A 56,354-nucleotide genomic window follows, 5' to 3' on the forward strand; every position below is an offset into this window, starting at 1 on the left:
GGACTTTTATGGGCAGCCCGACCCCTACCTAACTTCTTTGCTTTCGCTGAATTTGAGGTGGGGGTCTTACTGCCCATTAAAGTGGGATAAAGTGCTTTTTTATTATGTTTGAAAATTGAAAATATGTAATGTTCATTTGTCAATAGCAGCATGACAACAAACAATTTTAATGTTGCTTATTACTTTGAAACTTTCTCAACAATTCGACAAGATACTACAAAAAAACCACCTATTCTCTTTTTTTCACTATAAGTACAATGAAACAGTAAGATTGCTTCATGTAGAAATTTATATATGGTGGTGGAGAGAATGAAACGAAAGATGGTAGGGAAATGGTTTAGTTTTTTAAGTGCTCTTATTATTTTATTAGGAATTGCAATGCCGCAAGTGAAGGCAGAAGTAATGAACAGAGAAACATATAAAATGGATTGGAGTTATAGTAAGTCGAAACAGCGTGAAATAAAGACAGAAATAATTAAAACGGCTTCGGGTAGTATTGCGTATTGTTTAACGCCTGATTTGCGTTCTCCAAATGGAGATGATTTGCCTGAGATGGGGAAATCATCTGATGCCGTATATCGTGTTTTATTAAACGGGTATCCTCAAAAAAGCCCATCTGAATTAGGGGTAGTGACAGTAGAAGAGGCGCATTATGCTACACAATTAGCGGTATGGATTGCAGCAAATGAATTAACGGAAGAAGATTTAGTTGCAAAAAATGAACGAGTACATAATCTTATGAAGCGTTTAGTAGAGGTTTCAAAAAAAGAAACTGGATCACAAGATATATTTTTTAAAGTTAATCCTGTAGATCCACAAACTGCTACACAAAAAGGGAATTATTTAGAAACAGGATTTTATGCAGTGCAAACAAATGCGATTTCTGGCTCTTATACAATTCTTCCTGAAAATGCTCCTAAAGGGCTTCGAATTGTAAATGAAAAGGGAGAAGAAAAAAGTACATTATCAATTAACGAAAAATTTAAAATATTAATCCCGAAAGATACGAGTAGTGGTAATTTTAAAATGAAAGTGAAGTCTACTTTAACAAATTTACAAGCAATAGCTTTTAAAGGATCAGAAAAAGTTCAAAATACAACGGTATTGTTACAAAGAAATAGTGAGAAAATCAGTACAGATTTAGTTGTAAATTGGGAATCAGTAGGCTCTTTAAAGATTATGAAATTAGGAGAAAAAAAGGAATTATTAAAAGGGGCTGTGTTTGAAGTTTCTAATGAAAACTTTAAACAAAGTGTTACGACTAATGATAAGGGAATTGCGGAGTTAGGCAATCTTCCAATCGGTATATATAGCGTCAAAGAAATTCAAGCGCCAGCTGGATATGTGTTAGACGGAAGTGTTAAAAAAATTGAAGTGAAAACTGGTGAAACTGCTGTATTAGAGTTGAAAAATGAAAATGTAAAAGGTGAATTAGAAATAACGAAAGTAGATATAGCGGATGGGAATACAAAATTGCCAAATGCAGAGTTTACAATTTACAACGAACAAGGAAAAGAAGTAGTAAAAGGGAAAACGGATGAAAAAGGTATAGCGAAATTTAAACTACCATACGGAAAGTACACGTATAAAGAAACCATAGCGCCAAATGGATATGTAATAAATGAAGAAACATTCACATTTGAAATAAAAGAGAATGGAGAAATTATTAAACATATCGTTCAAGATAAGAAAGTAGAAGGTGAATTAGAAATAACGAAAGTAGATGTAGCGGATGGAAATACGAAACTGCCGAACGCAGAATTTACAATCTACAATGAACAAGGAAAAGAAGTAGTAAAAGGAAAAACGGATGAAAAAGGTATAGCGAAATTTAAACTACCATACGGAAAGTACACGTATAAAGAAACAATAGCACCGAATGGATATGTAATAAATGAAGAGACGTTCGCCTTTGAAATAAAAGAGGATGGAGAAATTATTAAACATATCGTTCAAGATAAGAAAATAGAAGGTGAATTAGAAATAACGAAAGTAGACGTAGCCGATGGGAATACAAAATTACCAAATGCAGAGTTTACAATCTACAACGAGCAAGGAAAAGAAGTAGTAAAAGGGAAAACGGATGAAAAAGGTATAGCGAAATTCAAATTACCATACGGAAAGTACACGTATAAAGAAACAATAGCACCGAATGGATATGTAATAAATGAAGAGACATTCGCCTTTGAAATAAAAGAGAATGGAGAAATTATTAAACATATTGTGAAAAATAAGAAAGAAGAAAAGGCATCGCTTCCTTCTAAGCCAAATAAGCCAATGCAGAATGGAGAAGTGAAACCTTCCGCTGATGTGAAGCAGGTGCAACAACCTAGTACTCATAATGAAGTGCGTTTACCAGCTACAGGAAGCGTCGGCAATGAATTTACAACTTTATTCGTTTTAGGAATTGGTTTTATTATTGCTGGTGCTTATGTGTTAAGGTTGAAAAATAGAAAAGAAATGTAGAAAAAAACGCCTTGTAATAGAGGCGTTTTTTAGTATCTCAACTTCATCAACAAACTTTTAATTTCCTCATCTTCCATAAAGAGATCATGGTGTTTCTGGGTAATTTTCGCAAGTGCAACGTCATGATAGAAAAATTCTGTAAAGAACTTTACGAAAGGTTGTGACATTGTTTTCATTGCTTGCCATGACTCTTGCTCTACACCAGCAAATAAAATTTCGCGGTCGTCAACGATGAGTAGTAAATAGCGCTCTAATGCGTTAGGTTCTTCAGCTGGAATTAGAAAATGCATGTTTTCTAAATTCGTTTCTACTTCTCCAACTATAAGAGACTCAATTTGGACGCCTTGTTTTGCCTTTTCTTCTAATAAAGGAAGGTATTCAGAAAGAGTATCATTCCAAGCTGAAATAAGAATGGACTTTTTTGCACCTTCGATGAGTTCTTTACTTTGAACGCGAATAGAAGATTGCATTTTTAAGCTCCATACACGGTCATCTGTAAATGATTTTTGCGATATAGTTGTCTCTAATTCTTTAATATTTGATTGAAATTCTGTCGTTAATTTCTCAATTGCTAGCTTGAGTGGTAATGCTGTATACAGCTTTTTCTTTTCTGAAACAGAATCCATTACCATCCCTTTATCGATCAGTCGTGCTAGCACTTCATATATTTTTGCTTTTGGAACACCAGAATGCTTCACGATTGTTGTAGCATCTAATGGCTCGTTGCTTGATACGACAACTTCGTAAGCTTGGCTTTCATATTGTGAGAAACCGAATTTTTGTAACATAGTTACCTCCGAACGAATGAGATTATATTTTAAGGATAATGAACTATTTGTTTTTGCACAAGTGGTAGTAGGTTTTCTATTCAGATTGAGGTGAGAATTAGTTTCAATTTTTTAATTTTATCTATTATACTTAATATAATGATTAATAAGATTTAAATTCAATGCGAAGGGGATGCTTTGGGGAAGATGTTAAGAAGTTTACGTTTAAAAATTGCGGTAGTATTTTCGGTACTTATTTCTATGATGTTCGTAATATTGGGTACAGCTATGTATGAATTACAGAAAGAGAAGGAAGTGCGCTCCTTAGATCAGTATTCTCAAAATACGATGGATCTTGTGACAGAGCAACTTACGACATTTGTTCAAAGAACGGATGAAGACATGGGGTATTATGCGAACAGTGAGATGATTCGTAATATGCTTCAAGACGGAGTTACTCCGGAAGAGGAAGCATTTTTGACGAAAGAGTTTTCGGAGTACAAAAAGAATCATCCGGGCATTTTAGACTTATATATTGGTACGAAAGATAAAAAAACATTAAGTGCCAATCTTGCTGAAGGTGGAAAAGTACCAGAGGGATATGACCCAACGACAAGACCATGGTATAAAGACTCAGAAGCTGATGTGAAGAAAGTTCACTGGGGACAACCTATGTATGAAATTGCAACAGGTAAGTTAAGCGTGGGAGTTTCTAAAGCAATTACAGCTCAAGATGGATCTGTATTAGGTGTTGTGGCGATGGATGTATCGCTCGGAACAATTCAGAAATTACTTCATAATATTCAGTACAATAACGGCGGAGAAATGTTTATTATAAATGATAAAAATATGGCTCTTGTTTACCCAGAGAAAGTAGGTAAAGATGTTTCAAAAGAGGCACTTGTGAAGAGTTTAAATAAAGATGTAACAAAGTATGCTGTCACTACATTAAAAGGTGAAGATGTAGTTGTATATAGTCAGTCATTTGATTTGATGAAATGGAAGATAGGAATTTTTTATCCGAAAGAAACAATTGATGGGTTATTGCATAGTACGAGAAATACAGTCATTATAATGGCATGTATTAGCTTATTAGTTGGAATTGCAGCTTCATACTTGTTCTCAAGAAGATTAGCAAGACCGCTGCAACTATTAACGAATCACGTTCAAAAAGTAGCAGAAGGTGATTTAACGTTGCAAATGAAAGTGACAAGTAAGGATGAAGTTGGAGAACTGACGAACCATTTTAATCATATGGTTGAGCAAATGAATGAAATGGTAAGCAAAATTAAAAATAGTGTATCAACAGTGCAACAATCAACGAATAATCTACATTATTTAACGAATGAAACTGTAGCAGCTAGTAGAGAAGTGTCAGGTGCAATGGATGATGTGAGCGGAGGAGCGTCCACTCTTGCTAATAGTGTCGATGAAGTTTCAGAGCAACTCGAGAATATGGCACAGTCAGTGGAACAAATGAATAACTCTGTTGGGGAAATAAAAGATGTGGCTGGCAAAGCTGAAGAGGCATCTAAGCAAGGATTAAATACGATGCGCAATTTAGTTCGTACGAGAAGCCAATCCTCTTCAATTGTTGTTCATACAGAGGAAGCATCCGGAAAGTTAGAGCAAAGGGTTGGATCGATTCAAAATGTTGTAGAGCTTATAAAAGGTATTTCGGATCAAACGAATTTACTTGCTTTAAATGCTTCAATCGAGGCAGCACGTGCGGGTGAACAAGGCAAAGGCTTCGCTGTTGTTGCGGAAGAAGTTAGGAAATTAGCGGAACAATCAAAGGATGCAACAGTAGAAATTGCGACGATGATCGGTGATGTACAAGTAGAGGTAAGAAGAGTAGTAGAAGTTGTAAGCAAATTGAAAGACATTGCGGATATACAAAATAAAGTTACGACAGAGGCAGAAGCGGAATTCCGCACAATTATGTCAGTTGTAAATACGATTAGTACGTCAGTGGAACAAATTGTAGAAGAGGTATATAATATCGGTCACGAGCAAGGAGAAATTACAGCGGTCATGCATACAATTGCTGGTACGAGTCAAGAAAGCGCAGCTGTTTCGGAAGAAGTAAATGCTGCAACTGAATCACAAGTGAATCATCTAGAAAAGGTAGCTCATACGATGGAAAGTTTGACCGAGCATATGAGAGACTTAGAAAGATTAGTTGAGCAGTTTAAAATAGAGGAATAACAAATTAGTAAAATGATGAGTATTTCGGTAAAATAGACAATGGATATATAAGAAGCAATTATAGGAGGAAGACTACTATGGCAATTGTTGACGTATCGATTATTCCAGTAGGAACAGGTAATCCAAGTGTGAGTGAATATGTAGCAGAAGTACAAAAGGTGCTAGAGAAAAATGCAGATCGCGTGAAGTATCAATTAACACCAATGAATACAATTATTGAAGGAGATCTTCCTGTCATTCTAGAAGTAATTCAACAAATGCATGAAGTTCCATATGCGAAAGGTGCGCAGCGCGTTGCGACAACAATTCGTATTGATGATCGTCGCGATAAAGTAAGCACAATGGAGAAGAAATTAAACTCTGTTCGATCAAAATTATAAAGAAAAGCAGCGATCTTCGCTGCTTTTTTCATATAGGAGGTAGATAAGATGAGTGAAAAGTTTAACGAACAATTTGACGGGTTGTTAGAGAAATACACGGAACTATTACTTGGAGAGAGCAATGAAGAGAGAAAAGAACAGGTGCAGAAGTGGGCACTGTATTCTTACATAGCCAAGACGATGCCGGCTTTAGTGAAGCATTGGAATGAAACATATCCTGATGCGAAAGAAGAGATGGTACAGTTAATTACAGATATTAAAAGGCTGAATGAAGAGAAGAGAAATGAGCAATAAAAAAACTTGAGGCAAATATAATCTCAAGTTTTCTGTATTAATATCCTTGTATAATTTACATGGAATATAAAGGGTTTTATAGGCATGTCGAATATTTTCGACATGCCTATTTTGTGCCTAGTAAACTCCATTTTTCTAAATGTCGAAAAATATTTCAGGCATATTTATAAGCGAGAATATAGGGTTTTAAATGTTTTTATAGTATTTTATAAATTATCTAAATAATTATTTGTATCCAATAATTTTAAACAATGATATAATTTTGAAGAGGGGTAAAAAACAGATAAATTAAGTCATAGGGGTGAATTACATGGAACAATTAATGCGAAATTCGTTTCTTTTCTTATCTAAAAATAAAGCGCTAACAAAACTGGCTAAAAAGTACGGTTTACGCTTTGGTGCAGGTCGCTTTGTCGCAGGGGAGACAATTGAATTAGCGACAGCAGCTATTAAACAATTGAACAAGCAAGGACTTTGTGTAACGATCGATTATTTAGGAGAATTCGTTGATAATGAAGCGGAAGCAAATGAAATGGCTAACCAATCGATTGAAGCGATCCGTGCTATTGGAAGAGAAGGTCTTGATTCGCAACTTTCTTTAAAAATGACTTCTATGGGATTAGATATCTCTGATGAAATCGTAATGAACAATATGCGCCGTATTTTGGAAGCTGCAAAAGAAAATGGTGTGTTCGTTACCATTGATATGGAAGACTATACACGCTGCGGAAAGACAATTGATATCTTTAAACAGTTAAAATCTGAGTACGATAATATTGGTACAGTTATTCAAGCCTACCTATATCGTACAGAAAAAGATATGGAAGAATTAAATGCTTATAGTCCTAATTTACGTCTTGTAAAAGGAGCTTATAAAGAACCTGAAGAGGTAGCGTTCCCGGATAAGAAAGATGTAGATGATAACTATAAAAAAATTATTAAAATGCACTTATTAAATGGAAATTATACTGCAATTGCTTCACATGACGAAGCGATTATTGAATATACGAAAAAACTTGCCGAAGAACACAACATTCCAAGAGACCAATTTGAATTCCAAATGTTATATGGTATTCGTAATGAGCGTCAACTTGAGCTAGTAAAAGAAGGGTACAAAATGCGTGTTTACGTACCTTATGGAAACGACTGGTATGGCTACTTCATGCGTCGTCTAGCAGAGCGTCCAGCAAACGTTGCGTTCGTATTAAAAGGTATGGTTAAAAAATAACCAAGGAGAAAATACTCCTTGGTTATTTTAATTGCTGAAATGCGTAATGTGCCATTTTCTTTGTATCAGGATACAGTTGCTTGCGAGTAGAAGATAATACAACATTAATGACGCGTTTACCATCTTTCTCATCTACTGTTACGACCGTATATTTGCCGAGTGCCGATAGACCGCTTTTACTTCCAATTGCATATGGATCGTCATATAGTTCTTCTCGTCCATAGTTTGCGATGTTTGGAGAGCGTTCTGAAGTATGTAGAGTTGTACGTGTTGAATTCATATATTCTAAAACAACTGGGTACTTTAATGCTTCTTTCGTAATCATAGCAATGTCATATGGTGATACTTTATTTCCGAGTGCATCAGCACCACTTGCGTTTTTGAAAGTCGCATGCTTTGTACCAAGTTCCTTCGCTCTAGCATTCATCATTTTTACAAATTCATTTTTTGATCCTGCAATATGTTCTGCGATGGATTCAGCTATTGGATCTGCACTAATGATAAGCATCAGTTTTAATGCCTCATCACGCTTTAACTTTTCTCCAGCACGAAGTTTAATTTTTTTACTTTGACTTTCTGTTTTAATTGCGTTCTCTGTAACTGTAATTTCTTCGTCTTCTTTTACATTCTCTAGTAAAAGAAGGGTTGTCATCATTTTGGCTATACTAGCCGGATAAGAGCGTTCGTCTTCTCGTTTTCCATACAAAATTTCACCTGTGTCTGCATCGATTGTAACGGCGTATTGTCCAGTGATACTAGGTTGATCGGATCTTACAGCTTGCTGTCTTTGTGCGTAAGAGAAGAAAATCATCCCTGTAAATAGTGTGGCAATCATTACAATCATAACTATTGTTCGTTTCATCATCGTTCCCTCTTTTGTTTTCCATATGTACAAATAAATTGGGCAGAAAAAGCAGCCATTACCCATTATGCCACGTTCTCTGCCCAAAAATATAGCGTTATTTTTCGCCCATATTATGCTTCTTATATTGCTGGTTATTACCTTGACGGCCCTTTTCCACACCGTGATTATGCGGACCTGCATTTCCAGTTACGCTTGCTGCACTAATTCCAGCCTTTGAAGGGTTCTTCTTAAGTTTTGCCATATATATTCCTCCAGTTTCGTCAGATTATAAAAAGGGAAAGTGTATTTTAGTGAAGAAAATACATATATAGCATGGGCAAATAAAAGAAAAATATTTATTTCAGAAAATTTTATCAATAAATATATTGCGAAAATTTAAACAGTATCATATATTTATTAGTAGAGGCTCACTCATTGATTGCGACTTATGTCGAAAAATTGAATGAGCATTCATTCAAGAATAGGGGGAGAAATGGATGTTCCAAATTAAAAAGGCTGCTGTTCTAGGTTCAGGCGTAATGGGTTCAGGGATTGCGGCACACTTAGCTAATATTGGTATTCCGACATTATTGCTTGATATTGTACCACCTGCGCTTACGAAAGAAGAAGAAGCGAAGGGACTTACATTAGAACATAAAAGTGTGAGAAATCGTTTTAGTAATACGGCACTGCAAAAACTATTAAAGCAAAAACCAGCTCCTCTGACAGTGAAAGGAAATCTAGCACTGATTGAAGCAGGTAACTTAGAAGATGATCTTGAGCGTCTAGCTGATGTAGATTGGATTATTGAAGTAGTAGTTGAAAACTTAGATATTAAAAAGAAACTATTTGAAAAAGTAGATGCTGTTCGTAAACCGGGTTCTATTGTAAGCTCCAATACGTCAGGCATTTCAGTTGAAAAAATGGCAGAAGGTCGTTCAGACGACTTCCAGAAACACTTCTTAGGCACACACTTTTTTAACCCACCACGATATTTAAAACTTCTAGAGGTAATACCGACGAAAGAAACTGATCCACAAGTATTAAGCTTCATGAAATTATTTGGCGAAGACGTTCTTGGAAAAGGCGTTGTTATCGCAAAAGACACACCAAACTTTATTGGAAACCGCATCGGTACGTATGGTTTACTTGTAACTCTTCAAGAGATGGTAAAACGCGGCTATAGCATTGGGGAAGTTGATTCTGTAACAGGCCCGCTTATTGGTCGTCCGAAGAGCGCAACGTTCCGTACATTAGATGTTGTTGGTTTAGATACATTCGTACACGTTGCAAATAACGTATATGAAAACGTACAAGAAGAAGAGCGCGATGTATTTAAAGTACCAGCTTTCATGCATGACATGCTTGATAAAAAATGGCTTGGAAGCAAAACTGGTCAAGGATTCTTCTTAAAACAAGGAAAAGAAATTTTAGAATTAAATCCAGAAACGATGGAGTATGAAGCTCGCAAAAAATTAAAAGCTGCATCTATCGAGTTAAGTAAACAAGAAAAAGGTTTATCGAATAAATTGAAAGCGCTTGTATATGCGAAAGACCGCGCAGGAGAGTTGTTATGGAACATCATTACACCGACTCTTCTATACTCTGCAAAACTTCATAAAGAAATTGCTGACGATATCGTTGCAATTGACCAAGCGATGAAGTGGGGCTTCGGCTGGGAGCAAGGACCGTTTGAAGTTTGGGATGCAATCGGCGTTGAAAAGTCCGTTCAAAAGATGGAAGAAAACGGCGTAGTTGTTCCTACTTGGGTGAAAGACATGTTAGAGAAAGGTTTCACTACTTTCTACAAACATGATAACGGAGATAGCTACTATTACGATAATGGCGAATATAAGCTAATTGAGCGTAATAAAAAGGCAATTTCTCTTAAACAATTAAAAGCGAAAAATGGCGTATTAAAGAAAAATAGCGGAGCGAGCTTAATCGATTTAGGTGACGGTATTCTTTGCTTAGAATTCCATTCGAAGAGCAATGCGATCGGTATGGATATTACGCAAATGATTAACTACGCTGTTGATGAAGTAGAAAAGAATTACAAAGGTCTTGTTATCGGTAACCAATCGAAGAACTTCTGCGTTGGTGCGAACCTAGCAATGATCTTAATGGAAGCACAAGATGACAACTACTTTGAAATTGAGTTAGTTGTGAAAAACTTCCAAGATGCAATGACGAAAATTAAATACTCTTCTAAGCCAGTTGTAGCAGCACCATATGGTATGACGCTTGGTGGAGGTACAGAAGTTTGCTTACCAGCAGCTAGCATTCAAGCTTCTAGTGAAACGTATATGGGCTTAGTAGAAGTTGGTGTTGGCTTAATCCCTGGCGGAGGCGGTAATAAAGAGCTATATATTAAACACTTAAATAAAATGGCAAACGGCGTAGAGTTTGATCTGCAAAAAGTTGCAAATAAAGTGTTCGAAACAGTCGCAATGGCGAAAGTTTCAACTTCAGGACAAGAAGCATTTTCTCATAACTTCTTAGGTGATAAAGACGGTATTAGTGTGAATGGTGATCACTTACTATACGATGCAAAACAGAAAGCACTTGCTTTATATGAAGCAGGTTATAAAGCACCGATTCGTAAAAAGATACCGGTTGTTGGTGAAACAGGATATGCAACTCTTGCACTTGGTGCAGAAGCAATGCATTTATCTGGTTATATTTCAGAGTACGATCTTCACATTGCGAAGAAACTTGCATATGTCATCGCGGGCGGAAAAGTGCCGTATGGAACAGAAGTTGATGAGCAGTATTTATTAGATGTAGAACGTGAAGCATTTATTAGCTTAGTAAGTGAGATGAAATCACAAGCAAGAATGCAGCACATGCTTGTAAAAGGAAAGCCATTACGTAACTAATAACGAGGGGAGATATCGTTCATGAGAGAAGCTGTCATTGTTGCGGGAGCAAGAACACCAATTGGAAAAGCAAAGAGGGGTTCATTAAAAACAGTTCGTCCTGACGATTTAGGGGCGTTAGTAGTAAAAGAAACATTAAAGCGTGCGAATTATGAAGGACCAATCGATGATTTAATTTTCGGTTGTGCGATGCCAGAAGCAGAGCAAGGTTTAAATATGGCTCGTAATATCGGCGGATTAGCAGGACTTTCTTACGATGTTCCAGCTATTACAATTAACCGTTACTGTTCTTCAGGTTTACAAAGTATCGCTTACGGAGCAGAGCGCATTATGCTTGGTCACTCGGAAGCGGTATTATCAGGCGGAGCGGAATCAATGAGTTTAGTTCCAATGATGGGACACGTTGTTCGTCCGAATAGTCGCCTTGTAGAAGCAGCTCCAGAATATTATATGGGTATGGGACATACAGCAGAGCAAGTTGCTGTGAAATATGGAATTTCTCGTGAAGAGCAAGATGCATTTGCAGTAAGAAGTCATCAACGCGCTGCGAAAGCATTAGCTGCAGGTAACTTCGCTGATGAAACAGTATCTGTAGATGTAACGTTACGTACTGTTGGAGCAAACAACAAATTACAAGAAGAAACAATCACTTTCGCACAAGACGAAGGTGTAAGAGCAGAAACGACATTAGACATTTTAGGTAAATTACGTCCAGCATTTAACGTTCGCGGTTCTGTAACAGCTGGTAACTCTTCACAAATGAGTGATGGTGCAGCATCTGTACTATTGATGGATCGTGAAAAAGCAGTAAGCGATGGTATGAAGCCACTTGCGAAATTCCGTTCATTTGCAGTAGCGGGTGTACCACCAGAAGTAATGGGAATTGGCCCAATCGCTGCCATTCCGAAAGCGTTAAAACTAGCTGGTTTAGAACTATCTGATATCGGCCTATTCGAACTAAATGAAGCATTCGCTTCACAATCAATCCAAGTTATTCGTGAACTTGGTTTAGATGAAGAAAAAGTAAACGTAAACGGCGGTGCAATCGCACTTGGACATCCACTTGGCTGTACAGGAGCAAAACTAACACTATCTCTTATTCACGAAATGAAACGTCGCAACGAACAATTCGGTATCGTAACAATGTGTATCGGCGGCGGAATGGGAGCAGCAGGAGTGTTTGAATTACTATAAAAAAGTAGAAGCGGCTCGCTCAGAAAGAGACGTCACCAATGCAAAGAATGGAAGCAACAAAGGTTTATAAAAACAAAAGGGAGAGCCAGCTTCTTTCAAAATGAGAGAAGCGGCTTATGAAAATATGAAGGAGGAAATTTTCATGGAAAAAACAGTAGGAAGTGCGGTTAAAGGCGGTAGCTTTTTAGTAGATGAGATTACGATTGATCAAGTGTTTACGCCAGAAGATTTTTCGTCTGAGCATAAAATGATTGCAAAAACGACAGAGGACTTTATCGTAAATGAAGTTCTACCAGAGCTTGAATATTTAGAGCAACATGAGTTTGATCGCTCTGTTCGTCTTTTAAAAGAAGCTGGGGAACTTGGTTTATTAGGCGCTGACGTACCAGAAGAGTACGGTGGAATTGGTCTTGATAAAGTAAGCTCAGCGTTAATCGCAGAGAAATTCTCTCGCGCTGGTGGTTTTGCAATTACTCACGGTGCTCACGTAGGTATCGGATCTTTACCAATCGTATTATTCGGTAACGAAGAGCAAAAGAAAAAGTATTTACCATTACTTGCAACTGGTGAGAAATTAGCTGCATACGCATTAACAGAGCCAGGTTCAGGATCTGACGCATTAGGTGCAAAAACAACTGCACGTTTAAATGCAGAAGGTACACATTACGTATTAAACGGTGAAAAACAATGGATTACAAACTCTGCATTTGCTGACGTGTTTATCGTATACGCAAAAATTGATGGAGAGCACTTCTCAGCGTTTATCGTAGAGAAAGAATATGCTGGCGTATCTACAAGCCCAGAAGAAAAGAAAATGGGTATTAAATGTTCTTCAACTCGTACGTTAATTTTAGAAGATGCATTAGTACCGAAAGAGAACTTACTTGGTGAAGTTGGTAAAGGTCATATTATCGCATTCAACATTTTAAATATCGGTCGTTATAAATTAGGTGTTGGTACAGTTGGATCTGCGAAACGTGCAGTAGAAATTTCAGCACAATATGCAAACCAACGTCAACAGTTCAAACAACCAATCGCTCGCTTCCCATTAATTCAAGAGAAACTTGCGAATATGGCAGCGAAAACATATGCAGCTGAAAGCTCTGTATATCGTACAGTAGGTTTATTCGAAAGCCGCATGAGCACATTATCTGAAGAAGAAGTGAAGGACGGTAAAGCAGTAGCAGCTTCTATCGCTGAATATGCAATCGAGTGCTCTTTAAATAAAGTTTTCGGTTCTGAAGTACTAGACTATACAGTAGATGAAGGTGTTCAAATTCACGGTGGTTACGGATTTATGGCAGAGTACGAGATTGAAAGAATGTACCGCGATTCTCGTATTAACCGTATTTTCGAAGGAACGAACGAAATTAACCGCCTAATCGTACCAGGTACGTTCTTACGTAAAGCGATGAAAGGTGAATTACCACTTCTTCAAAAAGCACAGAAATTACAAGAAGAGTTAATGATGATGATGCCAGAAGAAGTGGGCGATGAGCCATTAGCACTTCAAAAATATTTAGTAAGTAACGCGAAGAAAATTGGCTTAATGGTAGCTGGATTAGCTGCTCAAAAATACGGTAAGACATTAGATAAAGAGCAAGAAATTCTTGTAAATATCGCTGACATCGTAAGCAACCTATACGCAATGGAGTCAGCTGTTCTTCGTACAGAAAAAGCAATTAAAGCAACTGGTCTTGAAAAGAATAAACAAAAAGTGTTATACACTGAAGTATTTTGCCAAGAAGCATTCAACGAAATCGAAGCAGATGCGAAAGAAACACTTATCGCAGTTGAAAACGGCGACATGCTACGCATGATGTTATCATCATTACGTAAATTAACTCGCCACACACCACTTAACGTAATTCCGAAGAAACGTGAAATCGCTGCGAAAATTTTAGAAGATGAGCGTTACACAGTTTAATATCTTTAAAGAACAGTAGTCGTTTATACGACTACTGTTCTTTTTTTTTGAAAAAAAGAAATTTTTAGTGACATAAAACTAATGCCATTAGTATAATAAAACTAATAGTATTAGTTTTCGTGAAAAGGGAGATGGGAATATGAGAATGATACATGAAAAAACGGTATATCAATTGTCATTTTTGCCAAGAGTGTTTCCAGTGAATTGTTACTTCGTGGAGGAAGAAGATGGTTTAACTTTAATTGATGCGGCTTTGCCATATAGCGCAAAAGGTATTTTACAGACTGCTGAGAAAATAGGGAAACCAATTACGAATATTGTATTAACACATGCGCATGATGATCACATCGGTGCACTAGACGCATTAAAAGAAGTACTTCCTAATGTTCCAGTCTATATTTCTAAAAGGGACGCAAAGCTGTTAGAAGGAGATGCGACGTTACAAAAGGATGAACCGAATATACCGATAAAAGGCGGTGTGCCTAAAAAAGTAAAAACGGTACCTGATGTTTTATTAGAAGATGGCGACCAAGTTGGATCGCTTCTTGCGATTATGACACCGGGACATACGCCAGGCTCCATGTCGTTTCTTGATGTACGAAATAAAGCTCTTATTGTCGGGGATGCATTCCAAACAAGAGGAGGTATGGCTGTTTCAGGACAAATGAAATTTTGGTTTCCGTTTCCGGCGATGGCAACGTGGAGCAAAGACATATCATTACAAAGTGCAGAGAAGTTAAGAGAATATGAGCCTTCCTTGCTTGCGGCAGGACATGGAAAAATGATAAACGATCCAGGCGCTATCATAGAGCTTGCTATTAAGGAAGCAAAGCGGAATATAGAAAGTAGAAAAGAGGGGTAATTTATGTCACCGAGAATCGGACTTACATTACAGAAAATTGTAGAAACAGCAGCAGAAATTGCAGATGCAAATGGAATACAAGAAGTAACGTTAGCTTCATTGGCGCAAACATTAGGAGTACGTTCCCCCTCGCTATATAATCATGTGAAAGGCTTACAAGATGTACGAAAAAATCTTGGTATTTATGGAATCAAACAGCTGTATAACAGACTGGAAGAAGCAGCCGAGGGTAAACGGATGGATGAAGCAATTCATGCTTTAGGAGAAGCGTATGTAGCATTCGTACGTAAACATCCTGGACTGTATGAAGCAACCTTTTTACGAGATGAAGAAGTAAGAAAAGCAGGTGACGGGATTGTAAAGCTTTGTCTGCAGGTGTTACAACAGTACGGCTTAGAAGGGGAGAATGCACTTCATGCAACCCGTGGATTCAGAAGTATTTGTCATGGATTCGCTTCGATTGAACAGCAAGGTGGATTTGGTTTGCCGCTAGATTTAGATACGAGTTTACATGTATTGTTGGAAACGTTTATTAAAGGATTACGTGAATAAGAAGCAAGGCAAACAAAAACCTTAGAAGTGATTCTAAGGTTTTTGTTTGCATATGATTTGAAAAGAATGGTAGGCTTTTTCTCATGAAATGATATCATTTTGCAGGTTTGAAAAATGTATATATCGCTAAGAAAAAGCAAACGAAACTGAATGCGATAGGATCTTGATATGGACTAGGCTCAGAGCCCTTCTGGATTTCTGTAAGGAAGTCGTGTGTTTTCATGTTCATTGCTCCTTTAACTAATAAGTTTTATATGATGCGAGGGTTATGGTGGATAGGAAGTGTTTTTTGAAATTTCATATAATAATTATTGCATAGCAATCCTATTCCTAAAACTATAAAATATAAAGTTTTCATAATATGTAAAATTGCATATTATTCTTTTTGTAAATTTCGTTATATTATCTATATATATGAATTGCGAGATTTTGATAAGGTAAATGAGAATAACTGGAGGGATACTGTGAGTAAAACAGTGTTAGAAACGTATAGTGTGGAAAGAAAAATAGAGAATATAACATATAAAAATCTATTTGTAATGATAGCAATGATTATAGGGATTTCACTCCTAGGAGGACTATTCCTTGGTTTAGCCTTTGGGATTTATGGAGAAGAAGCATTAAGTACTAAATTAGAAGGATATTATTTGCTCTTATTCGATGCATCTGTTGTTGTTACCGTTTTATTAGCTTATAAACCAGTTCTTCATTTTATTAAATCTATTTGGTATTTATCCGTTTTGAAGAGTTGGAAGACATATTTATATCTATTAATTGGCTTTATTGTCATTGCGTTATCACAATATTTAATGTTACATGTATTTAGTTTTGAAAGTGCAGCAGAACAAAAGAAACAATTAGGGAGTTTAGGGCTTCAAAATAGCATACAAAGTATTATATATGTGCTAAGTGTCGCTATCATTACACCGATTAAAGAAGAAATTCTATTTCGAGGTATTTTATATCGATTTTTAGAAAAGAAATATAATTTTTTAGTTAGTATCATTATTTCTTCCTTCATTTTTGGAATTCTTCATGGGGGTCTTTTAATTACGGCAACGATTATGGGGATGGTATTTGCAATGTTATACAAAAAGACGCAATCTATTATACCTGGTATTATTTTACATATCGTATGGAACTTACTTGTGAGTATAAGTATGATTGTATCTCTATAAAAATAAATACATACAAAATAAAAGATGAATGGCTCAGCTATTCATCTTTTATTTTGTATGCACGTGAAAAAGTTAATTCATGTATACAATTAAAGAATAGCTAAATACTAACAGTGAACGAATAAAGAAAGGTAGGAGTATTCTATGCAAAACTTAACAGAGCTTGAAGTAGAAAACTTACGTCATTTGATTGGCGGACACGCAACAATTATTAACAAGCTGGAGCAGTATGCACAGACGTGTACAGATCCACAACTGAAACAAATGCTACAAAAGGATGCGCAAGATGCACGAAATACGAAGCAACAATTAATGACTTTCCTAGGATAGGAGGAAGCGGAACATGAATGAAAAAGATATGGTAAATGATTATTTAGCAGGATTAAATGCAAGTTTAACAAGCTACGCAAATTATATTGCTCAGTCTGATAATGAACAGTTACACCAAACATTAATCCAAATTCGTAATCAAGATGAAATGCGCCAACGTAATATGTATGAGTACGCAAAGCAAAAGAGTTATTATAAGCCAGCAGCACCTGCGAATCCAATGATTGTGCAGCAATTAAAAAGCCAATTAAGTGCGGAATAATGGGATGACAAAAAACGGGCGAATGAAGTCGCTCGTTTTTTTGTTTTGAGCATGTCAATAAATATAAAATAAATATTTTTCCAGTTGTAACAAATATGACGAAAATGGAATATAACAATTCACAAAAAGGACAAAAGTTTGTTCGGCATTTCACAAAGTATCCATGGTTTCTATCGTGGGAATCTCTATAATTAGGGGTGTAAAGAGCAAAAGAAATAGATTATATGATCAATTAGGAGAGATTGCTATGAAAAGACATACAAGAAAAATTGCAATTATCGGTACTGGATTAGTTGGATCAAGTTGTGCATATTCCATTGTGAATCAAGGCATTTGCGAAGAGCTATTATTAATTGATATAAATCATGAACGTGCAGTTGGGGAAGCAATGGATTTATCACACTGCATTAACTTTACAAATACAAGAACAAAAGTATATGCAGGAAGCTATGAAGACTGCAAAGATATGGATATCGTTATTATTACAGCAGGACCAGCACCAAAGCCTGGACAAAGTCGCTTAGATACTTTAGGAGCGAGTGCGAAGATTATGGAAAGTGTTGTTGGCGGCGTAATGGAAAGTGGATTTGATGGTATTTTCTTACTCGCATCGAACCCAGTTGATATTATTACGTATCAAGTGTGGAGATTATCTGGATTACCTAGAAATCGTGTGATCGGCACTGGTACATCACTAGATTCTTCTCGCTTACGAACAATTTTATCTGAAATGTTACATGTAGACCCTCGTAGTATTCATGGGTATTCATTAGGAGAACATGGTGATTCGCAAATGGTTGCTTGGTCTCACGTAACTGTTGGTGGAAAGCCAATTCTACAAATTTTAGAAGAGAAAAAAGACAAATTTGGTGAAATAGATTTAGATGAAATTGTTGAGAAGACTGCAAAAGCTGGATGGGAAATTTATAAACGAAAAGGTACTACTTATTACGGAATCGGAAATTCTCTAGCATATATTGCGAGCTCAATCTTTAACGATGATCACCGTGTCATTGCTGTATCAGCTATTTTAGATGGGGAGTATGGTGAATATGATATTTGTACAGGAGTACCAGCTATTATTACTAGAGATGGTATAAGAGAAATTGTAGAACTAAATTTAACAGAGGATGAAGAATCTCGATTCGCAAAATCAAACGATATTTTACGTGATTATATAAAAACAATTGGTTACTAACTTATAGGAGAAGGTGAAACAAATGAAGGAATATATAATGTCTCGTGTATTTAAAGCATCTGCTGGAATCGCACAAGGTATTTTCGTATCCCTTGGAATTGGTTTACTAATCGAAAATATAGGAAGAATTGTTGATCTTCCGTTACTTATTACAATCGGAGTTGTTGCAAAATCACTTATGGCACCAGCCATTGGTGCCGGAATTGCTTTTATGCTCGGTGCAAATGGCCTTGTAATCTTCTCGGCTATGGTAGCTGGAGCGATTGGTGCGGGATCCATTTCAATTACTGAAGCAGGTCTAATTATTAAAACAGGTGAGCCAATCGGTGCATTATTAACAGCAACTTTAGCTGTATATATTGGTAAACGTTTAAGCGGGAAAACGGCTTTAGATATGATGCTCGTTCCATTTGCGGCCATATTAGGTTCTGGTTTAGTCGGTATTTGGTTATCTCATAATATTACTCCTGTTTTAAATGCAGTTGGGGCATTTATTAAAGATAGCTCAGCTGGTAGCCCGTTCATCGCTTCTATCGTCATTGCAGTCGTTTGGGGACTATTACTTATCTCCCCAGCTTCATCAGCTGCGTTAGCAATCGCACTTAGCTTAGACGGTGTTGCAGGTGGTGCTGCTCTTGCAGGCTGCGTTGCCCAGTTTATCGGATTCTCTGTTATCTCAGCGAAAGAAAATAATTTGGGCGGCATATTAGCTCAAGCACTTTGTACTCCGAAAGTACAGTTGCCAAATATCACTAAAAATCCAATGATTCTCGTCCCAACTGTTGTCGCCAGTGCGATAGTTGGTCCAGTATCCGCATTGATTTTCCAACTGGAAGCAGGAAAAGAAATTGCAGGTCTTGGATTAAGTTCTCTTATCGCACCAATTAATTTAATTTCCAGCGAAGGATGGGAAGTTGTCCCAGCGATGGTAATCACATATATCATCATTCCAGTAGCTGTTTCTTATATACTTTACATTGCTCTTAAAAAAGCAGGTCGTATTCACTCTGGTGATATGACTGTACCGCAATCTTAAATTGAAAATCTCCTTTTATATAGAGAAAAGCAGACTGTAGAAGCCACAGTCTGCTTTTTACATTTTTTGATTTTGTTTTACTGGAACACGTACCGTTTCTTTGGCTAATAACAACTGAACGCCGAAGTAAAGTATGCTTGCAAGCGTCATTCCAGAAATGGCGTCTACAAATGCGTGTTGCTTTGTAAATAACGTTGATAAAATAATAAGCGTACCGAAGAAGGTAAGAATGTAATATTCAAAAGCATGTTGTTCCCTACGTCTAAAGGCAGCTAACATAATGATAAAGGTAGTAAGAACGTGAATGCTAGGGAAACAGTTCACCGGTTGGTCGATACTATAAATATAGCGGACTAGTTCGGAAAATACGTCGGATCCAACGACTGCTGGACGTGGTACAGTTGTTTGCCAAAAATAATAAATAGAAAAACAAGCAAGTTTTCCAAGAATGATACTACTTAAAGTGACATAATATTGTTTTCGATCGGCAAAGCAGTAATAAATAAGTGCGCCGTATAAGTAAGGAAACCAAAGTAAATAAGGAATAATAAATGCTTTCACAAATGGAATCCAATCGTCTACTACAGTTGTGACATCTACTGCATGAACAGCTGATTTATTTAATACATCGTAAAGGGGACTTACGAGTACGAGTAGAAGTATATAACTTAACGGAAGAAAAGATGAAAGTTTAAATTTCTTCATGATAATCTCCTATGTTTAGTAATGTAAGCAAATTCAATTGATTATAATATAGAAACGTAATTTGGGCTATCGATTTTACTTACATTTTCTTGAATGAACCTTACGTTTTTGTCACTTGACTGAAAAGAAGGGGAGGGTGCTATATGAAGCGTTTATCGTATTTCTTAGTTTTTATATTGATATGCCTAGTCGGTGCTGGGTGTGCAAAGGATAAAGAAGGAGAGAAATTAGAATATAACGGAAGAGCACTCGTAATTGGAGTTGTTGGAGAAAAACCGAAAGATACGTTTAGGAATATAAAGTTTGAGGAAATGAAGTTAGAGGACCTGGAAAAGAAATCTAAGGAAGTGGATGGCTTTCTAATAATGAAAGATCACTTTCAAGAAGCCTCAACAGAGCAATATAAAAATGTATTTTCATCGCTAAAGAAACCAGTGTTTTTTATCGGTTTACAAGATAAGTCATATTCAATTTTTACTACAAAAGGGATAGAGTATAACAGTGCCCGAAAAGATGTAAATGCTATGTATACGCAAGGGTTTGCAAATATCGGAAGTGGTGAAGGACAACAATGGGCAGTTGGTTTATCGAATGGTGGAAATACTGAAGAAAGCATTCATAATATGTATATCATAGTATTTCAAACAATTGCAGATTATTTAAGTCGATGATGAGGAAGCCTGTAAACGAGGCTTCTTATTTTTTATGCAGAAGCACAGATAAAAATATGATTGAGAAGTTCATGCAAGCTTTACAACGTATGCGAGATGTAATGATACCGATTTATAATTTTATATCAGCTATTGCGGATTTAAATATAAATTTTTAATGAAGCGCATCCATTATTAGCTCGTTTTATTAAGGGGTGATAATGTTAGTTCCACATCTCCCTTTGTAATTAGTATTGGTTAGTGGCGTCTGCTTGAGCAGGAATTGCAGTAGGATATTCATATGCATATAAACACCTTTATTTATATACTCGTTTACTCTTTCTATATCTCATTACATCATAACGACTATGCCATAGTTATGTAATGGGTTTCTTTTAAAAATTAGTATTAACTATCTTAATTGAAGTGCACTGCATTTCTACCCATTCATTTTCTATATCTTGCTCGATTTCTTCTAAATCAATTAGTATTATACTATCGTAGATATGTAGTGTTGCTAAGTTATCCTCAACGTTATAATCTAGCTTAGCGATTACTTTAAAGCCTTTACTATTCTGAATTATTGCATTTGCATTTTTATCTGAAAAGGCTATATTTGTATTCCATATAAATTCATCATCTATATGTATTTCTACATTATAGTTTTCGTATTTTTCTGGCTTATCGCCATCCCACTCAGCGATAAATTGATTGCTATCTACTTGAACTAAAACTTTATATCCATCTAATAATTTGTCTGATATATCCACTATTTTAATATTCATTGCTTATTACTCCTTTTTATTTTTTATATGGTACTCTAACAAGGGGATTGTCAAGATTCATCACGTTATTTACGGGGGCATAGGTCCATTTTTCTTTATGAAAGAAAAAATGTAAATAAGAGGATAAGGGGGAATGATGTTGAAAACTATTAAAAATATATTATTATTTGTTCTATGTTTGGTGGTTCTTAGTGGTTGTTTTACAAGAGAGGGAACGATTGTTGGTGGTAAGGTTCATGGAGGTTCAAATAGTATAGATGGAAAGTATAAAAGTTTCACAGGTTTTGCAACTCAAGATATGGATGTAAAAAAAGGTGAAAGCTGGACATTTAACTTTGATGATAAAACTAAACAAGGAACCATAAAGGCTTATGTTTTAGATTCAAATGATAATACAATACTGGAAGTTAATAGTGGAAACAGTAAAAATAATATTAAAGTTTCTAAAGATGATACATATAAAGTTAAAATTATAACAGAAGAACATGGTGGAGAATTTGAAATATCATGGAAAAAAGAAAGGTAGTTAAGTTAATGAGTATCGGGCTATTATTATGTTCTTAGGATTCGGATATCTTCCAAAGAGATGGGGAAAAAGGAAAGTTTCAGAAAAGTTTCTGCAAGCAAAATTTGCGGATGAAGGAAAAGGGATTTTGATTATTACTTATGCTATAGATTTATATGTAATATCTATTCCTTTAAAAGTAAAGAAATATAATTCACTTTAATTTGTATTGAATATAGAAGTGATTATGCTATGAAAGTCATGTGTATACATGGCTTTTTCTTTGCAGTAATTTCTTACTTGTTGGTTCTATCGCATCCGCTGTAGCGTTATGCGGCGGGCTATTCATTATGGGTAGGTAGCCAGGAACAGGGATTTCCCCTTATTTCAAGGGCTGGGATTGTCTATATAGTGGTTCAAATGATTTCGTTATTTATGCGATTATTTGTTGGGATTGCTAAAGCTATTTTGCCCTACATTAGTAGGACTTTTTTATTAACAGTAATTCCTCAATATTCATGAAATATGCAAATATGCATATTGTATTTATTTGGATATTCTCTGTGTTAAAATTAAATATAGGGATTTTTGTATATAAGGAACTAAGATCAGAAATATACAATGAATTTTGAGAGGTGTTACATGTTTACAAACAAGAAATTAATTCGATTTGGTCTAACATTACTTGTATGTTTATTTATAATTGATTTTACAATCGGTTATTTTCAAACATATCTTGAATCAGCGGCAGGTATTAAATGGGTAATACCAGAAACTTGGAGAACTATTTTGTTAGATGCCCCTGAAAGTATATTGGTTATTTTAGGCGCAATTGCTTTATATGATTTTACAAAAGAAACATCGAAAAAAGACGCATCAATTTAGATGCGTCTTTTTTCTTTGCGGTAATTTCTTCAACACCATGGAATACTCTCACTATTACGGCCAAAATCGTTATTTCCTTTTATCTGTACGCCTTGTCAGGTGAAGTTTTCCAGGTATTGTGACTATAGGCTGGAATGGTTAAATAAACGTTTGTTTAAGATATATGTTCGGTAGGAAGAAACTGATGCAGCTCAAGGGTTAACAAAGAAAAGTGGGGAGTTAATCAAATGTTTGTTTAAGATATATGTTCGGTAGGAAGAGACCGATGCAATTCAAGGGTTAACAAAGAAAAATGGGGAGCTAATCAAACGTTTGTTTAAGGTGTATGTTCGGAGGGTGGATGAGAGAAGAATCAAAAAAATTTATATATTTATTTTTTCTTAACAAATGGCGGAAAAATAAGAAAAATTTGCAGGATTATTAAAAATTATCACGAAATAAGTAAAAGTTTAGCGAATAATCGTTTGAAATAATAAAACGTTTTCTATATGATAAAGGTAAAGGTTAGTAAAAAAGTAGGTGAATTTATGACAGTAACATTTTATTCATATCCAAAGTGTGGCACATGTCAAAAAGCAAAGAAATGGTTTGAGGCAAACGATGTAGCATATGAGATGATTCATATTGTTGAAAATCCACCATCAAAAGAAGATTTACGTAATTTACATGAAAAAAGTGAATTACCATTGAAAAAATTCTTTAATACAAGTGGAATGCGTTACCGTGAACTTGGTCTGAAAGATAAGTTAAAAGATGCAAGTGAAGACGAAATGTACGAGCTTTTAGCATCTGATGGCATGTTGATCAAACGTCCAATTGTAACAGATGGAACGAATGTAACACTTGGTTTTAACGAAGAGCAGTTTGAAAGTGTGTGGAAAAAGTACCAATAAGGTATTTTTACATAATTAATACATTCACTGGAGGTACAGTCATGAGCATTCCAAATAATTTACGTTACTCTGAAGAACACGAATGGGTAAAAACTGAAGGTAATGAAGTTGTTATCGGTATTACTCACTTTGCACAAAGTGAGCTAGGCGATATCGTATTCGTTGAACTTCCTGAAGTAGGTGCAACAATCGAAGCTGACGAGCCATTCGGAAGCGTAGAATCTGTTAAAACAGTTTCTGAGTTATATGCACCTGTAAGCGGTAAAGTTGTAGCAGTAAACGAAGAATTAAGTGACCAACCAGAACTTGTTAACGAATCTCCATACGAGGGTGCATGGATGGTTAAAGTTGAACTTTCTGATGCAAGCCAAGTTGAGAAGTTATTAACTGCTGAAAAATATGCAGAAATGACAAACCAAGACTAATTATAGTCGACTAAAGGACAGCCTTTGTGCTGTCCTTTTTTATTTTGTGTTACATAATATATTTAAAATCGAGTGTAAATGAATAAGCTATTATGGGAATGAACGTTTTTTGGTAAGGTTTCATGGGCTTGGTAATCTGAACAGTCGATCATTTCACTCCTTCACTTGAGGTGAAAAGCGCCTTCTGTGCGAAAGAACCTTAGCCAACAGGGCTAAACAGTCGGTTCCGCTTTTCTTTAAGATCCAGCTCTAGCGGCTAAATTGTTCGGTGGCTTCGCTTCTTCCTGCAAGGCAAAAAGCGCCTTTACGTCAGAAGCTCCATCCCCCTCACAATCTGAACGAGCCGCTTCCGCTTTTCTTTTGCAAAAATAAACAGGAAACAACATGAAAATAACGAATATACTATATACTAAGTTAAAGGTTGTATAGTATATGGTGATCGGGTGATGACATATGATTTATGTAGAAAAAGTCATTATTGTAGAAGGTACATCAGATAGAAGAAAGATTGAATCTATTATTCGGGAACCGGTGGAAATTGTTTGTACAAATGGTACAATTGGTTTGGCGAAAATGGATGAGCTCGTTGATCAGTTTTTTGATAAAGAAGTGTATGTACTTGTGGATGCTGATGATGCTGGAGAAAAGTTAAGGAAACAATTTCGAAAAGAATTTCCGCAAGCAGAGCATATTTATATTGATCGCTCGTACCGAGAAGTGGCAACTGCGCCATCTTCACACTTAGCAAATGTATTATGGGGAGCTGACATTGACGTTTATACAGAATATTTACGGTAAGGAATGATAGAAGTGATTGACTGGACAGGAGCCGAGGCAACAGCCCTAATAGAGAACGAAGAAAAAACAGTGTTATATGTATATACTCCAATGTGTGGAACATGCCAATTAGCAAAAAAGATGTTAACTGTCGTTGAGATGACAATTGAAGATTTGAAAATTGGAATGTTAGATTTAAATTATGCTCCGCATTTAGCGAAAGAGTATGGAATCGAAAGTGTGCCGTGTTTACTTGTTTTTGAAAATGGGACACTCATGAAGAAGATATATGCATTTCATTCGGTTGAATATTTATATACGGAATTAAAGTAGGCGGCAAAGTTTTTGCCGCCTCGACATATTTCTTGGGAAATATGTCGAGATGCAGGGTGGTTACAGTATTTGTCGAGCGAAAGTAACAGGATTGCTCTTTAGTAAGAGGGAATGGTATGTGTAATAGAAAGTGATATGAAGGATGTGATTTAAGGTGAAATTATATTCTTTGCTGCAATCATTTGTAAATTACGCTAATGGTCAATATCATTTAGAGCCGCTTTTAAGACAAGGAGAAAAAACTGTTAATTTCCGCTTTGGAGATGAAAGTTGTTCGTTACAAATTTCAAGAGATTATATAGAACTGCTACATGAGGAAATAGGGACGGAGCAAATCGTTTGTGTAGATGAAGAAGATGTAAAACAATTGGTAAACGGCAATGTACGATTGCAAATGTTAATGAACGATGGACGTGTACAATATTCGGGAACATATCGAACGATGCTATTAGTCGAATCGATGTTTCACATATGTAAACCGATGTCAGTAGGGGCTTAAAATTCTGAAGGTTCATTTTTTACGAAAATTTCTGTTGACATGATGTGTGGATATTGATACAATTCAATTCATAAAATATAGACAATTTCATAAATTACAAATCAGACGAAAATGTAATCTGATTTCTCTTATCAAGAGAGGTGGAGGGACTGTGCCCTGTGAAGCCCGGCAACCGTCAACTTATGTTGAAATGGTGCCAATTCCTGCAAAGCAAATGCTTTGAGAGATGAGAGAGAGGGATAATGTTGTTATATACGCATATAAACCTTTCTGCTTCTCTAAAGCGGAAAGGTTTTTTTGTTGTTTGAATGTGGAGGACATTCAAATAATAAAAGTAGTGATAGCGGTGGACTACACGCACTAAACATAAAAAATTGCGGAGTCGATCAAAAATCTAGCTCCAGCGGCTAGAACAGTCGGTCGTTTCATCCCGTCCTATGAGGCAAAAAGCGCCTCTACGTCAGGGATTCCAACGTCCTCTTGTTCTAAACGAGCCGCTTACGCTTTTTATTAAAAAAAGGGGTGATACACCATGATTCTATTAGAAAATGTAAAGAAAATATATAAAGCAAAAAGCGGTGATGTCACTGCTGTAGATAACGCCAATTTAAAAATAGACAAAGGTGAAATCTTTGGTGTTATCGGATATAGTGGCGCTGGGAAAAGTTCTTTAATTAGATTATTCAATCAGTTGGAGAAACCAACTTCTGGCCAAATTACAATTGCAAATCGTGTCATTTCAGCCATTACAGGAAGTGAACTTCGTAAGGCAAGGCAAGAAATCGGAATGATTTTTCAACACTTCAACTTACTTTGGTCACGAACTGTACGCGAAAATATCGAGTTCCCGCTTGAAATTGCAGGTGTTGATAAGGCGAAGAGAAGAAAACGCGTGGATGAGTTAATTCATCTTGTTGGATTAGAAGGAAGAGGAGATGCGTATCCATCTCAGCTGAGCGGAGGACAAAAGCAACGTGTTGGAATTGCAAGAGCATTAGCTAACAATCCGCAAGTGCTTTTATGTGATGAAGCGACGTCGGCTCTTGATCCAGAAACGACAGATCAAATTTTAGATTTATTATTAGATATTAATAAGCGTCTCGGTTTAACAATTGTACTCATTACACATGAGATGCACGTGATTCGAAAGATTTGTAATCGAGTGGCGGTAATGGAAAAAGGAAAGATTGTAGAAACGGGTCCAGTACTTGATGTATTCCGTAATCCACAGCAAGATATTACAAAACGATTTGTAAAGCAATTAACAGATTCTGAAGATACAAATGAAACGATTGAAAGTTTAATTGAAAAATATCCAGATGGTAAAGTCGTTCGTTTGCAGTTTATCGGTGAAGCTGTAGAAAGACCAGTACTTCAAAGATTAATGCAACGTAGTGATATAGAAGTTAGCATTCTGCAAGGAAATATCGCACAAACGAATGACGGTTCTTACGGTAGTTTAGTTGTTCATTTAAATGGTGAGGAAACAGCGATTCAGCAAGCAATAGAGGGAATACATCAAGATCAAGTAGAGCTGGAGGTGATTGCACATGGATAAGTTACTCACAAATGTCGATTGGAATCAAATGTTAGAAGCAACTGGTGAAACGTTATATATGACGGCAATCGCAGCTCTTGCCACATTTGTTTTCGGACTCATTTTAGGATTGTTACTCTTTATGACAGCAAAAGATAATTTATGGGAAAACAAGACGGTTAACACAGCGATTGGAGCGTTCGTAAATATATTCCGTTCGATACCGTTTATTATTTTAATCATTTTATTAATCCCATTTACAAAGATTCTGCTTGGAACAATTCTTGGAGCGAGCGCTGCACTTCCAGCTTTAATTATTGGAGCGGCACCGTTTTACGCGAGAATGGTTGAAATCGCACTTCGCGAAATTGATAAAGGTGTAATTGAAGCTTCAAAAGCAATGGGAGCAAAAACAAGCACAATTATTTTGAAAGTATTAATTCCAGAATCGTTACCAGCATTAGTATCTGGTATTACGGTTACGACAATTGCTTTAGTAGGCTATACAGCAATGGCAGGAGTTGTTGGTGCTGGTGGTCTTGGAACACTTGCATATTTAGAAGGATTCCAACGAGGAAATAATGATGTAACGATCATTGCGACAATTTGTGTATTACTAGTTGTATTTTTCATTCAGTGGATGGGTGATCGTGTAACGACTCGAATAGATAAACGATAATAAAAAATGGGAGGATATTTCAAATGAAAAAATTATTACTGACAGCACTTATTTCAACTTCAATTTTTGGGTTAGCAGCTTGTGGCGGGAAAGATAAAGATGAAAAGAAACTTGTTGTGGGGGCTTCTAACGTACCGCACGCTGAAATTTTAGAAAAGGCAAAACCGTTACTTGAGAAAAAAGGAATTGAATTAGAGGTGAAAAAATTCCAAGATTACGTGTTGCCAAATAAAGCGTTAGCGGATAAGGAATTAGACGCTAACTACTTTCAGCACATTCCGTATTTAGAAAAAGAAATGAAAGATAAAAAGTATGACTTTGAAGTAGCAGGAAAGATTCATTTAGAGCCAATTGGTGTATACTCTCAAAAATATAAGAGCTTAAAAGAGCTTCCAGACGGAGCGACAATTATTATGAGTAATTCTGTTGCAGACCATGGACGTGGTTTAGCAATTTTACAAAAAGAAGGTATTTTAAAAATTAAAGACGGAGTAGATCCGGTTAAAGCAACTCCGAAAGATATTGCGGATAATCCGAAAAACTTAAAATTTAAAACAGATATTGAGCCTGGTTTGTTACCACAAGTGTATAACAATAAAGAAGGCGACGCTGTTTTAATTAACTCAAACTATGCAATTGATGCGAAATTAAACCCAGAAAAAGATGCAATTGCAATTGAAAGCAATGATTCACCGTACGCAAACGTAGTAGCTGTTCGTAAAGGTGATAAAGATAAAAAAGAAATTAAAGAGCTAGTAGAAGTGCTGCATTCAAAAGAAATTGAAGACTTTATTAATAAAGAATATAAAGGGGCAGTTGTTCCTGTAAAAGAATAATTGCGGTTCGTAAAGGTGACGAGAAGAAAAAAGAAATGAAAGAGCTAGTAGAGGTATTGCATTCAAAAGAAATTCAAGATTTTATTACTAAAGAATATAAAGATGCTGTACTTTCGGTAAGTGAATAAATATAAGGAAAGGACTGGTAATTTTCCAGTCCTTTTTTCTTTATATAAATAAGAAGAAAGGTGTATCATATAAGGATGCAAGTGAAATACTTATATACATTTGTGAAAAAATTGTTACTTTTTTTCGTCGTTTGCGATATCATTTTATTTGATATAAAATTAGAATGAGAATAAAATGAGAATATGAACGTTTTAGGAATTTTTAAAATGTATATATAGGATTAATGGAGGTATTGAGATGGCTGGTTCTACATTAACGGTTAAAGACTTACACGTATCAATTGATGGCAAAGAAATTTTAAAAGGTGTAAACCTTGAAGTAAAAGGTGGAGAAATCCACGCAATTATGGGACCTAACGGAACAGGTAAATCAACTTTATCTTCTGCAATTATGGGTCACCCAAAGTATGAAGTAACAGAAGGTAGCATCATCATCGACGGTGAAGATGTATTAGAAATGGAAGTAGACGAGCGCGCGCAAGCAGGTCTATTCCTAGCAATGCAATATCCAAGTGAAATTAGCGGAGTAACAAACGCTGACTTCTTACGTTCTGCAATTAACGCACGTCGTGAAGAAGGCGATGAAATTTCTCTTATGAAATTTATCCGTACATTAGATAAAAACATGGAATTCCTAGAAATGGATCCAGAAATGGCACAACGTTACTTAAACGAAGGTTTCTCTGGTGGAGAGAAAAAACGTAACGAAATTCTTCAATTAATGATGATTGAGCCAAAAATCGCAATCTTAGACGAAATCGACTCAGGTCTTGATATCGATGCATTAAAAGTTGTATCTAAAGGTATTAACGAAATGCGCGGCGAAGAGTTCGGTTGCCTAATGATTACGCATTACCAACGTTTATTAAACTACATCACTCCAGACTTCGTTCACGTTATGATGAACGGTCGTATCGTTAAATCTGGTGGTCCTGAGCTTGCACAACGTCTAGAAGCTGAAGGTTATGACTGGATTAAAAAAGAATTAGGTATTGAAGACGAAACAACAGAGCAAGAAGCGTAAGAGAGGAGCATAAACATGACAATCGGTACATTACCTTTCGATCAAGAAACAATCCGTCAACGCGCAAGCGAAGTAAACGAAGCTGCTTGGTTGACTGAGTTCCGCTTACAAGCTCTTGCACAAGCAACTGAACTTCCAATGCCAACGCCTGATAAAACGAAAATTGAAAAATGGGACTTTATCGGAAAAGGCGACGCTGCTAAGCAAGAGCCTGTAAGTTCTTTAACAGAGCTTCCAGAAGCAGTGAAAAACTTAATCGATGAAAACAACAGCGTATTAGTACAACGCACTGGTACAACTGCATTCGTTTCTTTAGCAGACGAAGCAAAAGAAAAAGGTGTTATTTTTACAGACATCGTAACAGCTGCAACTGAGCACGCTGAGCTAGTACAAAAGTACTTAATGAAAGACGGCGTGAAGATAGACGAGCATCGTCTAACTGCACTTCATGCTGCATTAATCAACGGCGGTGCATTCGTATATGTTCCGAAAAACGTTGTTCTTGAAACTCCACTTCAAGCTGTATTCTTAGTAGACGGCGAAGAAGCTAACGTATATAACCACGTATTATTCGTAGCTGATGCGAACAGTACTGCAACTTATGTAGAAAACTACGTTGCAAATGAAAATGCTAAAGGTATTGCAAATATCGTAGCAGAAGTAATCGTGGAACAAGGCGCACAAGTGAAATTCGGTGCGGTTGATCTATTAGCAAAAGACGTAACAACTTACGTTAACCGCCGCGGTATTGTTGGACGCGACGGCCGCATTGATTGGGCTCTAGGCCTTATGAATGACGGAAACACAATCTCAGAGAACGTTACAAACTTAATGGGCGACGGTTCATATGCTGATACGAAAACAGTAACAATTGGCCGTGGCAACCAAACACAAAACTTTACAACTAAAGTTGTTCACTTCGGTAAACACTCTGAAGGTTGGATTTTAAAACACGGTGTACAAAAAGATAGTGCAACATCTATCTTTAACGGAATTGGTAAGATTGAACACGGTGCATCTAAATCAAATGCACAACAATCTTCTCGCGTTCTTATGTTAGATGAAAAAGCACGCGGTGATGCAAACCCAATTCTTCTAATCGACGAAGATGATGTAATGGCAGGTCACGCAGCTTCAGTAGGTCGCGTAGATCCAGTCCAACTATACTACTTGATGAGCCGTGGTATTCCAAAACGCGAAGCAGAACGTTTAGTCATCCATGGATTCTTAGCACCTGTAGTTAATGAGCTTCCAATTGAAGGAGTAAAGGCACAGCTTGTTGAGGTAATTGAAAGGAAAGTTCGCTAATGAATATTCATGAAATACGCAAACAGTTTCCAATTCTTGATCAAAAAGTGAACGGCAAACAACTTGTTTATTTCGATAGTGCAGCAACTTCTCAAAAACCAATTCAAGTCATTGAAACGTTAGAACGTTACTATAAAGAATATAATTCTAACGTGCATCGCGGTGTTCATACGCTCGGTACGAAAGCTACCGACGCGTATGAAGGTGCACGCGAGAAAGTTCGTAAGTTTATTAACGCGAAATCAATGGAAGAGATTATTTTCACGCGCGGAACGACAACTGCATTAAATACAGTAGCGGCTAGCTATGGTCTTGAAAATGTAAAAGAAGGCGATGAAATCGTTATTTCTTACATGGAGCACCATAGTAACATCATTCCGTGGCAGCAAGTTGCGAAGAAAACTGGTGCAACTTTAAAATACCTTCCGCTTCAACCAGACGGTACAATTTCTTTAGAAGATGTTCGTCAAACAGTTACACCGAATACAAAAATCGTTTCTATTATGCAAGTTTCAAACGTGCTTGGAACGATTAACCCTGTAAAAGAAATCGGAGCAATCGCACACGAAAATGGCGCAATTATGGTAGTTGACGGTGCACAAAGTACACCTCATATGAAAGTAGATGTACAAGATTTGAACTGTGATTTCTACGCATTATCTGCTCATAAGATGTGCGGACCTACAGGTATCGGCGTATTATATGGTAAGAAAGAATTGCTAAACAATATGGAGCCAATTGAATTTGGCGGTGAAATGATTGATTTCGTAGATTTACAAGAATCTACGTGGAAAGAGCTTCCGTGGAAGTTTGAAGCAGGTACACCGATTATCGGTAATGCAATCGGACTTGGTGCGGCAATTGATTTCCTAGAAGAAATCGGTCTTCATAATATTGAAAAGCATGAGCATGAATTAGCGCAATACGCTTTAGAAAGACTATCAGAAGTAGATGGCGTTACAATTTATGGTCCAAAGCATCGCGCTGGTCTTGTTACATTTAATATTGAAGACGTACATCCTCACGATGTAGCGACAGTATTAGATGTAGAAGGTATTGCGGTTCGCGCAGGACACCACTGTGCACAACCGCTTATGAAGTGGCTAAAAGCTTCTTCAACAGCACGTGCGAGCTTCTATTTATATAATACAAAAGAAGAAATTGATACATTTGTTGAATCGCTAATCAAGACAAAGGAGTATTTCACAAATGTCATTTAATAATTTAGATACGTTATATCGTCAAGTTATTATGGATCATTACAAAAATCCTCGTAACCATGGCGTGTTAGAAGATAGTGTTACAGTAAACTTGAACAATCCAACTTGTGGTGATCGTATTCAACTTACGATGAAAGTAGAAGAAGGTATTGTGCAAGAAGCGAAGTTTGAAGGAGAAGGATGTTCTATCTCAATGTCTTCAGCTTCCATGATGACACAAGCAGTAAAAGGTAAGAAAATTGAAGAGGCACTTCAGCTTTCTAAAATTTTCTCTGATATGATGCTAGGAAAAGAGTACGATGACAGCATCGATTTAGGAGATATTGAAGCATTACAAGGCGTATGCAAGTTCCCTGCACGTATTAAATGTGCAACATTAGCGTGGAAAGCGTTAGAAAAGGGCTTAAACGAAGATAAGTAATGTTTAAAGGTTCCTAAAAACGAGGTTATCTAAGGAGGGACACACCAACATGGCGAAGCAACTGCCAGATATCGGCGATTATAAATATGGTTTCAAAGACAAAGACGTTTCGATTTTCCGTGCTGGACGCGGTTTAACAAAAGAGATCGTTGAAGAGATTTCACGTATGAAAGAAGAACCACAGTGGATGTTAGACTTCCGTTTAAAATCACTGGATAAGTTCTATGAAATGCCAATGCCACAATGGGGCGGCGACTTAAACGACTTAGATTTCGATGAAATTACGTACTACGTAAAACCATCTGAGAAATCTGAGAAGTCTTGGGATGAAGTACCTGATGAAATTAAAGCGACATTTGATAAATTAGGTATTCCAGAAGCTGAGCAAAAATATTTAGCTGGTGTATCTGCACAGTACGAATCTGAAGTTGTATACCACAACATGAAAGAAGACCTAGAAGCTCTAGGAATCGTCTTCAAAGATACAGATAGCGCATTAAAAGAGAACGAAGATATTTTCCGTGAGCATTTCGGAAAAGTAATTCCACCAACAGACAACAAATTCTCTGCATTAAACTCTGCAGTTTGGTCTGGTGGATCATTCATCTACGTTCCAAAGGGTGTGAAAGTTGATACACCACTTCAAGCGTATTTCCGTATTAACTCTGAAAATATGGGACAATTCGAGCGTACGCTTATCATCGTAGACGAAGGCGCACATGTACACTACGTAGAAGGTTGTACAGCACCTGTTTACACGACTAACTCACTTCACAGTGCGGTAGTAGAAATCATCATTAAGAAAGATGCATATTGCCGTTATACAACAATCCAAAACTGGGCGAACAACGTATACAACCTAGTTACAAAACGTGCGGTTTGTGAAGAAAACGCAACGATGGAATGGATTGACGGTAACATCGGATCTAAATTAACGATGAAATATCCAGCAGTTATCTTAAAAGGCGAAGGCGCTCGTGGTTTAACATTATCTATCGCGATTGCTGGTAAAGGCCAACACCAAGATGCTGGTGCGAAAATGATTCACTTAGCACCAAACACGTCTTCAACAATCGTTTCTAAATCGATTGCGAAGCATGGTGGTAAAGTAACTTACCGTGGTATCGTACACTTCGGACCAAAAGCGAAAAACTCTCGCTCTAACATCGAGTGTGACACGTTAATCATGGATAACCAATCTACATCAGATACAATTCCTTATAACGAAATCAAAAACGATTACGTTTCACTTGAGCACGAAGCAAAAGTATCAAAAGTATCAGAAGAACAATTATTCTACCTAATGAGCCGCGGTATTTCTGAGCAAGAAGCTACAGAAATGATCGTAATGGGCTTCATCGAGCCATTCACTCGCGAACTTCCAATGGAATACGCAGTTGAAATGAACCGCCTGATCAAGTTTGAGATGGAAGGTTCTATCGGTTAATATAAGTATGAAGAAAGCGCCCTGCTGTGCAGGGCGCTTTTTTATGTTGTGCTTGGTTGGAATCAGTTTATAGGTCAGTTCAGGCTAGGGCAGGCTGGCTGGCTGGGATACCCAGCCAGGTGTTTAGTTAAATATATCAGCGATTATTTCAATATATCGACGATTCGACAAGGAATATCGACTTATCGACAAAGTAAGACAAAAGAAATTCTTCATATACCCCCGCAACATAAAGTGAAACTTTAATCAGTGGGGGGGGGTCATTCCCCACTGATTATTAGTTGAACCAATCGGGCTTTTACGAGCAGCCCGACCCCCACCTCACTTCTTTGCTTTCGCTGAATTTTGAGGTGGGGGTCTTACTGCTCGTTAAATGCGGGATAAAAATAGAGCTAACGATAACTAGCTCTAAAATCCGAATCCTACAAATATAAAAGGAATACCTATTAATACAAAGAGAATTAATAGAAGTAAGATAAAGATACCAGCAAATCTCAATTTGCTAGCTTCGTTTTTAGATATTGCAACCATGCTAAACATGAAGCCGAGAATAACGGGAGGGAAGCTAATAAATAGATATAGATTCGGTAAGTAAAGTACGGAAGCGATAAATAAAATGCTTCCTACTAATGAAAACACGAGTGAGAGTAAGCTATAAAGTTTAATAAGAACACCTCCTATATAGATGATAATGCAGAAAAATTTATATGAAAAGGGCAATCTTTTGCTTTTTCTCATAATGCGAGTACAATGTAAAATAGCAAGAAAAGACGAAAAGTATTTACAGGATTATTGCGTACGCATAGCGTAAATGGCAGTAAGGAACTGAGGGGAGGTTTTTTCTCTGAATATAAATAAAGAAACAATCATCCATCTTTATCATACAAACGATATACATAGTCATTTTGAAAATTGGCCGCAAATTTCTCGGTTTGTACAAGGGGAGAAAAAGCGAAGACAGGAAGCGGGAGAGACCGTTTTGACGGTTGATATCGGCGATCATGTGGATCGTTTTCATAGTATTTCGGAAGCGACGAATGGACTTGGCAATACGAAGCTTTTGAATGAGGCTTTATATGATTATGTAACGATCGGAAATAATGAAGGAATTACGTTAGCGAAGGAGCATTTGAATCGTCTATATGATGATGCTGGATTTGAGGTGCTCGTCGCGAATTTATTTGAAAAAGAAGGTGTACGTCCAGAGTGGGCAAAGCCTTATAAATTACATACAACGACAGATGGGATTACGATTGCTTTTATCGGGTTAACGGTAGCTTATCCAGAGTTTTACCATATGCTCGATTGGCATATTGAAGATCCGCTTATCCATTTAGAGTCTATTTTAGAAGAAGTGCGAGATGAGGCTCATATTACAGTTGTCCTTTCTCACCTTGGAAAAAGCATGGATGAGTATATGGCGGAGCATTATGATGTAGATGTTATTTTAGGGGCACATACGCATCATTTATTTGAGCGAGGCGTTCTTATGAATAATACGTTACTTTGTTGTTGTGAAAAGTGGGGACGTTACGTTGGGCACGTTCAGCTTACTGTGGATAAAGAGACGAAGAAGCTGTTGAAAAAGGACGGTAGGGCAATTAAGACAGAACGTTTAGGTGCTTATAGCAAACCGTTATCCACAATTGAATTGCTGCAGGAAGAAAGTAAACAGATTATGGCAGAGCCTGTCGTTCATGTAAAGGAATCATTACCAGTCGATTGGTTTCAGGAGACAGCATTTTCGCACATGCTAGCAAATGCGCTGAAAACGTGGTGCGGTGCAGAGATTGGAATGGTGAACGCGGGTGTACTTCTGGAAGGATTAGAAGAAGGTGTTGTGACGCGCGGAGATATTCACAGAATTTGTCCACATCCAATTAATCCATGTTTATTAAAAGTGCCGGGGAAAACGTTACGAGAAGTTATTTTGAAAGCACGTCGCCCGAATATGGAGAACCTTGAGGTAAAAGGATTCGGATTTCGCGGGAAAGTGATGGGGAAAATGATTTACGCTGGTGTCGAAGTCATTCCAGATACGATTCCTGGAAATAAAATCTTACTCGAAGATGTATTGATTAACGGGGAATCGCTGGAATTAGATCGTATATATACAGTAGGAACGATTGATATGTTTACATTTGGCTACTTATACCCAGAGCTATCCACACTTTCTGACAAACAATATTATATGCCAGAACTACTTAGAGATGTGTTAACAGACATGTTAATAACTTATACATCTTCCGTCAAACTATAGGCTAGTTAACTTGTAACACTCATTTTTCTCTGTCATACAGATAAGAAAGAGAGGAGTGTGAACTATGGTTAATGTGGAGCCAATTATAATCGATAATTATACGTTTATTGCGGTTAGCGTCAAACTTCCAAAGACAAATTTGCTAGCTGTAATGAGCGATAAAGGATATATTATGTGCGGTGCATTAGATGTAGGTCTTTTAAATGAGAAGTTAGGGGATCGAGGAATTATTGCTGGCCGCGCGGTTGGTGTAAGAACGATTGAACAACTTCTTGAAGCACCGCTAGAATCAGTAACGATTGAAGCTGAAGCTTTAGGTATTACGGCCGGCACAATCGGAAAAGAAGCATTATTAAAAATGAGATAAGCATATATCGTCCCTCCTTCTTGCATAGAAATGATATAAGAAGGAGGGTTTTTTATGAGTATATTTCGTTCGAAAAATTCGCGGTTTCGAAGGGGGCCTATTTCCTTTCGGCACATACTGCTTATGTCATTTATTCTTTTTGTCATATTACTCGTGCAAGGATTATGGATTGTGAATAGCAGCATTCAGCCGACATTAATGAAATATGGAGAAGTAGAGACACATAAAATGGCGACAGCGGTTATGACGAAGGCGGTAAAGGACAGAATTAATGAAGGGTTCGATGTCGATTCATTAATGAAAGTACAAAATGATAAAAACGGGAAAGTATCCACAATTAATTTAAATACGAAGCAAGTAAATGAAATCGTAACGTCAACGACCACGTACATAGAAAAATATTTACAGCAAGTAGAGAAAGGTGATTTGAAGGGGCTAGGTATTTCTGAAAAAAATGGGGCGACGATGGCAGTTCCTTTTGGGCGTATAACGGATAATGCGCTTCTTGGAAATATAGGACCCGATATTCCAATTGATTTCACGACGATTGGTCATGTGAATACCGATATTAAACAAAAAATTGAGCCGCACGGAATCAATACGACAGCGATTCAAATTATTATGGAGATGGAAGTAACGTTGCAAGTCATTATTCCATTTCATACGAAGGAAATAAGGGTAAAACAAGATGTTCCAATTGCAACGCGTATCGTTCAAGGGGAAGTGCCTACGTATTATGGAAGCGGAAGTGTTGTTGTACCTGATAAAAAGAAAACGGATAGTTAGACTGTAAATAAAAAATAACCGTAGCAATGTGCTACGGTTATCGTTTTGTATTCGCGCGTTCTTTTCGTTCCCAAAGACTTAAATGCATGTATGGATCGAAAGCCCATTCTGTATAGCCATTGTCTTTATACATGCCGAAATGTAAGTGAGGTGGGAATTTTCCAGCTGTGCCGGGAGGGCCGTAACCGGTGCTACCAACAAATCCGATTACTTTTCCAGGCTCGACAATTTGTCCGAGCTGTATTTCTTTTGAGAATCCGCCTAAATGAGCGTAATAATGGTAATTATTATGAAGGTCGCGAATACCGATGCGCCATCCGCCAAGGCGATTCCAGCCTTTTGTTTCAATGATGCCATAGCAAGTGGATCTTACTGGTACGCCATAGCCTGCAAAAATATCAGTTCCTTCATGAACTCTTCGTCCTCCAAAACTTCTTCCAGCGCCAAAAGTACTACGGTAGCTATGGTCACTACGAATCGGAAGAGGGAACGCATTTCCTTCTAAATTAATACGTCCGTAATGTTTATAAATTTGGGCGTATTCGGTAATTAATTCAACTGTTTTTGCACGTCTATAATATTCCCAGAGCATGATTTTAATACGGTCTTCGGACGTTCCTTGTTTCTTTAAAATTGTTGCTGCTGTATGCAAAAGATCACGGTCGTTATTTGCATTTGCAAATCCATCTTTGTCACCATCTAAACCTAACCCGCCAAATAGAGCAATTGTATGGGGAAGAGTGTCGTTACCATTAACAGGTCCAGCCCATATTTCTGGTTTGAAATAGAGGGAGATGATGGCATCTGGTTTTTTCGGAATATCTTTTCTTACGCTCCGTATATTTCTTTCATATTGATCCATTGCAGCTAAGTAATACCACGGAATGCCTGAAGATTGCTCGGTTTCTTTATATAGTGCCATGCGCTTTTCGTATATGCTTTGCTGATTATCTTCACCGTAAGCGATGTTTTGGTGGAGAAGAAAGCAAATCGAAAGCAAAAGAGAAATTTTTCGAAGCATGAAATAGACTCCTTTCACATCATCACTCTTTTTAGTGTGGGATATACGGAGTATTTCATTATAGGGAACGATTGGAAAAAATCTTAGAATCTTCATTTGAGCAAATCGCTTTCATACGTTAGAATAGATATGTTACATTGAAAGAAGCGAACACGGTAAACTATTTCATATTGTGCGGAGTTGATAACCATGACAAAACAAACAGAATATAAGCGCAAGCCCGAATGGTTGAAAATTAAGTTAAACACGAATGAAAACTATACAGGCTTAAAGAAAATGATGCGTTCTAAAAATCTTCATACAGTTTGTGAGGAAGCAAAATGTCCGAATATTCATGAATGCTGGGCTGTAAGAAAAACAGCAACATTTATGATTTTAGGTGCGGTTTGTACACGTGCTTGTCGTTTTTGTGCGGTTAAAACAGGCTTACCAACTGAGCTTGATTTACAAGAGCCAGAACGCGTAGCAGATTCTGTAGTACAGATGGGCTTAAAGCACGTTGTTATAACAGCGGTTGCACGTGACGATTTAAAAGATGGTGGAGCAGCTGTTTTTGCTGAAACAGTACGCGCTGTACGTCGTAAAAATCCATTTACGTCAATCGAAGTATTACCATCTGATATGGGTGGAGTAGAAGAAAACTTAAAAATGTTAATGGATGCAAAACCAGATATTTTAAACCATAACATTGAAACAGTACGTCGATTATCTGACCGAGTTCGCGCTAGAGCAAAATATGATCGTTCATTAGAGTTTTTACGTCGAGCAAAAGAAATGCAGCCTGATATTCCAACTAAATCGAGCATTATGGTGGGCTTAGGTGAAACGAGAGAAGATTTAATTGAAGCAATGGATGACTTACGTGCAAACAATGTGGATATTTTAACTCTTGGACAATACCTACAACCATCTAAGAAGCATTTACCAGTTCTTAAATATTACCCACCAGCAGAATTTGCAGAGCTTAAAGAAATTGCACTTAGCAAAGGCTTTAGCCACTGTGAAGCTGGTCCACTTGTGCGTTCTTCTTACCATGCGGACGAGCAAGTTCGTTCTGCAAAAGAAAACACAGCAGAAGCAAAATAATGAAAAAAAGAGAGCTATTATAAGCTCTCTTTTTGTTTATATTCTAAAACAGTATTTGAGCATGTTGATAAGATTTTCTTTAATTCCTCTGTGGATAATTCGATTGTAAATTCAGGTACACCAGGTGTAATTAAAATTTTATCGTACGTATAAATAGCGTTATCCACAATAATTGTTACATCGTGTGAATACCCGAAAGGAGCGACACATCCTGGCGTACAACCAGTTTTGTCTCGCATTTCATCAGGAGAACAGAGAGATAAGCGTTCTCCTGTTATTTCTTTCATCTCGCCCCGGTTGAGCCTTGTACCCTCTAACGTAAAAAATACGTAATAATCTCCAGACTTGGATTTTAAAAATAAGCTTTTACTTGGAGTACCTTGTAAGCCAAGCCTTTCACGTACGATACGATCTGTTTCATAATCGAGTACCGGTTCGTGTTCAAACTTTTCGTAAGAAGCATTTGTTTTATGTAGTAAAGCAAGTACATCTTCGTACATATGGAGTGATACCCCTTTCTATTGTTAGTACAGTTTCTTCTCGTGGCGTCAACTGAATGTGTTGGAAAGAGATATTACTTGGATGATGCTTCCCATAATCGTTTTATAGTACATTGTTCATCAATTACAATTTCATAAACATCAGGATTCGTTAAAGCTCTCCATTCATGAAAACCAATCGTATGATCAAAGTGCTTTAAAATGAGCGTCAGTAAGTTGCCATGTGTAACGAGTAGTGTTGTAGTATGGTTTAATTTTAAAACGTCTTGGATAAGCGATATAGCACGGTCTGTTGCTTGTTTTGTTGACTCTCCGCCTGAAAAGGCAATATCTATATTTATAAAAGTAGATTCTAGTTTTTGCATCCAATCGTCCATTGGAACGTCGCTTAATATGCGTTCAGCTAATCGTTCATCTTCTTGGATAGACAAATTAGCTTGGAGTGCATAAGGCCGAATAGAATCGATAGCTCGTACAAATGGGCTTGAAATAATATGATCTATTTGTAGTTGGTTTTCTAAGAGGAATGTAGCAAGGATATGTGCTTGGTTTTTCCCATCGGTCGTTAATTCGGCATCACGTTCTTGGCCAGTTGCTGAACAATGTCGTATTACAATTAATTTCTTCATAATTCATCCCCATCTTTCAAGTTGACGCTATATACTTCGACAAATGCGGAAAAAATTCCTTTTTATTGGAAACGACATAATGATCTAAGCATGTGGAAAAGTAATGTGGATAATAAAAAAATTGAGGTGCAATGATGAAAAAAATGATCTGTCTCGTATCCATGATTTATTTTCTTACGCAAATGTCCACAGCATATGCACAATCCAATCCAAAAGTAGATTATCCGAGCAATCGAAATAAATCATTTATGAGTGAAGATGTGTTTTACGAACAATTAGATAAGAAAATGTATAGAGAATACAACAATGCAGCGTATAGTGTTCGAAAGAAGATTTTATTTAAAGAAGTACCCGATGAAGAATTTTCTTTTCTACAAAAAACAGCCGCGGGTTGTCGGAGTGAAGTGATGCTTCATGAGTCTTTTATTCACCCTAATCGCCAAGTTTATTTTTTCGCTTCCTTTTCTCAAAATGAAGTAAAAGAGTTACATAAGTACATCGTTATAGATGCAGAAAAGAAGAAAGGGCTGCGAGAGGGGAAAAATTATCATCATTGTAATAATTTATATAAAAAATAACCCACCAATTTTGGTGGGTTATTTTTTACTCTGGCACACTCATTAATTTTGCTTTCATTTTACGAATAAGAATGATAGCACCAATTGTGAAGAGAAGGGTAATTCCTTCTGCAACAAAAATGTTAATTGTTTTCGTTTGATAAAGTGCCGCGAAGAAGTCTACAAGTGCGTGGAATAGTATAGCGTACACAAGGAAGATATACTTCTTCTGTTTTACTGCGTATAAAACAAGCATTGTAAAGGCGATTTGTAGCACGAGTGCCATAATTCTTTCTAAGCTACCAAGGAAGTATAAGTAGGCAGGTTGCTGGATTAACATGTCCTGTAGGCGGCTTAGTTCTGGCATTTTTTCGACCATCTGAGCGAAGCTACCGTTGTTAATTGAATTCGCAAATATAAGTGCTTGGAATGCAGAGAATCCGCCAACTAAAATGGATTCAATGCCGCCGTGACCAATTCCGTAAGCGAAGCCATCTTTATATTCTTGATATTTTTTTAGTAGGAAGAAGAAGGCAACGAAGCGTCCTAATTCTTCAAAAATACCAGCAGTTAGTCCGCCATAAAGTGCGAAGACAAATGGATTTTCTAAAATTGGAGCGATTGCTGGATTACCGCGCATAAATAGGTGGAATGGTGTTTCGAGAATTTGGGTAAATCCGATAAAGATAAGAACACCAACGCCGACTACTTTCCAATTTATATTGTATTTCTTACGGAAATAAACGAGTACAATAATTGGGACCAGAATCGAAACAACGAGTTGAAAGATGATGCTGGCAATTACAGTATTTGAAACCATACTTTCACCGCTTTCTAATATATGTACATATCTATTATGCATGAAATATAGGAGAGATGAAACTTTTTAAGATAAAATGAATTTACTTATTGACTCTAACGTTGCGTCATACTTTATCGTATGTACTAAGGGGGAGATACACATGACAATGAAGGTAAAAGAGGTAGCTAATTTAGTTGGAATTAGTGTGCGCACACTGCATCATTACGATGAAATTGGGTTGTTAACCCCAGATGAGACGACAGAGTCTGGATATCGTCTGTATTCCAATGAAAATTTAGAGACGTTGCAGCAAATTTTATTTTTTAAAGAATTAGGCTTCCCTTTGAAGAAAATTAAAGAAATTATCATGAGTCCATCATTTGACCGGGAAGAAGCATTGCAGCTTCATAAGAAAATGCTTCTTGAAAAGCGTGCTAGGTTAGATAAAGTGATTGCGACGATTGATAAGACAATTCAGCATACAAAAGGAGAGATTGAAATGACGAACAAAGAGAAATTTGAAGGCTTCGATTTCAGCCATAACCCATATGAAGAAGAAGCTCGTGAAAGATGGGGAGACGCAGCTGTAGATAAAGCGAATGAATATGCAAAAGGTATGTCAAAAGAGAAGCAAGAAGAGTTTAATGCTATTTACAGAAATTTAGCGGCACTTAGACATGGCGCACCAGATTCTAAAGAGGCACAGGAAGCAATCGGAGTATGGTACGATTACTTGCAAAACTTTGGTGAATATTCATTAGATGCTTTTAAAGGACTTGGCCAAATGTACGTCGCTGATGAGCGCTTCACGAAAAACATCGATAAGTTTGGTGAGGGGTTAGCTCAGTTTATGTGTGATGCGATGGAAGTTTATGCGGATCGTAATAAAAAATAAAAAGTAAAACAGGTGGAGATTTTCTCCACCTGTTTTACTTTTTAATCATATTATTCAAAGTCTGATCCCCGGTATTGTTCAAATGGGGATTTTTGCTCATTTCTCGTTTTAGCATATCAAGGCTCTGTGTATATTCTGTATCATTTAATGCGCCAGATTGCAGACCTTGAATTTGAGAAATCAACTTTTGGTCTGTTGAGACATATGCTTTATAATAGCGAGGGACGATGGACAAAGCAGCTCTATATACTTGATCCGCTACGAGTTTTGGATCCGTTGTGTTTGCACGGTATACAACAAATACTTCATCATCGGTAACGAGCGTAGCAGCGTTTGTAACGTCAGGAAGTTTGACTGTCATGCTTGTGATCATTTCAGCGACTTTCTCACGGTTAATGGCCCCTACTTGTTTGTTAGACACTTCATGCTTTTGTTTAGATGAATAACCGACTCTCGTTAATCGTGTATTTGTATTTTCCGTATGATACATGTCGTTTTTGTTGGAAACAAGAACACGGCTTCCTTCTTCACGTTCCATTTCGGCTTTATTCGTTGGTTGGCAGCCTGCAAATAAGGAAAGAGTGAGGAGAGAGAGTATAATTTGTTTTTTCACGATGTATCACCTCCTTCTCCATAGCATGCACTAATTTTCAATTTTTTGTATTTGAAATTGTTGGTTGTTATGCTTTGTGATACGATAAAAAGAAGAATGCTTAGAGAGGAAGTTAATGATGGAGCAAAAGCAAGAGATTCATGCTACGGTGAGCATTAATAATGTGCAGTACGAAGTAATTAAAAACTTTCGTGACGGTTTTAGTGAAGAAGCATTTAAAGAGCGCTATGCAGAAATTTTAAATAAATATGATTATATCGTTGGAGACTGGGGTTATGAGCAACTTAGATTGCGCGGATTCTTTGATGATAGTAACCAGCGTGCGACATATGATACGAAAATTAGTACGTTAACGGAGTATTTATACGAGTACTGTAACTTCGGTTGTGCACACTTCGTATTACGAAAAGTGAAGAAATAAAAAAAATCCTCTTACGATTGTAAGAGGATTTTTTGCATTATAAACAAATCGAGATATAATCGCCTTCAGAAAGTATTGTATTTGGCTTCATTTGTTGTCCGTTTAATTGAATATCACCATTTTTAATTTTATCCACAATGCGTGTACGGCTCCAGTCAGAAATATATGTGGATAAAGCTTTATCGATTCGGTGGGAACCGAAAACGAGGTCTAATACAATCGTAATTTCAGCTACGCCGCTTTCCTTATGTTGTGTAATGGAGATAGTAGTTGTTTCTGTTTGATCTTGTTGCGTCACATCGACTGTTTCCACATGATCAGTAAATGATTTATAAATACGAAGCTTTTGGTTCCATGTATGGTCTTTCGGACATTTATAAATGGCAAAGCGGTATATGTTTTTTCCGTTGGCATTATGCCTACGAATATTTGTGTCAGTAAATAGGGTAGTTCGTCTGCAATTTTTACAATATTTTTCGATTGTGTTTTGCTCGTTTTCATATAAACTCCAAGAAAGTTGTACTTTCTGCATTTTCCTTCACCTCTTATAGTAGTGGTAAAGGAACGTAATACAGCTATTTGGATGTCTTGTAGTATGAAGACATGGGAAAAAGACAAAAATAAAAGGAGGTTCCCTTAGGAACCTCCGTAAACATCATACTACAGATGCGTTACGTTCCTTTGTAATGGGAATGGGCAGACTACTCCCTTGAAAAAGCACGGTGCTTTTTTGAGAGTAATGCTATCCAATTGCTGGTCCATTACAAAGTAGTTGTTGGCATACGTAGATAACGTCCTTTCTATCCAAATAGATTTATTCTTAATTATAACATAAAAGATCGAAAATTCAAAATACTTATAATGAAAAAACACCAGCTAAAACAGCTGGTGCCTAAGATAAATTATATAAGTTCAAATAAAAATGAGCGTAGTTCTTCTGCAATTTCTTCAGTCATAGAAAATGCGTGCTCTAAGTAGCCTGGTTCGTTTAAATCGTCAGTGCCGATGATTGCAAATTTATTGCGCTGCATATCAAGGACAATTGTTTTACCGTAATGACGATCAGAGTATAAAAGCGCTAAATCATGACGCTCATTTTCTCCCATAAAGCTAACGAAACGCGTTTTTGTAGCGACAGTATCGTCGTACAGAAAGAAACGATCTTCCATACACATGGCTCCTTTATTAAATATCTAAGTTTAAGTGTGGCTTATGATCTAAATGGTGATGCGTTTTAATGAATCGTACTGTTCTTGTTTTGTAACGCATTACGATTGAATATGTTTCAGCTAAATCTCCGCCAAGGAATTTCACGCCGTCTAATAATTCACCAGCAGATACACCAGTTGCTGAGAAGATTGCGTCATCACCAGATACTAAATCATCTAACATAAGAAGTTGACGTGGGTCTTCTAATCCCATTTCACGACAACGAGCTTCTTCTTCTTCGTTCATTGGAACTAAGCGAGCTTGCATTTCACCTTCAAGGCATTTTAATGCTGCTGCAGAAATAACACCTTCTGGAGCTCCACCAATACCTACGAATAAGTCGATACCTGTCCCAGGTAGTGCTGTTGCGATTGACGCACCAACATCACCATCACCAAATAATTTTACGCGTGCACCTTTTGCACGAACACGATCAATAATATCTTGATGACGCTCACGTTCTTGAATGATAACCGTTAGATCGCGAATCTTTTTATTGTTAGCTTCTGCTACAATTTCAATTGTTTTTTCAATTGGATCATCTAAGCTAATTTTACCAGCTGCTTTTGGACCAACCGCGATTTTTTCCATGTACATATCAGGAGCATGAAGAAGGTTTCCTTTATCTGCGATTGCGATAACTGCCATTGCATTTGCAAGACCTTTTGCAACGATGTTTGTACCTTCTAATGGGTCAACGGCGATGTCTACTTCTGGACCGTTACCTGTTCCTAGTTCTTCACCAATATACAACATCGGTGCTTCATCAAGTTCTCCTTCACCAATTACAACTGTACCTGCCATGTTTACTGAATCAAACATATCACGCATTGCTGTAGTTGCTGCATCATCTGCTTCGTTTTTCTTTCCGCGGCCCATCCACTGTGCGGATGCTAATGCTGCTGCTTCTGTTACACGGACAATTTCTAGTGCGAGTTCACGTTCCAAGATTTCATTCCTCCAATTTCAAAAATCATACAAATATAACTATAACAAATAACGGAGAAAAGGTGAATTCGAAAAATTGTCGATTTTTTCAGAAGAAAGCGTTACAATTAAAATGTAAATGCTTTAATTTCCAGGTAGGTGACATTCATGTATTTTGTAGACAGAAAGAAAATAGAACAAATGCTAGTATGTTTAGAACGAGCAACAAATACATTTCAAGAGAAAAAGATATATGAAACCGAGTTTGAATTTTACGCATTAGAACGCATAGCTCATCTAATGATTGATACTGTATTAGATGTAGGGAATGCGATGATTGATGGATTTATTATGCGCGATCCAGGAAGTTATGAAGATATTATCGATATTTTGATGGACGAGCGAGTGATAAGTGCAGAAGAAGGGCAAGGCATGAAAGAAGTGATTCTTCTTCGAAAAATGCTTACGCAAGATTATATTCAAATGAATCATGATGAATTATATAAGACGATTCAAAAACATATTGCAGTGGTAGAGAAATACCCAGCAAATATTCGCAGTTATTTAGAGAAGGAATTAGGACCTGTATCTGCATTTGTACCAGAATAATTATGCTTATAAGATCCCCAAGGTACCTATTTGGGGATCTTATATTGTATGTGAGAAAGAAAAGGGAGAAGGTTGAAACATGGGGGAAGCACGTACGACGAAAGATGAAATTGTTCAATTGTTGAAAGTAAAGGGAGAGCATACGGTAGCGGAACTAGCAGACGTTTTAGAGATTACAGAAATGGCAATCCGAAGACATTTAAGTAATCTTGAGAAAGATGGTTTTATCTATTCCAAGATGGTAAGGCAACATGTCGGAAGACCAACTTATTTGTATGGATTAAGTGAAAAGGGAGAAGATACATTCCCGAAAGAGTATAAGCAATTTGCGATTGATATGCTAGAAGATTTAGCTCGAATGGGTGATGAAAAAATACTTCGCTACGTTTTAAAAGAGAGAACGAAGCGAATGGAAGAACAGTTGCAAAAACGAGTGAGTAATCAAAAGAATTTAGCATATAAAGTGCAAGAGATAGCGGCTATGCAAGAGAAAAATGGTTATATGGTTCAAATAAAGAGAGATGGAGAGAACTCTTTCGTAATTGAAAAACAAAACTGTCCGTTAAAGGAAATTGCAGAGAGATTCCCGCAAGTATGCGAAGATGAAAAAGAGATGTATAAGCGTTTATTTGCAGGAGCAGATGTAAAGACATTAGCAAATATGTGTGAGGGCGATTGTAGTTGTTCTTACCAAGTAAAAGAGAAAAAATGAACGTTATGGGGCGCTTTTAGGTAAAGCGTTTTTTTCTTTGGAAAAAGCGGGTAATATAAGAGTGGTATGATAAGGTGAGAACGTTAGCATAGAAGGAGAGACATAATATGTATAAAGGTTACTTAATTGACTTAGACGGTACGATGTATCGCGGTGAAGAACAAATTGAAGAAGCGAGCGACTTCGTAAAAGCATTAGGAGAGCGCGGCATTCCTTATTTATTCGTTACGAATAACTCAACGCGTAAACCAGAACAAGTGGCAGAAAAACTTGTTCGTTTCGATATTCCAGCGGAAGCAGAGCAAGTATTCACAACGAGTATGGCGACAGCGAACTTCATTTATGAACGTAAACAAGACGCAACTGTATATATGATTGGTGAAGAAGGCTTGCATGATGCACTTGTGGAAAAAGGATTTGAACTTGTGGATGAAAATCCTGATTTCGTTGTTGTTGGTTTAGATCGTGACATCACATATGAAAAGTTAGCAAAAGCGTGTCTTGCTGTGCGTAACGGCGCAACGTTTATTTCCACAAATGGAGACATTGCCATTCCGACTGAGCGCGGATTATTACCAGGTAACGGCTCATTAACATCAGTTGTAGCAGTATCAACAGGTGTGGATCCAATCTTTATCGGAAAACCAGAATCAATCATTATGGAACAAGCTTTAAAAGTACTTGGCATAGAAAAAGATGAAGCATTAATGGTTGGGGATAACTACGATACAGACATTTTAGCAGGAATAAATGCTGGTATGCATACCCTTCTTGTCCACACAGGAGTCACAACTGTGGAGAAGTTAACAGAATATGAAGTACAACCAACGCAAGTTGTGCATAACTTGACGGAGTGGATTGAGAAGATGTAATGAAAAGCAGGTAACCGGAATAGGTTACCTGCTTTTTTTATGCATAATTGCATATTCGCTGTCGTTATATAAAATGTAAAATTTATATGTAATGATACAAGGGGGAATCAGCGTGTACTGGATGTCATGTATTATGTTTGTTTTTACATTATGTGTTTTGTTTTTTGTTCTGTGGAAGATATATAAAATAAATGAAATGAAAAAAAGCGCAGGAAAACTCATTGCAATGTATCCTCGGGTGAAAAGACGTTGGATTGCATTACTTGGACCAACATATTTCATTGGACAATGTATGTATATATATGCTCAGTACGTAAGTGGCGATATTGATACAGTTGACCAGTTTCTCATTCAGCTAGGTATTCATGCTGTAGCAAGTTGTTTTATGATTTTAATAGCTATTCATCTTATTAAAAGTGTACAAATATATGAAAAAGGTGTAGTAGACGGATTAAACTTTTATTCATACGAAGAATTAAAAGGCTATAAAACATCAACATGGGAAAATCCAAAAGAAAATATATTTTTATATCGCGGGCGAGAAAAAATGAATGACAATGTAAATTTACTTATTAGACAGGAAGATATGAATGAATTAGAAAACATTCTTCAAAGATATATTCCGAAATTAATGATGAAATAAAAAACTCCGGTTTTAACAACCGGAGTTTTTTATTAGAATGCACGATTCACAACATCTTTAACTTCTTCAAGATATTGCTTACGCACACTATTATCCACAGAAGGAACACTTGTATAGAATGTATGCTCAATTGTTTCAATACCTGTAAATTCAAAAATACCAACATCTGTTGTTTTCTTCATTGCTTCAAACATACCGCCTGCTGTGTATGCTTCTTTCGTATTTCCCATTGTAGATAATAATAAGCCTTTTTTACCGCTTAATAACTTCTCAATACCATTTTCACCGTAAGCATAAGCAAAGCCGTGGCTAAATACACGGTCAACGTATCCTTTTAAAATAGCAGGAAGTCCCGCCCACCAAACTGGATAAATGAATGTAATGCTATCGGCCCAAGAGATATACTCTTGCTCTTCTTTAATATCTTCTGGTGTGTTTCCTTGAGAAAATGAGATGAAATCGGAAGCGCCTAATACTGGATTGAAGTTTAACTCGTATAGATCGCGAACGCGTACTTCATGACCTTTTTCTTCTAATTCACTTTTTACCGTTTCTAAAATCGCATGGTTGAAGCTTTCTGTATTTGGGTGTGCATAAACGATTACATGTTTCATTGTTCTTCCTCCTATTTGTGAATAGTTTTTTATTTATGTAACTATTATGGTTACCTCTGTTGTGAGAGTCAACTTTTTTGGCGTGAGAAATAAAGCGGAAATGTAATCAGATAATATTGGATACATGTTAGTATGTGACAAAAAAATACAAAAAAGTAGGGATTTTGCATTTTTGAATAGAATATATAGATTGGTAAATAGAGAGAGAAGGGGATATCGGGATGAATATTATTGAAATTGAAAGGTTAGAAAAATCATTTGAGATTGGGGATAGTAAAGTAAAGATATTAAAAGGTATTAATCTTCAAATTCAAAAAGGAGATTTCGTTTGTATTATGGGGGCAAGTGGTTCAGGAAAAACAACTTTATTGCAGCTATTAGGTGGATTAGATATTCCATCGGTAGGTAGTATTCGAGTTGATGGTACAGAGATTTCAACGTTAAAAGAAAAAGAGCTCGCTTTATTTAGAAGGCATAAAATCGGTTTTATTTTTCAGCAGTTTAATTTGATTCCAGTGTTTAGTGCAGAAGAGAATGTAGGGTTACCGTTACTGTTAGATAATGTCTCGCAAAAGAAGGCAACGGTGACGGCAACTCGTTTATTAGAACTCGTCGGGCTAAAGGGAAAAGAAAAGCATTTACCAGCGCAATTATCAGGCGGGCAACAGCAAAGGGTTGCAATCGCAAGAGCTTTTGCAAATGAGCCGGCAATTATATTAGCGGATGAGCCAACAGGGGCATTAGACTCAGAAAATAGCAAAAATATCATCGCGGCACTTCGAAATGCGTGTGATGAGTTAGGGCAAACAGCTGTCGTTGTAACGCACGACCCGTTCGTAGCGGCTCATGCTGATAAAGTTGTTTTCTTATTAGATGGTGAAGTAATTCATGAACATGCTGAAAGTAAAGGGTGGAAGTTTCGAAATATCCCACAACAAGTTACTCACATTCAAGAGATTATGAATCGCCACTTTAAAGTAGGGGGTAAAGGTGATGCGATGGGTAATTAAGTATGCAGTAAAATCGATGAAACAAAATTGGCTGCGAAATATGTTGATTGCTCTCGGTGCAGCTTTAGGTGTTATGTTAGCAACGATGTTATTGCTAGGTAATCAATCAGTAGAGAAAAGTGTGAAGGAACAAGTAATAACCCGGTATGGAGATTATAATTTACAATTTGGCTATATAAAAAACGATATGTATTTAAATAATGAAAGTTTAAAAGGAATAGATGGCTTAGGAAATGCTGAGAAAATATCAAAAGCACTTATACCATATCCTTTTCCGCATTATAAAGAGCTATCGGGAAAACCGTCCTATTGGGGTGTTGAGCAAGATTCTCCAGAAATGCATTCTTATAAAATAGTAGAAGGGCGATATCCGAAAGAAGGTGCTGAGGTAGCACTGACAAAAGGGTATACAGATCGTGAAAATATAAGAGTAGGAGATACGATTAAGTTGCCATTCCCGCAGCATGGAGAAAAGACTGTGAAAGTCGTCGGGATTTTAAATCCGCCGTTAATGGCAGCAATGGGGCATAGTGCTTATTTTCCGATCCATTGGCTTCAAAAAGAATTAAATCTACCAAATCAATTCAATCTCGTTCAAGTGAAAACAGCCGATGTAAATGTGAAAAGAGCAATTGCTTTTGATGTACATAAAAAGATTGAGAATATAAAGGTGGACCAACGTACTTATGTTGATAAGGCATTTGAACGATTAAATGTAATGAAGCCGTTAATTTTTAGTTTAGGTGGTATTGCTTTATTTGTTGTAGCTCTTTTAATAATGGGAAGCTTCTTCTTATCTGTTAGAAGTCGATTTAAGCAGTGGGCATTATTACGTGCGCTCGGTAGCAATCCAAATCAAATTATATTAGTCGTTTTATTAGAGGCTTTATGCATCGGAGCAATCGGATCGCTAGCAGGAGTTATTCTTGGGGCAGGTACGCAAACAATTGCCGCATCGTTCATTAACGAATGGGTGAATATTGAGGGGACAGGGAAAGCATCATTCTCGATTTCAGGTGAGATTTTACTCATTACGTTTTTACTAGGCATTGTTATGTCTGTCATAGGGGCCATTATACCAGCTTTCATGGTTAGAAAGATTCCGCCAGTTCAAGCACTTCGGCCAGGTCTTCCTAGTAATGAGAAAAAAGAAAAAAGGTGGAGTACTTTTAGCCTTAGCATTTTAATCATTGGTACTGTGATTGGACTAGCAGGTAGCGTATTAGAGGAGTATATTGGTTTTAATCCAAGTGCGATAGGAGCGCTTTTATTTGCGGTCGGTTTGTTATTGGCCATTCCGTTATTTATTCGCGTAATAGCACCAGTGATTGCAAAACCATTTCAAATGATATTACGAGTTGAAACGACGATTAGTAGCCGGAATGTAATTCGTAATCGGAATAAGGCAGCTGTGTCGGTTGCTATACTAGCATTTGGTTTTATGTTAGCACTTGTTGGAACGATGTATGTAAATTCTATGTATGAAGGTATGAAAAAAGGGTTACAAAAACATTTACCAGCTGATTTAGTAATAAGAATTCCAATAGAGTCGCAAAGTACCGAAGTATTACCATTTAGTTGGATGGAGAAGATTAAAAAAATAGATGGTGTAGAAGAGAGCGTAGCAAATGTTACTGACTTTACAGCGAAGCTTATAAATTATGATTTTAAAAAAGCGGATCAAGAGTGGTATGAACATGCAAGGAAAAATGGTTTTGAATATGATGGGATAGAGGTTGTGGGGAATGATATTGTTGCTTATCAAAAAGTAACGAAAGCGAAAGTGATTACAGGACAAGAGTTAAATAAGCCATTACAAGATGGTGAGGGAGTCGTTACGAAGAGAACTGCTAAAACATTAGGGATTCAGTTGCATGATACAATTGAAGTACAAGGGAAAGGAAAAGAAAAACAAACGATTAAAGTCGTTTCGATTATTGAGCAAGGATTAAGGGGAAGAGGATTAGACATTTTCGTAAATGAACAATGGGTTCGTGATAAGTTTCACGTGCAAGGCTATGAAGCAATTCAAGTTATGACAAATTCTAATCAATCATTTGAAGAGATTAAGAAGCAAGTAAAAGACATTACAAAGAATAAAGAGAATGTAGAAGTTATAAACAGTTATGATTTATTGAAAGAACAAGAGCAGTTATTATCGCAAATGATGATGTTAATTCGCTTGTTAGTTGTAATTGTTTTCATTATTTCTGGCATAGGATTAATGAATGCAATTGTCGCAAGTTTGCATGAAAGACGTGCTGAAATTAGTATGATTCGTGCGGTAGGAGCTATTCCGAAGCAAATGAGACGGATCGTTTTATTAGAGGGAACTTTACTTGGAGCGATAGCTGGTTGTATCGGCATCTTTGGTGGGATTCTGTTTAGCTATATCGTGTTATCAAGCTTAGAGTTAACGGTCATTATTATTCCGTATAATCAAGTTGTCATACTGGCTCTAGCTAGCGTGATGCTTGGAGCAGGCGCAGCACTGATTGCTTCATTACAAGTAAGAAAATTTAAATTAAGTGATACTTTAAAGGAGTTATCAGCATAAAAGATTGCTATACCCCGCTCATACAAAGAACAAAGAAAACAAATAAAATGATAACAATACCAATGCCGAAGTTAAATAAGAGAGTACTATCCATACTATGTAACCTCCTTGTTTGAAAGTAAAAAGCACTCTAGCCAAGAGTGCTTTTTTATTTTGAGTCTACTTCAAAACTTTGAGAAAAGGACTCATGCATGTAAAGAGTTACATTATTTTATGTGTTTATGCTTTGAAATGAGTAAGTCCTTGTCAGGTATAGAAAAAAAGACACTCTTTTGAGTGTCTTTAACGATGACAAAATGTGCCAATTGCTTGAGTTTGATAAGGCGCTAATATCCGTTTTAACGCCTTTTCTTTGATCAAGAAGTGTAACAACAGCGATTCAAATAAATTGTACCATTTGTTTTATAGCTGTGCGTATGTAATTCTGCATATTGCAATTAGAGGGAAATGAGGCACGAAAAATGAATGAGTATATATAGAATATTCGATTAGGAGAGATAAGGATGGATATACATAAGTTAACGGTAGAAGAAGCAAATGAGATAAATACGTGGACGTACGAAGAAACTTATAATTTATATAGTTTTTCAGGCGAGGAAGAAGTAATAGAAGAATTATTAGATGGGACGTATTATGGTTGTTGTGACGATAAGGGAGAGTTTATCGGCTATTTTTGTTTTGGGGAAAATGCACAAGTACCAGGGGGAAGAGATGCTCATTTATATGGTGGAGAAGATGTAATTGATATCGGACTTGGCATGAAGCCGGCGTTAACAGGGAAAGGGCTGGGGAAAATGTTTTTTCAAGCTGGGATAGCCTTTGCTGTTAAAGAATTTAAGCCGAAAACGTTTCGACTTAGTGTAGCGACATTTAATACAAGAGCGATTGCGCTTTATAAAAACATAGGTTTTCAGCAAGGCCCTATTTTTTTGAGCCGTGGAAGAGAATTTATGCTTATGGAATACGAAAGACCGTCAGTATGAAACTGACGGTTTTTCGTATTTTATTATTCCGAATGCTCAGCTCTGTGTGCTAAGCGGCTTGAAGCAGCAGCAGCAATTCCGCCAACGATATCATCAAGGAATGTATGCACCTTTCCAGTTGATTTATCATTTAAGTATTCTAAAATACCAGGTTTTAATTTATCGATATATCCAAAGTTTGTGAAACCGATAGAGCCGTACACATTAACGATAGAAAGTGCGATTACTTCATCAATTCCGTATAAGCCTTCATCACGTTTTACGATATCTTGTAACGGCTCACTTAACATTCCTTTTTCAGCAAGAACATCGAGTTCGATACCAGTAATCAGTGCGTTTTGTACTTCACGTTTTGATAATACACGCTCAACGTTATAACGGCATTCTGACATCTCTAAATTTGGATGATATTTTTTTTGAAGAAAATGAACAAGCTCAGCAATATCGTCAATTGTTACACCGCGCTCTTGTAATAGTTGTAATGCTCTTTCTTGTAGTTGATTTGATTCTTTCATGTTTATCACCTTTTTTTCTTTTTAGTATTTGTATACGTTTCGTTGCTTTATCACGTGCATAGGAATGAAAGGCGAGCACAAGCTCATATATATAAAGAAAAACCATAGGTGGCGAATGCGATGATTCATCATATTTATGAGCATTATCATATGCATGTTAAAGAATTAATCCCCCTTGGCCCCTATAAAAGCTTTTGGATTCGCAACAAAATTTATGTACTTGTTCCAATTGGAGAAATGGAGGAAGAAGTACTTGTAGAGATGAAAAAGCTCAGTGACTATATGAACCAGCAAGGGGATATAACTGTAGCGACTTTCGTTCCGACTATACACGGCTACTATGTAAGTGAGATAGAAGAACAAAATTACTGCTTATTAAAAGGTATGCGTGCGTTAGAACGACATGCTACATCATTAGGAAGTGAGCTTTCTATATTCCATAAACGAGGTGCTTTTTTTCCGGAAGAGATCGAACAATTAAGCCGCATTGGTGAATGGAAAGCGTTATGGGAAAAAAGGCTCGACCAATTAGAAAAGTTTTGGCAATCACAAGTGATGAACCACCCTACAGACGTATTCGATCAATTGTTTATTGAATCCTTCCCATATTACTTAGGAGTTGCAGAAAATGCAATTCAATATGTTGTTGATACAGAGATGGATGATACGCCGCAACTAACTGATGCAGCAACCATTTGCCAAGAACGATTCACACCTTTATTATGGCATCAAACGAAGCTTCTCAAACTTCCTTTTGATTGGGTGTATGATCATCCAACTCGAGATATGGCAGAATTAATCCGCTATATGATGATAGAAAAAAAGAAAGACTGGGAGCAAACAATCGTTCAATTTGTTACAGATTACGAACGAAATTATTCGCTATCCTCATTTGGTTGGCGCTTATTATTTGCAAGGCTCCTGTTCCCGCTTCACTATTTCGAAACAGTCGAACGATATTACCAAACGGGAAACGAAGAACAAAAAAGCATATATAGAGATCGCTTAGAAGCCATTTTACACGATGTGAACCGCTCTGAGCAATTTATGAAGCACTTTTATGGATCACTGCGTTTACCAGTTGATAAGCTCGGGATTAGAAAA

64 protein-coding genes, 2 pseudogenes and 1 riboswitch (1 of these 67 running past the window's edge) are annotated in these 56,354 nt (G+C 36.9%); of the genes and pseudogenes, 48 read left to right on the top strand and 18 right to left on the bottom strand.

Features of this window, described 5'->3' with window-relative positions:
* The first annotated feature begins 309 nt into the window (after positions 1-309).
* Positions 310-2,466 (top strand): SpaA isopeptide-forming pilin-related protein, encoded by a 2,157-nt coding sequence (locus tag COL05_RS12255; protein ID WP_098668805.1) that lies wholly within the window; start codon positions 310-312, stop codon positions 2,464-2,466.
* A 29-nt stretch (positions 2,467-2,495) separates the two neighbouring features.
* On the opposite strand, the gene COL05_RS12260 is transcribed toward COL05_RS12255, so the two are convergent.
* On the bottom strand, positions 2,496-3,254 hold the full coding sequence (locus tag COL05_RS12260; RefSeq protein WP_098668806.1) for a TrmB family transcriptional regulator: 759 nt from the start codon (positions 3,252-3,254) through the stop codon (positions 2,496-2,498).
* A gap of 186 nt (positions 3,255-3,440) precedes the next feature.
* On the opposite strand from COL05_RS12260, the gene COL05_RS12265 reads away from it, so the two are divergent.
* The 4 genes from COL05_RS12265 to COL05_RS12280 all read left to right on the top strand — a co-directional run bounded on the left by COL05_RS12265 (position 3,441) and on the right by COL05_RS12280 (position 7,343).
* Positions 3,441-5,441, top strand: coding sequence for a methyl-accepting chemotaxis protein (locus COL05_RS12265; RefSeq protein WP_098668807.1), 2,001 nt, complete (start codon positions 3,441-3,443; stop codon positions 5,439-5,441).
* A gap of 77 nt (positions 5,442-5,518) precedes the next feature.
* The gene (locus COL05_RS12270; RefSeq protein WP_098668808.1) at positions 5,519-5,821 is read left to right on the top strand and encodes an MTH1187 family thiamine-binding protein; all 303 of its coding nucleotides are present in this window, start codon (positions 5,519-5,521) and stop codon (positions 5,819-5,821) included.
* Positions 5,822-5,869: 48 nt separating this feature from the next.
* On the top strand, positions 5,870-6,115 hold the full coding sequence (locus COL05_RS12275; RefSeq protein WP_001290594.1) for a YusU family protein: 246 nt from the start codon (positions 5,870-5,872) through the stop codon (positions 6,113-6,115).
* Between the two features lie 310 nt (positions 6,116-6,425).
* On the top strand, positions 6,426-7,343 hold the full coding sequence (locus COL05_RS12280; RefSeq protein WP_048528283.1) for a proline dehydrogenase family protein: 918 nt from the start codon (positions 6,426-6,428) through the stop codon (positions 7,341-7,343).
* A 22-nt stretch (positions 7,344-7,365) separates the two neighbouring features.
* On the opposite strand, the gene COL05_RS12285 is transcribed toward COL05_RS12280, so the two are convergent.
* Together COL05_RS12285 and COL05_RS12290 are read right to left on the bottom strand one after the other, a co-directional pair.
* Positions 7,366-8,205 carry a D-alanyl-D-alanine carboxypeptidase family protein gene (locus COL05_RS12285; protein ID WP_098668809.1) on the bottom strand — a complete coding sequence of 280 codons (840 nt, stop codon included), beginning with the start codon at positions 8,203-8,205 and terminating at the stop codon, positions 7,366-7,368.
* Positions 8,206-8,302: 97 nt separating this feature from the next.
* Positions 8,303-8,449, bottom strand: coding sequence for a YuzL family protein (locus COL05_RS12290; protein WP_001096344.1), 147 nt, complete (start codon positions 8,447-8,449; stop codon positions 8,303-8,305).
* 235 nt (positions 8,450-8,684) lie between these two features.
* On the opposite strand from COL05_RS12290, the gene COL05_RS12300 reads away from it, so the two are divergent.
* From COL05_RS12300 to COL05_RS12320, 5 genes are all read left to right on the top strand, one after another.
* Complete coding sequence (locus COL05_RS12300; RefSeq protein WP_098668810.1) at positions 8,685-11,066, top strand: 3-hydroxyacyl-CoA dehydrogenase/enoyl-CoA hydratase family protein; 2,382 nt, start codon at positions 8,685-8,687, stop codon at positions 11,064-11,066.
* Positions 11,067-11,087: 21 nt separating this feature from the next.
* A complete protein-coding gene (locus tag COL05_RS12305) occupies positions 11,088-12,260 on the top strand; it encodes an acetyl-CoA C-acetyltransferase (RefSeq protein ID WP_001206335.1) in 1,173 nt (390 codons plus the stop codon).
* A 142-nt stretch (positions 12,261-12,402) separates the two neighbouring features.
* Positions 12,403-14,187, top strand: coding sequence for an acyl-CoA dehydrogenase family protein (locus COL05_RS12310; RefSeq protein ID WP_098668811.1), 1,785 nt, complete (start codon positions 12,403-12,405; stop codon positions 14,185-14,187).
* Positions 14,188-14,326: 139 nt separating this feature from the next.
* Positions 14,327-15,049, top strand: a complete 723-nt coding sequence (locus COL05_RS12315; RefSeq protein ID WP_098668812.1) for an MBL fold metallo-hydrolase — start codon at positions 14,327-14,329, stop codon at positions 15,047-15,049.
* Positions 15,050-15,052: 3 nt separating this feature from the next.
* Positions 15,053-15,601, top strand: a complete 549-nt coding sequence (locus COL05_RS12320; RefSeq protein ID WP_098668813.1) for a TetR/AcrR family transcriptional regulator — start codon at positions 15,053-15,055, stop codon at positions 15,599-15,601.
* A gap of 94 nt (positions 15,602-15,695) precedes the next feature.
* Here COL05_RS12320 and COL05_RS31850 read toward each other — a convergent pair whose 3' ends face one another.
* Positions 15,696-15,824 carry a hypothetical protein gene (locus COL05_RS31850; protein ID WP_002193867.1) on the bottom strand — a complete coding sequence of 43 codons (129 nt, stop codon included), beginning with the start codon at positions 15,822-15,824 and terminating at the stop codon, positions 15,696-15,698.
* A gap of 241 nt (positions 15,825-16,065) precedes the next feature.
* Here COL05_RS31850 and COL05_RS12325 point away from each other — a divergent pair, with 241 nt between their 5' ends.
* The 5 genes from COL05_RS12325 to COL05_RS12345 all read left to right on the top strand — a co-directional run bounded on the left by COL05_RS12325 (position 16,066) and on the right by COL05_RS12345 (position 19,605).
* The gene (locus COL05_RS12325) at positions 16,066-16,779 is read left to right on the top strand and encodes a CPBP family intramembrane glutamic endopeptidase (RefSeq protein WP_098668814.1); all 714 of its coding nucleotides are present in this window, start codon (positions 16,066-16,068) and stop codon (positions 16,777-16,779) included.
* A gap of 144 nt (positions 16,780-16,923) precedes the next feature.
* Positions 16,924-17,109, top strand: a complete 186-nt coding sequence (locus COL05_RS12330; RefSeq protein ID WP_001180555.1) for a hypothetical protein — start codon at positions 16,924-16,926, stop codon at positions 17,107-17,109.
* Positions 17,110-17,122: 13 nt separating this feature from the next.
* Positions 17,123-17,371, top strand: a complete 249-nt coding sequence (locus COL05_RS12335) for a spore coat protein (protein WP_001002987.1) — start codon at positions 17,123-17,125, stop codon at positions 17,369-17,371.
* Positions 17,372-17,618: 247 nt separating this feature from the next.
* Positions 17,619-18,569 carry an L-lactate dehydrogenase gene (locus COL05_RS12340; RefSeq protein WP_098668815.1) on the top strand — a complete coding sequence of 317 codons (951 nt, stop codon included), beginning with the start codon at positions 17,619-17,621 and terminating at the stop codon, positions 18,567-18,569.
* Positions 18,570-18,591: 22 nt separating this feature from the next.
* Positions 18,592-19,605, top strand: a complete 1,014-nt coding sequence (locus COL05_RS12345; protein ID WP_098668816.1) for a PTS sugar transporter subunit IIC — start codon at positions 18,592-18,594, stop codon at positions 19,603-19,605.
* A 57-nt stretch (positions 19,606-19,662) separates the two neighbouring features.
* Here the strand turns inward: COL05_RS12345 and COL05_RS12350 are convergent, their stop codons facing one another.
* Complete coding sequence (locus tag COL05_RS12350) at positions 19,663-20,310, bottom strand: phosphatase PAP2 family protein (RefSeq protein ID WP_098668817.1); 648 nt, start codon at positions 20,308-20,310, stop codon at positions 19,663-19,665.
* 143 nt (positions 20,311-20,453) lie between these two features.
* On the opposite strand from COL05_RS12350, the gene COL05_RS12355 reads away from it, so the two are divergent.
* A complete protein-coding gene (locus COL05_RS12355) occupies positions 20,454-20,981 on the top strand; it encodes a hypothetical protein (protein WP_098668818.1) in 528 nt (175 codons plus the stop codon).
* 374 nt (positions 20,982-21,355) lie between these two features.
* Here COL05_RS12355 and COL05_RS12360 read toward each other — a convergent pair whose 3' ends face one another.
* Positions 21,356-21,745 (bottom strand): hypothetical protein, encoded by a 390-nt coding sequence (locus COL05_RS12360; protein WP_098668819.1) that lies wholly within the window; start codon positions 21,743-21,745, stop codon positions 21,356-21,358.
* A gap of 136 nt (positions 21,746-21,881) precedes the next feature.
* On the opposite strand from COL05_RS12360, the gene COL05_RS12365 reads away from it, so the two are divergent.
* The 5 genes and pseudogenes from COL05_RS12365 (at position 21,882) to gcvH (ending at position 24,453) form a co-directional block, all read left to right on the top strand.
* Positions 21,882-22,271, top strand: coding sequence for a hypothetical protein (locus COL05_RS12365; protein WP_142337457.1), 390 nt, complete (start codon positions 21,882-21,884; stop codon positions 22,269-22,271).
* Positions 22,272-22,561: 290 nt separating this feature from the next.
* Positions 22,562-22,772: pseudogene (locus COL05_RS32180) on the top strand (hypothetical protein); the annotation flags it as partial.
* Positions 22,773-22,871: 99 nt separating this feature from the next.
* On the top strand, positions 22,872-23,135 hold the full coding sequence (locus tag COL05_RS12380) for a DUF3937 family protein (RefSeq protein WP_098668821.1): 264 nt from the start codon (positions 22,872-22,874) through the stop codon (positions 23,133-23,135).
* Positions 23,136-23,662: 527 nt separating this feature from the next.
* On the top strand, positions 23,663-24,028 hold the full coding sequence (locus COL05_RS12385) for an arsenate reductase family protein (RefSeq protein WP_000218968.1): 366 nt from the start codon (positions 23,663-23,665) through the stop codon (positions 24,026-24,028).
* A 41-nt stretch (positions 24,029-24,069) separates the two neighbouring features.
* Positions 24,070-24,453: a glycine cleavage system protein GcvH gene (gcvH, locus tag COL05_RS12390; protein ID WP_000026900.1), complete on the top strand. Its 384-nt coding sequence runs from the start codon at positions 24,070-24,072 to the stop codon at positions 24,451-24,453.
* 236 nt (positions 24,454-24,689) lie between these two features.
* On the opposite strand, the gene COL05_RS31300 is transcribed toward gcvH, so the two are convergent.
* The gene (locus COL05_RS31300; RefSeq protein ID WP_180233445.1) at positions 24,690-24,839 is read right to left on the bottom strand and encodes a hypothetical protein; all 150 of its coding nucleotides are present in this window, start codon (positions 24,837-24,839) and stop codon (positions 24,690-24,692) included.
* A 67-nt stretch (positions 24,840-24,906) separates the two neighbouring features.
* On the opposite strand from COL05_RS31300, the gene COL05_RS12395 reads away from it, so the two are divergent.
* The 12 genes and pseudogenes from COL05_RS12395 (at position 24,907) to sufB (ending at position 34,662) form a co-directional block, all read left to right on the top strand.
* The gene (locus COL05_RS12395; protein ID WP_098668822.1) at positions 24,907-25,251 is read left to right on the top strand and encodes a toprim domain-containing protein; all 345 of its coding nucleotides are present in this window, start codon (positions 24,907-24,909) and stop codon (positions 25,249-25,251) included.
* A 3-nt stretch (positions 25,252-25,254) separates the two neighbouring features.
* Complete coding sequence (locus tag COL05_RS12400; protein WP_002008881.1) at positions 25,255-25,563, top strand: thioredoxin family protein; 309 nt, start codon at positions 25,255-25,257, stop codon at positions 25,561-25,563.
* Positions 25,564-25,717: 154 nt separating this feature from the next.
* On the top strand, positions 25,718-26,062 hold the full coding sequence (locus COL05_RS12405; RefSeq protein WP_048528307.1) for a hypothetical protein: 345 nt from the start codon (positions 25,718-25,720) through the stop codon (positions 26,060-26,062).
* A gap of 125 nt (positions 26,063-26,187) precedes the next feature.
* Positions 26,188-26,295: riboswitch (SAM riboswitch) on the top strand.
* Between the two features lie 299 nt (positions 26,296-26,594).
* Positions 26,595-27,620 (top strand): methionine ABC transporter ATP-binding protein, encoded by a 1,026-nt coding sequence (locus tag COL05_RS12410; protein WP_098668823.1) that lies wholly within the window; start codon positions 26,595-26,597, stop codon positions 27,618-27,620.
* A complete protein-coding gene (locus tag COL05_RS12415; RefSeq protein ID WP_142337461.1) occupies positions 27,613-28,278 on the top strand; it encodes a methionine ABC transporter permease in 666 nt (221 codons plus the stop codon). The genes COL05_RS12410 and COL05_RS12415 overlap by 8 nt, the downstream gene beginning before the upstream one ends.
* A gap of 23 nt (positions 28,279-28,301) precedes the next feature.
* Positions 28,302-29,114: a methionine ABC transporter substrate-binding lipoprotein MetQ gene (metQ, locus tag COL05_RS12420; RefSeq protein ID WP_098668825.1), complete on the top strand. Its 813-nt coding sequence runs from the start codon at positions 28,302-28,304 to the stop codon at positions 29,112-29,114.
* A pseudogene (locus COL05_RS12425) lies at positions 29,111-29,242 on the top strand (MetQ/NlpA family ABC transporter substrate-binding protein); the annotation flags it as partial. The gene metQ and the pseudogene COL05_RS12425, both read left to right, overlap by 4 nt.
* A 238-nt stretch (positions 29,243-29,480) precedes the next feature.
* The gene (gene sufC / locus COL05_RS12430) at positions 29,481-30,266 is read left to right on the top strand and encodes a Fe-S cluster assembly ATPase SufC (protein ID WP_000929160.1); all 786 of its coding nucleotides are present in this window, start codon (positions 29,481-29,483) and stop codon (positions 30,264-30,266) included.
* Positions 30,267-30,281: 15 nt separating this feature from the next.
* Entirely contained in the window at positions 30,282-31,574 is a 1,293-nt protein-coding gene (gene sufD / locus COL05_RS12435; RefSeq protein ID WP_098668827.1) for a Fe-S cluster assembly protein SufD, read from the top strand.
* Complete coding sequence (gene sufS / locus COL05_RS12440; RefSeq protein ID WP_001020769.1) at positions 31,574-32,794, top strand: cysteine desulfurase SufS; 1,221 nt, start codon at positions 31,574-31,576, stop codon at positions 32,792-32,794. The genes sufD and sufS overlap by 1 nt, the downstream gene beginning before the upstream one ends.
* Positions 32,784-33,215, top strand: a complete 432-nt coding sequence (gene sufU, locus COL05_RS12445; RefSeq protein ID WP_000009523.1) for a Fe-S cluster assembly sulfur transfer protein SufU — start codon at positions 32,784-32,786, stop codon at positions 33,213-33,215. Before sufS ends, sufU begins: the two co-directional genes overlap by 11 nt.
* A 49-nt stretch (positions 33,216-33,264) precedes the next feature.
* Positions 33,265-34,662, top strand: a complete 1,398-nt coding sequence (sufB, locus tag COL05_RS12450; protein WP_001118827.1) for a Fe-S cluster assembly protein SufB — start codon at positions 33,265-33,267, stop codon at positions 34,660-34,662.
* A 408-nt stretch (positions 34,663-35,070) separates the two neighbouring features.
* Here the strand turns inward: sufB and COL05_RS12465 are convergent, their stop codons facing one another.
* The gene (locus COL05_RS12465; RefSeq protein WP_142337464.1) at positions 35,071-35,301 is read right to left on the bottom strand and encodes a hypothetical protein; all 231 of its coding nucleotides are present in this window, start codon (positions 35,299-35,301) and stop codon (positions 35,071-35,073) included.
* A gap of 229 nt (positions 35,302-35,530) precedes the next feature.
* On the opposite strand from COL05_RS12465, the gene COL05_RS12470 reads away from it, so the two are divergent.
* The 3 genes from COL05_RS12470 to yunB all read left to right on the top strand — a co-directional run bounded on the left by COL05_RS12470 (position 35,531) and on the right by yunB (position 38,075).
* Positions 35,531-36,922 (top strand): bifunctional metallophosphatase/5'-nucleotidase, encoded by a 1,392-nt coding sequence (locus COL05_RS12470; protein WP_098668829.1) that lies wholly within the window; start codon positions 35,531-35,533, stop codon positions 36,920-36,922.
* 64 nt (positions 36,923-36,986) lie between these two features.
* Positions 36,987-37,289, top strand: coding sequence for a YunC family protein (locus COL05_RS12475; protein ID WP_000248463.1), 303 nt, complete (start codon positions 36,987-36,989; stop codon positions 37,287-37,289).
* Positions 37,290-37,343: 54 nt separating this feature from the next.
* Positions 37,344-38,075: a sporulation protein YunB gene (gene yunB, locus COL05_RS12480; RefSeq protein ID WP_098668830.1), complete on the top strand. Its 732-nt coding sequence runs from the start codon at positions 37,344-37,346 to the stop codon at positions 38,073-38,075.
* Between the two features lie 37 nt (positions 38,076-38,112).
* Here the strand turns inward: yunB and COL05_RS12485 are convergent, their stop codons facing one another.
* Positions 38,113-39,096, bottom strand: a complete 984-nt coding sequence (locus COL05_RS12485) for a M23 family metallopeptidase (RefSeq protein WP_098668831.1) — start codon at positions 39,094-39,096, stop codon at positions 38,113-38,115.
* Between the two features lie 189 nt (positions 39,097-39,285).
* Between COL05_RS12485 and lipA the strand changes: the two genes are divergently transcribed.
* A complete protein-coding gene (lipA, locus tag COL05_RS12490) occupies positions 39,286-40,182 on the top strand; it encodes a lipoyl synthase (protein WP_000166370.1) in 897 nt (298 codons plus the stop codon).
* A 17-nt stretch (positions 40,183-40,199) separates the two neighbouring features.
* Here the strand turns inward: lipA and COL05_RS12495 are convergent, their stop codons facing one another.
* Together COL05_RS12495 and COL05_RS12500 are read right to left on the bottom strand one after the other, a co-directional pair.
* Positions 40,200-40,682: a YbaK/EbsC family protein gene (locus tag COL05_RS12495; RefSeq protein ID WP_098668832.1), complete on the bottom strand. Its 483-nt coding sequence runs from the start codon at positions 40,680-40,682 to the stop codon at positions 40,200-40,202.
* Positions 40,683-40,756: 74 nt separating this feature from the next.
* Positions 40,757-41,311, bottom strand: coding sequence for a histidine phosphatase family protein (locus COL05_RS12500; RefSeq protein WP_098668833.1), 555 nt, complete (start codon positions 41,309-41,311; stop codon positions 40,757-40,759).
* A 134-nt stretch (positions 41,312-41,445) separates the two neighbouring features.
* On the opposite strand from COL05_RS12500, the gene COL05_RS12505 reads away from it, so the two are divergent.
* The gene (locus COL05_RS12505; protein WP_098668834.1) at positions 41,446-41,889 is read left to right on the top strand and encodes a hypothetical protein; all 444 of its coding nucleotides are present in this window, start codon (positions 41,446-41,448) and stop codon (positions 41,887-41,889) included.
* Between the two features lie 25 nt (positions 41,890-41,914).
* Here COL05_RS12505 and COL05_RS12510 read toward each other — a convergent pair whose 3' ends face one another.
* On the bottom strand, positions 41,915-42,730 hold the full coding sequence (locus tag COL05_RS12510; protein ID WP_142337466.1) for a YhfC family intramembrane metalloprotease: 816 nt from the start codon (positions 42,728-42,730) through the stop codon (positions 41,915-41,917).
* Between the two features lie 100 nt (positions 42,731-42,830).
* On the opposite strand from COL05_RS12510, the gene COL05_RS12515 reads away from it, so the two are divergent.
* On the top strand, positions 42,831-43,565 hold the full coding sequence (locus COL05_RS12515) for a MerR family transcriptional regulator (RefSeq protein ID WP_098668836.1): 735 nt from the start codon (positions 42,831-42,833) through the stop codon (positions 43,563-43,565).
* Between the two features lie 34 nt (positions 43,566-43,599).
* Here COL05_RS12515 and COL05_RS12520 read toward each other — a convergent pair whose 3' ends face one another.
* On the bottom strand, positions 43,600-44,178 hold the full coding sequence (locus COL05_RS12520; RefSeq protein ID WP_098668837.1) for a YhcN/YlaJ family sporulation lipoprotein: 579 nt from the start codon (positions 44,176-44,178) through the stop codon (positions 43,600-43,602).
* Positions 44,179-44,296: 118 nt separating this feature from the next.
* Here COL05_RS12520 and COL05_RS12525 point away from each other — a divergent pair, with 118 nt between their 5' ends.
* Positions 44,297-44,599, top strand: coding sequence for a YutD family protein (locus COL05_RS12525; protein WP_000435943.1), 303 nt, complete (start codon positions 44,297-44,299; stop codon positions 44,597-44,599).
* A 37-nt stretch (positions 44,600-44,636) separates the two neighbouring features.
* Here the strand turns inward: COL05_RS12525 and COL05_RS12530 are convergent, their stop codons facing one another.
* From COL05_RS12530 to glpX, 3 genes are all read right to left on the bottom strand, one after another.
* On the bottom strand, positions 44,637-45,131 hold the full coding sequence (locus COL05_RS12530; RefSeq protein WP_098668838.1) for a cytoplasmic protein: 495 nt from the start codon (positions 45,129-45,131) through the stop codon (positions 44,637-44,639).
* Between the two features lie 370 nt (positions 45,132-45,501).
* Positions 45,502-45,768: a DUF3055 domain-containing protein gene (locus tag COL05_RS12540; protein ID WP_098668840.1), complete on the bottom strand. Its 267-nt coding sequence runs from the start codon at positions 45,766-45,768 to the stop codon at positions 45,502-45,504.
* A 16-nt stretch (positions 45,769-45,784) separates the two neighbouring features.
* Positions 45,785-46,756, bottom strand: a complete 972-nt coding sequence (glpX, locus tag COL05_RS12545; RefSeq protein ID WP_016085706.1) for a class II fructose-bisphosphatase — start codon at positions 46,754-46,756, stop codon at positions 45,785-45,787.
* 147 nt (positions 46,757-46,903) lie between these two features.
* On the opposite strand from glpX, the gene COL05_RS12550 reads away from it, so the two are divergent.
* The 4 genes from COL05_RS12550 to COL05_RS12565 all read left to right on the top strand — a co-directional run bounded on the left by COL05_RS12550 (position 46,904) and on the right by COL05_RS12565 (position 49,571).
* Positions 46,904-47,344 (top strand): DUF86 domain-containing protein, encoded by a 441-nt coding sequence (locus COL05_RS12550; protein WP_098668841.1) that lies wholly within the window; start codon positions 46,904-46,906, stop codon positions 47,342-47,344.
* Between the two features lie 79 nt (positions 47,345-47,423).
* Positions 47,424-48,056, top strand: a complete 633-nt coding sequence (locus tag COL05_RS12555; protein WP_098668842.1) for a helix-turn-helix transcriptional regulator — start codon at positions 47,424-47,426, stop codon at positions 48,054-48,056.
* A gap of 107 nt (positions 48,057-48,163) precedes the next feature.
* Complete coding sequence (locus COL05_RS12560) at positions 48,164-48,928, top strand: TIGR01457 family HAD-type hydrolase (RefSeq protein WP_098668843.1); 765 nt, start codon at positions 48,164-48,166, stop codon at positions 48,926-48,928.
* 112 nt (positions 48,929-49,040) lie between these two features.
* Positions 49,041-49,571, top strand: a complete 531-nt coding sequence (locus tag COL05_RS12565) for an iron ABC transporter substrate-binding protein (protein ID WP_098668844.1) — start codon at positions 49,041-49,043, stop codon at positions 49,569-49,571.
* Between the two features lie 32 nt (positions 49,572-49,603).
* Here the strand turns inward: COL05_RS12565 and COL05_RS12570 are convergent, their stop codons facing one another.
* The gene (locus COL05_RS12570; protein ID WP_098668845.1) at positions 49,604-50,185 is read right to left on the bottom strand and encodes an NAD(P)H-dependent oxidoreductase; all 582 of its coding nucleotides are present in this window, start codon (positions 50,183-50,185) and stop codon (positions 49,604-49,606) included.
* A 221-nt stretch (positions 50,186-50,406) separates the two neighbouring features.
* Here COL05_RS12570 and COL05_RS12575 point away from each other — a divergent pair, with 221 nt between their 5' ends.
* The 3 genes from COL05_RS12575 (at position 50,407) to COL05_RS12590 (ending at position 54,735) form a co-directional block, all read left to right on the top strand.
* On the top strand, positions 50,407-51,195 hold the full coding sequence (locus COL05_RS12575) for an ABC transporter ATP-binding protein (protein WP_098668846.1): 789 nt from the start codon (positions 50,407-50,409) through the stop codon (positions 51,193-51,195).
* Positions 51,179-53,752 (top strand): FtsX-like permease family protein, encoded by a 2,574-nt coding sequence (locus COL05_RS12580; protein ID WP_142337468.1) that lies wholly within the window; start codon positions 51,179-51,181, stop codon positions 53,750-53,752. Before COL05_RS12575 ends, COL05_RS12580 begins: the two co-directional genes overlap by 17 nt.
* Positions 53,753-54,255: 503 nt before the next feature.
* A complete protein-coding gene (locus tag COL05_RS12590) occupies positions 54,256-54,735 on the top strand; it encodes a GNAT family N-acetyltransferase (protein ID WP_098668848.1) in 480 nt (159 codons plus the stop codon).
* A gap of 23 nt (positions 54,736-54,758) precedes the next feature.
* Here COL05_RS12590 and COL05_RS12595 read toward each other — a convergent pair whose 3' ends face one another.
* Positions 54,759-55,250, bottom strand: coding sequence for a phosphatidylglycerophosphatase A family protein (locus COL05_RS12595; RefSeq protein ID WP_000665103.1), 492 nt, complete (start codon positions 55,248-55,250; stop codon positions 54,759-54,761).
* Between the two features lie 120 nt (positions 55,251-55,370).
* Between COL05_RS12595 and yutH the strand changes: the two genes are divergently transcribed.
* A protein-coding gene (gene yutH / locus COL05_RS12600; protein ID WP_098668849.1) for a spore coat putative kinase YutH crosses the window boundary here: on the top strand, positions 55,371-56,354 show its 5' portion. It continues 18 nt past the right edge of the window; 984 of the gene's 1,002 nt are visible here — the first part of the coding sequence; its start codon is at positions 55,371-55,373; the stop codon falls past the right edge of the window.

It is taken from the genome of Bacillus sp. AFS059628 (assembly GCF_002571225.1).
Taxonomy (GTDB): Bacteria; Bacillota; Bacilli; order Bacillales; family Bacillaceae_G; genus Bacillus_A.

Coding starts and splice junctions, on each gene's coding strand:
- COL05_RS12525 (WP_000435943.1), top strand. CDS start 44,297: ATGGAGCAAAAGCAAGAGATTCATGCTACGGTGAGCATTAATAATGTG.
- COL05_RS12355 (WP_098668818.1), top strand. CDS start 20,454: ATGAAGCGTTTATCGTATTTCTTAGTTTTTATATTGATATGCCTAGTC.
- gcvH (WP_000026900.1), top strand. CDS start 24,070: ATGAGCATTCCAAATAATTTACGTTACTCTGAAGAACACGAATGGGTA.
- COL05_RS12315 (WP_098668812.1), top strand. CDS start 14,327: ATGAGAATGATACATGAAAAAACGGTATATCAATTGTCATTTTTGCCA.
- COL05_RS12320 (WP_098668813.1), top strand. CDS start 15,053: ATGTCACCGAGAATCGGACTTACATTACAGAAAATTGTAGAAACAGCA.
- COL05_RS12330 (WP_001180555.1), top strand. CDS start 16,924: ATGCAAAACTTAACAGAGCTTGAAGTAGAAAACTTACGTCATTTGATT.
- COL05_RS12510 (WP_142337466.1), bottom strand. CDS start 42,730: ATGCATAATAGATATGTACATATATTAGAAAGCGGTGAAAGTATGGTT.
- COL05_RS12485 (WP_098668831.1), bottom strand. CDS start 39,096: ATGCTTCGAAAAATTTCTCTTTTGCTTTCGATTTGCTTTCTTCTCCAC.
- COL05_RS12410 (WP_098668823.1), top strand. CDS start 26,595: ATGATTCTATTAGAAAATGTAAAGAAAATATATAAAGCAAAAAGCGGT.
- COL05_RS12365 (WP_142337457.1), top strand. CDS start 21,882: ATGTTGAAAACTATTAAAAATATATTATTATTTGTTCTATGTTTGGTG.
- lipA (WP_000166370.1), top strand. CDS start 39,286: ATGACAAAACAAACAGAATATAAGCGCAAGCCCGAATGGTTGAAAATT.
- COL05_RS12340 (WP_098668815.1), top strand. CDS start 17,619: ATGAAAAGACATACAAGAAAAATTGCAATTATCGGTACTGGATTAGTT.
- COL05_RS12570 (WP_098668845.1), bottom strand. CDS start 50,185: ATGAAACATGTAATCGTTTATGCACACCCAAATACAGAAAGCTTCAAC.
- sufB (WP_001118827.1), top strand. CDS start 33,265: ATGGCGAAGCAACTGCCAGATATCGGCGATTATAAATATGGTTTCAAA.
- COL05_RS12555 (WP_098668842.1), top strand. CDS start 47,424: ATGGGGGAAGCACGTACGACGAAAGATGAAATTGTTCAATTGTTGAAA.
- COL05_RS12310 (WP_098668811.1), top strand. CDS start 12,403: ATGGAAAAAACAGTAGGAAGTGCGGTTAAAGGCGGTAGCTTTTTAGTA.
- COL05_RS12270 (WP_098668808.1), top strand. CDS start 5,519: ATGGCAATTGTTGACGTATCGATTATTCCAGTAGGAACAGGTAATCCA.
- COL05_RS12595 (WP_000665103.1), bottom strand. CDS start 55,250: ATGAAAGAATCAAATCAACTACAAGAAAGAGCATTACAACTATTACAA.
- COL05_RS12500 (WP_098668833.1), bottom strand. CDS start 41,311: ATGAAGAAATTAATTGTAATACGACATTGTTCAGCAACTGGCCAAGAA.
- COL05_RS12350 (WP_098668817.1), bottom strand. CDS start 20,310: ATGAAGAAATTTAAACTTTCATCTTTTCTTCCGTTAAGTTATATACTT.
- COL05_RS12260 (WP_098668806.1), bottom strand. CDS start 3,254: ATGTTACAAAAATTCGGTTTCTCACAATATGAAAGCCAAGCTTACGAA.
- COL05_RS12475 (WP_000248463.1), top strand. CDS start 36,987: ATGGTTAATGTGGAGCCAATTATAATCGATAATTATACGTTTATTGCG.
- COL05_RS12530 (WP_098668838.1), bottom strand. CDS start 45,131: ATGCAGAAAGTACAACTTTCTTGGAGTTTATATGAAAACGAGCAAAAC.
- COL05_RS12290 (WP_001096344.1), bottom strand. CDS start 8,449: ATGGCAAAACTTAAGAAGAACCCTTCAAAGGCTGGAATTAGTGCAGCA.
- COL05_RS31300 (WP_180233445.1), bottom strand. CDS start 24,839: ATGTTGTTTCCTGTTTATTTTTGCAAAAGAAAAGCGGAAGCGGCTCGT.
- sufD (WP_098668827.1), top strand. CDS start 30,282: ATGACAATCGGTACATTACCTTTCGATCAAGAAACAATCCGTCAACGC.
- COL05_RS12380 (WP_098668821.1), top strand. CDS start 22,872: ATGAATTTTGAGAGGTGTTACATGTTTACAAACAAGAAATTAATTCGA.
- COL05_RS12280 (WP_048528283.1), top strand. CDS start 6,426: ATGGAACAATTAATGCGAAATTCGTTTCTTTTCTTATCTAAAAATAAA.
- COL05_RS12590 (WP_098668848.1), top strand. CDS start 54,256: ATGGATATACATAAGTTAACGGTAGAAGAAGCAAATGAGATAAATACG.
- COL05_RS12400 (WP_002008881.1), top strand. CDS start 25,255: ATGATAGAAGTGATTGACTGGACAGGAGCCGAGGCAACAGCCCTAATA.
- sufU (WP_000009523.1), top strand. CDS start 32,784: ATGTCATTTAATAATTTAGATACGTTATATCGTCAAGTTATTATGGAT.
- COL05_RS12255 (WP_098668805.1), top strand. CDS start 310: ATGAAACGAAAGATGGTAGGGAAATGGTTTAGTTTTTTAAGTGCTCTT.
- COL05_RS12285 (WP_098668809.1), bottom strand. CDS start 8,205: ATGAAACGAACAATAGTTATGATTGTAATGATTGCCACACTATTTACA.
- COL05_RS12300 (WP_098668810.1), top strand. CDS start 8,685: ATGTTCCAAATTAAAAAGGCTGCTGTTCTAGGTTCAGGCGTAATGGGT.
- COL05_RS12515 (WP_098668836.1), top strand. CDS start 42,831: ATGACAATGAAGGTAAAAGAGGTAGCTAATTTAGTTGGAATTAGTGTG.
- COL05_RS12550 (WP_098668841.1), top strand. CDS start 46,904: ATGTATTTTGTAGACAGAAAGAAAATAGAACAAATGCTAGTATGTTTA.
- metQ (WP_098668825.1), top strand. CDS start 28,302: ATGAAAAAATTATTACTGACAGCACTTATTTCAACTTCAATTTTTGGG.
- COL05_RS12395 (WP_098668822.1), top strand. CDS start 24,907: ATGATTTATGTAGAAAAAGTCATTATTGTAGAAGGTACATCAGATAGA.
- COL05_RS12415 (WP_142337461.1), top strand. CDS start 27,613: ATGGATAAGTTACTCACAAATGTCGATTGGAATCAAATGTTAGAAGCA.
- COL05_RS12345 (WP_098668816.1), top strand. CDS start 18,592: ATGAAGGAATATATAATGTCTCGTGTATTTAAAGCATCTGCTGGAATC.
- COL05_RS12360 (WP_098668819.1), bottom strand. CDS start 21,745: ATGAATATTAAAATAGTGGATATATCAGACAAATTATTAGATGGATAT.
- yunB (WP_098668830.1), top strand. CDS start 37,344: ATGAGTATATTTCGTTCGAAAAATTCGCGGTTTCGAAGGGGGCCTATT.
- COL05_RS12580 (WP_142337468.1), top strand. CDS start 51,179: ATGCGATGGGTAATTAAGTATGCAGTAAAATCGATGAAACAAAATTGG.
- COL05_RS12335 (WP_001002987.1), top strand. CDS start 17,123: ATGAATGAAAAAGATATGGTAAATGATTATTTAGCAGGATTAAATGCA.
- sufC (WP_000929160.1), top strand. CDS start 29,481: ATGGCTGGTTCTACATTAACGGTTAAAGACTTACACGTATCAATTGAT.
- COL05_RS12505 (WP_098668834.1), top strand. CDS start 41,446: ATGAAAAAAATGATCTGTCTCGTATCCATGATTTATTTTCTTACGCAA.
- COL05_RS12305 (WP_001206335.1), top strand. CDS start 11,088: ATGAGAGAAGCTGTCATTGTTGCGGGAGCAAGAACACCAATTGGAAAA.
- COL05_RS12560 (WP_098668843.1), top strand. CDS start 48,164: ATGTATAAAGGTTACTTAATTGACTTAGACGGTACGATGTATCGCGGT.
- COL05_RS12495 (WP_098668832.1), bottom strand. CDS start 40,682: ATGTACGAAGATGTACTTGCTTTACTACATAAAACAAATGCTTCTTAC.
- COL05_RS12265 (WP_098668807.1), top strand. CDS start 3,441: ATGTTAAGAAGTTTACGTTTAAAAATTGCGGTAGTATTTTCGGTACTT.
- COL05_RS12540 (WP_098668840.1), bottom strand. CDS start 45,768: ATGGAAGATCGTTTCTTTCTGTACGACGATACTGTCGCTACAAAAACG.
- COL05_RS12575 (WP_098668846.1), top strand. CDS start 50,407: ATGAATATTATTGAAATTGAAAGGTTAGAAAAATCATTTGAGATTGGG.
- sufS (WP_001020769.1), top strand. CDS start 31,574: ATGAATATTCATGAAATACGCAAACAGTTTCCAATTCTTGATCAAAAA.
- COL05_RS12275 (WP_001290594.1), top strand. CDS start 5,870: ATGAGTGAAAAGTTTAACGAACAATTTGACGGGTTGTTAGAGAAATAC.
- COL05_RS31850 (WP_002193867.1), bottom strand. CDS start 15,824: ATGAAAACACACGACTTCCTTACAGAAATCCAGAAGGGCTCTGAGCCT.
- COL05_RS12385 (WP_000218968.1), top strand. CDS start 23,663: ATGACAGTAACATTTTATTCATATCCAAAGTGTGGCACATGTCAAAAA.